Genomic DNA, 56,600 nt, shown 5'->3' on the forward strand with positions numbered 1-56,600 from the left:
CGTGCTCGGGCGCTCGTGCTCAGCCGCTCGTGCCCAGGCGCTCGTGCTCAGGCGCTCGTGAGGATGACGAGCTGCTGCGTGGCGCGGGTCATCGCGACGTAGCGGTCCACCGCTCCCTCGATGCCCTCGCCGAACGTCTCCGGGTCGATGAGGACGACCAGGTCGAACTCAAGGCCCTTCGACAGCTCCGGGGTCAGCGACCGGACGCGGGGCGTCGCCCGGAAGCGGGGGTCGCCGATGACGCAGGCGATGCCGTCGGCGTTCACACCGAGCCAGGTGTCCAGGACCGATTGCAGCTCCGTCACGGATCCGCGGACGACCGGGATGCCGCTGCTGCGGATGGAGGTCGGCACGTTGGCGTCCGGGAGCGCGGCCCTGATGACCGGCGCCGCCTCCGTCATGACCTCTTCCGGCGTGCGGTAGTTGACGGTCAGGGAGGCCACGTCGATCCGGTCGAGGCCGACCCGCTCCAGCCGTTCCTGCCACGACTCCGTGAATCCGTGCCTGGCCTGGGCGCGGTCGCCCACGATGGTGAAGCTCCTGGACGGGCAGCGCAGCAGCAGCATCTGCCATTCTGCGTCGGTCAGTTCCTGTGCCTCGTCCACGATGACGTGGGCGAACGGGCCCGCCAGGAGGTCAGGTTCGGCGGTGGGCAGCGCGTTCTCGTCGACCAGGGAGGCCTTCAGGTCCTGCCCGTGCAGCATTCCCAGCGCGCCCTCGCTCTCGTCGATCTCGACGTTCTGCAGCAGGCTGTCCATGACGTCGGCCCTGCGTGCGAGTTCGGCGGCGACGGCGGTCTCGTGCCGGTGCTTGCGCACGGACGCCTCGGGGTCGCCGAGCCGCTGCCGTGCCGCGTCCAGGAGCGGCAGGTCGGACACCGTCCAGGCGTGGGGTGCGTCCTTGCGCTGCAGCTTCCGTACGTCGTCGGCGTCGAGCCAGGGCGCGCACTTGCGCAGGTAGGCGGGTACGGACCAGAGGTCGCCGACGAGGTCGGTCGGTTCGAGGATCGGCCAGGCGCGGTTGAGGGTCCCGATCAGCTCCCGGTTCTGGAGCAGCGACCTCCGGAGCAGCTCGGGCGAGACCTCGTCGTCGTCCCCCGCGTCGTCCCCGTACTCGTTCTTGTGCTTGTCCAGCAGGATCGTGAGCAGTTCCTCGCGGACCTGGTCGCGGGCCTCGTTGTGCGGAGTGCCCGGTTCCACCGCGGCGAAGGCGGCGGCCCAGTCGTCGGCGCTCAGCCAGATGTCGGACCAGTGGGTCGAGACCGTCATCCCCTTGGTGGGCGGCTCCTCGTAGATGCCGACGGCCGGCTCGATCGCCTTCACCATGTCGGCGGACGACTTCAGACGGGCCACCTCCGGGTCCGCCTCGGCCCCTGCTTCGGCTCCCTCCTCGACGAGGTCCCGCAGGATGCAGGTCTGTACGCCCTCCTCGCCGAGGCTGGGCAGGACGTCGGCGACGTAGTCCAGGTAGGGGCGGTGCGGGCCGACGAACAGCACGCCGCCCCGACGGTGGCCGAGGCGGGGGTCGGCGTAGAGGAGGTAGGCGGAACGGTGCAGGGCGACGACGGTCTTGCCGGTGCCGGGACCGCCGTCGACGACGAGTGCGCCGCGGGACCCCGCGCGGATGATGGAGTCCTGGTCGGACTGGATGGTGGAGAGCACGTCCCGCATCCGGGCCGACCGGTTGCTGCCCAGGCTGGCGATGAACGCGGACTGGTCGTCGAGCGCGGCATGCCCCTCCAGTCCGTCGGCGGTGAAGACCTCGTCCCAGTAGTCGCTGATCCGGCCGCCGGTCCAGCGGTACCTGCGGCGGCTCGACAGGCCCATCGGGTTGGCGTGGGTCGCCGCGAAGAACGGCTCGGCCGCGGGCGAGCGCCAGTCGACGAGCAGTCGGTGCCCCGCGCTGTCGGTGAGGCCCAGGCGCCCGATGTACACGCGCTCGGCGTGGTCCGCGCCGCCCTTCTGGACGAAGTGCCCGAGGCACAGGTCAAGCCCGAAGCGGCGCAGGGTGCGCAGCCGGCCGGTCAGCCGGTGGATCTCCGCGTCCCGGTCCATCGCTTCGCGGCCGATGCCGCCGCGCGACCTGCGGACCTCGTCGAGGCGGTCGGACAGTTCGGTGATCGACTCCTCAAGGCTCGTCGCGATGGCCGCGAAGTGCTTCTCGTCGCCGCCGATCAGCGCCGGCCCGGCCTTGGCGGCAAGGCGGTCGGGAAGGTCGAACGCGCTGGTGGTCAGGGGGTTCGTTTCATCAGCCACACGCACTTCGTCAATCTCCCATATCCGCAGGTCCAGGCTTAGGTCCGTGATTCTGCGGCATGAGGGGGGCCTTGCCGCAAGGCCCCCCGTGCGTTATAAGTTGAAAGTGGCAAGAGGTGGGTATCCCCCCCTTGCCGCCCCTCCCCCAGCCGCCTTCCTTCGCTCACATGGGCAGTGAGCGCAGGCGCACCGCACCCTCCGGCCAGTCCTCGTCCCCGTGCAGCGGTGTCCACATGGTCCGCAGCGGCATGAGCACGACGCGCTCCTGCGGCTGCTCGACGTGAACCTCCCTGTCGATCGCGCGCCAGCCGAGCTTCTCGTACAGCGCGACGAGCGGCGGCCTGCAGAAGAGGAGCGCCCGCTCGGGACCCATGGTCCGCGCGTGCTCCAGGGCCGCCCCGACCACCCGTCGCGCCAGCCCCTGCCCCCGTACGTCGGCCGCCACGGCCACCCCTCCGACGCCGACCACCTCCGTGTCCAGACCGCCGACCGACAGCGGCAGCCTGCGCAGGCCGGCGTGCGCGACGAGACGTCCGTCGGTCTGCACCAGGCCGAAGTGCTCTTCCTTGGGAAGCCAGGTCAGACCGGTGTCGGCCACGCCGAACGGGTCGGCGCCGTCACCGAGTATCCGGGCCGTCTCGTCCTTCGTATAGCGGTCGAGGCGCTGGACGGCGAGGGCCGGGACACCGGTCGAGAGATCATCAGTCATGGCCCTCATGATGCCGTGGTGCCTGCCGCTGTCAGTGATCGGTGTGCTCAAGGCGCCGGTGCAGGTCCAGGCCGCTCGTGCCCGGGGTTTCCACGCCCGGCAGCAGGCGCATGTCGTGGTCGTAGTCGCCGCCGACGAGTGTGCGGTACGGGACCGGAGTGTCCGTGAAGAGGTGGTCGAGGCGGTGGGCGTACGCCTGCTTCGCCGCCTCGAACCGGTCCTGCGGCAGGGAGTTGGCCTCGTACACCGCGAACGGTTCGAGCGGGGACATGCCGGTGAACCAGAACAGGCCGTGCTGCAAGGGGTGCAGGACGTCCGCGAGGCTGCCGTGCAGGCCGCGGTCGGAGAAGGAGGGTTCGCGGGCGCCGGCCGTGACCGACAACAGGGCCCGCCGTCCCGCGAGCACGTTCTCGCTGTACGGCGGCGGCAGCTCGGGTCCGTACGCGAAACCGGCGGTGAAAACCCGGTCCACCCAGCCCTTGAGGATCGCCGGGGCTGCGAACCACCACACCGGGAACTGCAGGATCACGGCGTCCGACCGGCGCACCTTCTCCTGCTCCGCCGCGACGTCCGGCGTGAGCCGGTCCGCCAGTGTGGCCTGTTCGGAGGCGGCCATCACCTCCAGCCTCCGGTCGCCCGGGTGGTCGGGGAAGTCGTCGGCGTCGACGGTCGCCTTCCACTTCATCGCGTAGAGGTCGGAGACGCGGACCTCGTGCCCGGCCGCGCGCAGGTGATCGGCGGCGAAGGCGGTCAGGGCGGCGGTGAGGGACCGGGGGTCGGGATGGGCGCTGACGAGGAGGATCTTCTTGGACCGGGAGGAGTTGGGCTGGGAGGAGGTGGCCAGCGAGGAGTTGGGCTGGGAAGAGTTGGCCTGGGGCGAGGTGAAGTCGTTCATGGCTTTACGTTCTCCCGGACGCGGCGGGGTAGCCAGAACCCTCTTCGACCGGTGGATCCCCGATCCTGGTACTGCGAGGGCCACCCATAATGGAACGCATGGACGCCATGGACGGCATGAAGGGCACCGAGACAACCGAGCGCCCCGAGGACACCGGCAGCGACACCCGCCACGCGCTCGGCGGTTTCCTGCGGGCCCGCCGGGGGCGCGTCACGCCGGAGACCGTCGGGATCACGGGCGGCCGGCGGCGCCGCGTACAGGGCCTGCGCCGCGAGGAGTTGGCGCAGCTCGCGGGGATCAGCGTGGACTATTACGTACGCCTTGAACAGGGCCGGGCCACCCAGCCCTCCACCGAGGTGCTCGACGCGCTCGCCCGGGCGCTGGGCCTCGAAACGGCAGAGCGCAGGCATCTCGCCACCCTCGCCGGGGCCAGGGGCGGACCGGCGCCGACCGCCCGGATCGGCCCCGTGCTGCGCCGGATGATGGAGTCGCTCGACCGCTTCCCGGTGTTCGCGACCAACCACCGTATGGACGTGGTGGCCTGGAACGACCTGGGCTCCGAACTGCTCGGCGGCATGACCGGGCCGCCACCGCGCCGGGACCCCAACAACGCCAGGTTCGTCTTCCTCGACCCGGCTTCCCGGCTCGTTCACCCCGAGTGGGAGGAGCGGGCGAAGGAGACCGTGGGGCAGCTACGCGTCGCAGCGGGACGCTACCCCCACGACGCCGAACTGACCGCGCTCATCCGTCAGCTGTCCACGGAGAGCGCGGAGTTCAGCAGAATCTGGGCCACCGGCGAGGTCCTGATGTGCACAGCAGGCCGCAAGCGACTGGCACACCCGGCCACCGGCCCGCTCACCCTGGACTTCGAAACGCTCCACGTCCCCGCGGAACCCGGCGAAACGGGCCTGGTGGTGCATGTGTACGGCGCGGAGGACGGCTCACCGGAGGCAGCCGCACTGGAACGACTGAGCTCGGGAACGGCCGCCGCACGCTGATATCGACCGCCGCACGCCGATGCCGAACTGGCGCCGGGTGAGGTGTTGTTGTCCGCGGACAACAAAATCGGCGCCGGAGAAGCGCCGAAATTTACTGCAAATCACCCCGAATCGGGCGGGAAGTGCTCTCCTGTCTGCACAGCTCGCTCCGCCGCTTCCCTGGCCAGGTCCGCGTACTGCCGGAAGAGGACGGGATGGGCCGCATCCTGTCCGCGTGCGTCCAGGGCCGCCCAGCAGCGGGCGACGAGACCGCGCGCCTCAACGCCCGGCCAGGGGTCGGGCAGCAGCTCGGGCGGGAGCAACGGGTCGGGTTCCGTCGCACGGCTCAGCTCGGCGGCCAACTCGACGGCAGTGGTCAGGAGTTCGGCCGGGCTGAGGTCGGCGGGGCCGGTGAGGCGGGTGAGCCGGGGGCGGGCGATGCGGGCGAGGCGGTGGTAGCGGTCGGCGATCTCCTGCTGGGGCCAGAGGGTACGGGCGAGTTCGGCGGGATCGCGGATCGTGGTGCCCCTGCGCAGGTCCGTCGCCGTGAGGAGGGTGAGCGCGTCGAGTACGCCGAGCCTGCGGGCCGCGTCCTCGACGTACGGTTCCCAGGCGTTGGCGCAGACGTACAGTCCGCCCTGGAGCGGTGAGCCGCCGAGCTGTACGAGGGTGTCGCGCAGGGAGTCGCGGGCCGCCCGGTCCGACTCGGGCACCGCGAACGCGACCAGGTGCCAGTTGCCGTCCCAGGGGGCGAGCCCGGCGTCCTGCCGGAAGGCGTACCGGAGGAAGTCGGCGTTGGGGGCGAGGGCGCGGACCGTGTCCTCGGTGGCGTGGAGGCGCGCCTTGCGGCCCCGCCCCTCATGGGTGAAGCGGCCCTCGGCGACGAGCCGTTTGATGCACAGCCGCACCTGCTGGTCGCTCATGCCGAGCACGTCGGCCACCGCGTACAGCCCCCCCGCGTCGACCGTGCCGTCCTCGCGGATCAGGGCGTGGACGAGCATGCGGGTGGGGACTTCGACGCGGTCGGCGGGATCGGCGGGATCGGCGCGGTCGGCGGGATCGGCAGGGGCCACAGGCGCGGCGGAGGCGGCAGGGTCGGCGGAGGCTGCGGGGATGGTCGCGGGCATGTCGGTCAGTGTCCTCTCAGCGGGTCCTGCGGTACGGCCCGGTGCATCGTCGTCACCGCGCCGAACCCCAGCAGCCTACGGAGGTACGGCGTCCGCTCCGTCCGTACGGCCGTGAAGCCGCGCCTCTCGTACAGCGCCCGGGCGCGCGGGTTCACGTCGATCACGTCGAGCCGGATCTCCCGGCAGCCGTGCTCCGCCGCGATGGCCGCCACCTCTTCGATGAGCAGGCTCCCGGCCCCCCTGCCCCGCGCACGGGCGTCCACGGCGATGCCGTCCATGACCAACTGACCGGCGGCGGGGCGCCGTTCGAACAGGGTGAGCAGGGCGACCCGGTACAGCCCGCGCACCCAGCCGTACGTACGCAGGACGTCGGAGGCGGAGCCCCCGATCAGCGCCCGGCCGCCGACCTGGTACCCGGCGAGACCGACGAGCTGTCCTTCGAGGAGCGCACAGACGGCGCGGTCGGCGTCGAGACGGGCGGCGAGGAAGGGGATCGCCTTGGCGGGCGGATTCAGCGCCGGTCCGAGCTTGCGGCCGAAGGCCTCCCAGTAGAGCTCGGCGGCCCGCTGCTCGGTTCCTGCGGGGAGGCCACGCAGGAGTTTCAGGTCCTCTGTGTCCATGGCTGCATTCATGACACTCAAACTATCATCTAGTCGTCGGTCGTGACAGATGCGATAGTTTTGGGAATCCGGTCCGTCTTCGGGAAGGAACCCGCCCCATGCCCCGACCCACGCCCCGACCCCGCCTCCGCCCTCTCCGCCTCGCCGTCTGGTCGCTCGCCGTGCTCCTGGTGGTCGCCGCCGCGCTCGGTGGGGTGGTGCTCCGGCAGCACTCGTACGACATGGACGAGCAGCGCGTCACCGTCCGCCACGGCGGCCACACCCTGCACGGCGTGCTGGCCACGCCCCGGGACGGCCGCGCACGCCACGGACTGGTGGTGTTCGTGCACGGCGACGGGCCGGTCGACGCCACCCACGACGACGGCTACCGGCCCCTGTGGGAGGCGAACGCCAAGGCCGGTTACGCCTCCCTCTCCTGGGACAAGCCCGGTGTCGCGGGTGCGCCGGGCGACTGGCTCGGCCAGTCCATGGACGACCGGGCCGACGAGACCGCCGCCGCGATCGCGTGGGCCCGTGCCCGCCCGGACATCGACGGCGACCTCATCGGACTGTGGGGTGCCAGCCAGGCGGGCTGGGTGCTGCCGAAGGTCGCCGCCCGCACGCGGATCGCCTTCGCGCTCGCCGTCTCGCCCGCGGTCAACTGGCTGCGGCAGGGCCGTCACCACCTCCTCGCCGCACTGCGCGCCGAGGGCGCTCCGGCCGCCCGCACCAGGGCCGAGGTCGAACGGAGCGATGCCGTCCGCCGCCTGTTGGCACGCCGCGCGACCTTCGAGGAGTACGAGGCCACGATGAAGGAACTCGACGCCGGCGCCACCGTGACGCTCGACACCAACGCCACCATGACGGCGGCCCGTTGGCGCTTCGTCACCAGGAACCACACCGCCGACGCCACCGCGGACCTGCGCGCCCTGCGCGGCGTACCGGTGCTGCTGACCCTCGCGGACCACGACCTCAACGTGGACACCGCCGAGACGGAGTCCGTCTACCGCAGGGAGTTGGCCGCAGGCGGCACGCTGACGGTGGACCGCTACCCCGACGCGGCCCACTCCCTCGTCAAGCGGTCCGTCGAGGAGTCGGCCGCCAGGATCGCCCTGACCGCCCTCTTCGCGCCCCGGGCACTGTTCGCGGACGGATTCCTGGACCGGCAGCGGGACTTCCTGCGGAGGCCCGGCACCTCGTAGTCCTCTCGCACACGACGACGCCGTCCTGCCGAGCCACCGGACCGGGCCGACCGTTGGCCGTGCGGATCGGGGCTACGGGCGCCAGTACAGCGCCGGATCAGGAAGGTCGGCGAAGCCGAGGGCGCGGTAGAGCGGCTCGCCCTCGGCCGAGGCGTACAGATCGACCCGGGCCACCTCCTGCTCCCGGAACCAGTCGAGCAGCCCCTGCATGACCGCCCGGCTGTGACCGCGCCGACGGTGTCCGGGGTCGGTGACGACGCCGATGACCTGTCCGATCCGGCCGTTGCACAGGTGCGGCCCCGGGAACCGCTGCTCGATGGTGCCGATGCCGCAGGCGGCGAGGGGACCGCCCGTGCGGGGGTGACCGGCACCGTCACCCGTGGGCGGATCCTCGCCGTCCACGACCAGGATCCGTACGGCGTCCGACGTCATCTGCTCCTTGAGTACGGCGGCGAGCATGTGCCGCCAGTCCCCTTCCGCGGACGAGGGGTTGAAGAATTCGCCGCCGAGGTCGTCGAAGAGCAGCGCCCGCAGGCGTACGAGCTCCGGAATATCGTCCGCCGCCGCCTGCCGCACCCGTACCGTCCGCATCATGTAATGACCCTAAGCCGTGGGGGACACTTACGAAACCCCTTCGATACCCCGTGTCTCCGCCGACACCCACTCCAGATACGCCGCACTGCCCGTCGTCACGGGTACGGCGATGATCTCCGGGGTGTCGTAGTCGTGCAGCTCTCCGATCCGGCGCGCGAGCTCCGCCACCAGGTCGCCGCGCGTCTTGAAGTCGATCCGCCACTCCTGCGCACGCTCGACCGCACCCTGCCACCTGTACACCGAGGAGACGGTGAAGACCTGTGCGCAGGCGGCCAGTTGGTCCTCGACGACCCTGGCGGCCAGGGCCTGTGCCTTGTCCTCGGTGTCGGTGGTCGTGGTCAGTACGGCGTATGCGGGCTCGGGGTTCGTCGTCATGACGCGAGCGTACGCAGCGACGTCACGCCCAGAAGGCGTCGAGGGGCTGCGGTGTGGCGGCGGCGATGAGGCGGCGGGCCGTGCGGTGGGCCTTGTCGGCGGGGTCGGCGATGTTGCCCAGGGAGTGGTTGGCCACGGTTCCCTCGTAGATCAGCAGCAGTTGGTCCACCAGGAAGCCGGGGTCGGGCGTGCCCGTCGCCTCGGCGAGGGCGAGCATCCGGCGGCGCAGCGCGCGCTTGTGCTGGGTGACGACCGCACGGGAGGGGCTCGTCGGACCGGCCAGCTCGAACTGGGCCTGGACGAAGGCGTTGCTGCGCATCCCGCCCGCAGCGGAATCGGCCCAGTCGCGGAGCGCGTCGAAGACCGCCAGCAACTGGGCGCGCGGGTCCGGGTCCGCCGCCTCCAGACGCGCGTCGAGCGTGAGCCGCCACCGCACCTGACGGCCGTCGAGGTAGGCGAGGAATGCTGCGGTGTTCACGGGGCCTCCGTGGGCCTTCGAGGGAGTCGGCGAGCAACTCGGCTTCGCATCGGAGCAGTTGGGAAGCGTCGGGGCGGAGTCGGAGTGCGGCGTCGTACCGTGCCTGATCGCGTGGCCGGCGTTGACCCCGTACAGCACGTCCTTGACGACCAGGACCACGCGGCGGAGGGGAGCATGCATGAGCAACGGTTCCTTCCTGGGTGTCCAGCAGGGAGGGGCGCTAATGGGTATACTTGGCTTTCTCTCATTACCGTAGCATGGAGTAAGCCTTGAAAGTGCTTTTTTCAAATTACGCAGCGGGTGCGGGTGTGGCCACCGACCTCGTCAACACCTCCGCCCTCGTGTGGCGCACGGCGGGCGAAGTCCTCACCGATCCGGCCGCCTTGGCCGCGTTCCTCGACGAACACGGCCTTCAGCTCGATGCGTCGGCCCCGGGTGAACTGCCCACCGGAGCGGACCTGGCACAGGTGCACGCCCTCCGCGACGAGATCCGCGGCCTGCTCGAACTCCCCGACGAAGACGAGGCAGTTGAGGGTGCGAACGTGCTCGTCCGCCGGGCCTCCGCAGGCCTGGCCCTGCTCCGGGACGCCGACGGAAGGCTCCAGTGGCACGTCACCACCGCACCGCAAGCCTCCCTGGCCGACGAGCTCGCCGTCCTCGTCGGGACAGGACTGCTCGGCGTGCTGCACACCCTCAGCCACGAGCGGTTCCGGCACTGTGCCTCGCCGGTGTGCGAGGGCATGTTCGTCGACACCAGCAAGGCCGGCCGCCGCCGCTACTGCATGCCGGGCCTGTGCGGCAACCGCCAGCACGTCGCCAACCACCGCGCCCGCCGACAGCCGGGCTGAGCCGGACCCGCGGGCGAGGTCGCCAGCCTCCGCCGGAGCCCCCGCGCCGCACCACCACGTACACCAGAGCCGCCACGAACTGCAGCCCGGCGATCACCACGAGGAGGTACGGGGCTCCCACCGCGACCGCCGCCCCTGTGAGCGCCGCACCGCACGCCGCCGCCGAGATCTTCAGGCCCGCGCCGAGCGTGAAGACCTGGGGCAGCACGGCGGGCGGCGCGTACTCGGCACGGATCCTGAGCGTCGCACCGAGCAGCGGTCCGTCGCAGATGCCGGCGAGAGCGAACAGCACGACGCGCGACGCGAACGAGGGCACGCACGCGGCTGCGGCCAGAGCCGCCCCCGTACCCAACAGGGCGCAGAGGACGAGGCGTTGGACGGACGAGACCGGCCGCCACCGCGCCATCACCAGTGAGCCGACGAGGCCGCCGACGGCGAAGGCCGTCATCAGATACCCGCCGCCACCGGCCGCCGCACCCGGATCGTCGCCCAGCAGCACCGCCGTCATGGACAGCCCGCCCACCCCGATGAAGGCGACGACGGTGGCGAGCGTGACGGCCCGCAGCTCCACGACCCGCCACACGGCCAGCAGCCCGGCCACGAGGTCGGCCGCCAGGGACGGCCTGCTCTCCGCCGCGGCTCCGGTAGTCCCCTCGGGTGGCCGCCGGTACGGCAGAGCCGTCACCAGCACCGCGGCCACGGCCGCCCCGCCGCCCAGGGACGCGGTGGCCACCGCCGGTGTCGCCACTCCCGCCACGAGCGTCACGGCGGCGGCGCCCGTCACCCCGGCCGCGTTGAAGGTGGCCGCGTCCAGTGCGTACGCGCGTTGCTGCGCCGCCCCCTTGTCCGTGAGGCTCGCCAACAGGCCCGAGAGCCCGCCGGTGACGATCGGCCCGCAGCTGCCACCGGCCACCGCCGCCAGGAGGCTCACCCCGGCGGGTACCTTCCCCACGATCAACGCCAGCACCACGATCGACGCCGCGAACACGCCCAGCGCACCCGCGTAGAAGAGCCTCGGTCGCCGCACCCGCCCGGCCAGACTGCCGGTCAGCGGCGCCGTCAGCACGTGCGGCGCCATCCAGGCGGTCAGTACGTACGCCCCCTGGGCCGCGCTGCCGGTGCGCTGGATCGCCAGCAGCGCCACAGCGATCGGCATGCCCTCGTCCGCGAAGCGGGCCAGGTAGGCGGTGGTCAGATAGACGGGCAGGCCGAACCGCTCCGGCACGCTCAACGCCTCTCCCCCGCCGCCCGTCCCGCACTCCAGGACCTGCACGGAACCTACCGGGGCGCGCCCGCCGGTGGCGATCACTTCCGTCGGTTCAGCCGGAACGTCGGTTCAGCCAGGACAGCAGGTCATCCGGAACCTCAGCTCAGCCGGAACCTCAGACGGCAGATGACCGCGTCCGTGTCCCTGCGGACCGCGTGGGCGACGACCGCGCCGCGCTGGTTCTGCAGGAGGCGCTGCCACAGGTGGGCGGGCTCGACCTCGGGGATGAGGACGGTGATGCGGGTGCCGGGTTCGTCCGCGGCGAGCTTGTTCGCGTACGAGGCGAGGGGCCGGCCGAGCGTGCGGCGCTCGGAGGCGATCCTGATGAGCGGGACGCCCGGGTTCCACAGGGCCCAGTCGCGTTCCAGGGCCTCGGTCTGGGCGCGGTCCTCGGGGTCGGGGTGGCAGACGGTGACCGCGTGCACCTCGTCGCCGAGCGAGACCGCCGCGCCCAGCGCCTCTCCGGTGAGGCGGGTCAGGGAGGAGACCGGGACCAGCACCAACGAGCGTGCGCGGCACGGCACTTGGGGGATACGGCCGACTTCGAGACGCGCGCCGATCCGCCCGTACGCACGGTGCACCTGCTCGAAGAGCACCATGAGCAGCGGCAGGGCGACGACGATCAGCCAGGCGCCGTCGTGGAACTTCGTCGCCGTGACGACGACCGCGCTCACGCCGGTGAGGAGCGCGCCGAAGCCGTTGAGGACCGCCTTGCCCGTCCAGCGCGGGCCGCGCACTGTGCGCCAGTGCAGGACCATCCCGACCTGCGCGACGGTGAAGCCGATGAAGACGCCGATCGCGAAGAGCGGGACGAGGGTGTTGGTGTCGCCGCCGGAGAAGAGGAGGAGGGCGGCGGAGACGGCGGCGAGGGTGAGGACGCCGTGCCGGTGGACCTGGCGGTCGGCCTTGAGGCCGAAGACGTGCGGGAGGTAGTTGTCGCGGGCGAGGAGTTTGAGGAGTACGGGGAGGCCGCCGAAGGAGGTGTTGGCGGAGAGCGCGAGCAGGGCGACGGTCGCGAACTGGACGAGGTAGAAGGCCCAGTTGTGGCCGAGCGAGGCGTCCGCGAGCTGAGCGAGGACGGTGACGCCCTCTACCGGCTGGAGGCCGAAGCGGGAGATGAGGACGGAAAGACCGATCAGCATCACCCCGAGCAGCACGCCGAGTGCGACTTCCGCGTGCTGGGCACGGCGGGCGGCCGGGGCGCGGAAGGAGGGGACGGCGTTGGCGATGGCCTCGACGCCGGTGAGGGCGGAGCAGCCGGACGCGAAGGCCTTCAGCAGGAGCAGGGCGCCGACGGTCGTGGCGTTGTCGGCGAGCACGGAGGCGTGGCCCGCCGCGGCCTCGACGGAGGCCGGGGCGTCGCGGAAGAGACCGACCAAGATCACGGTCAGGATCAACCCGACGAAGACGGCGGTCGGCACGATGAACGCCCGTGCGGAGTCGACGATTCCGCGCAGGTTCACGGCCGTGACGAGGACGAGGACGGCCAGGCAGAGCCACACCCGGTCGTCGTACAGCGCGGGAAAGGCGGAGGTGAGGGCGGCGACTCCGGCGGTCACGGCGACGGCCACGTTCAGCACGTAGTCCAGGACGAGGGACGCGGCGGCCACCAGACTCGTCCGTGCGCCCAGGTAGGTCTTGGCGACGGCGTAGCTGCCACCGCCGTCGGGGAAGGCCGCGATGACCTGCCGGTACGAGGCGACCAGCACGGCCAGCAGTGCGGCGATCCCGAGGGTGACGGGAAGCGTGAACCCGAGGCCGTGTCCACCGGCGGCGGCCAGGACGAGGACGATCGCCTCGGGCCCGTACGCCACGGAAGCCATCGCGTCGAGGGAGAGCGCGGCGAGACCGGTGACGGCGGTCAGCTTGTGCCGGGACGCGGGGTCGGCGTCCGGCTGCCCTGCCGCTCCTGCGTGGGGGGATCCCTCGGTACTGCCCGGGGACGAATGCTCCACGGAGGAAGCGGATGTGGGGGTGGCGGACATGGACGAGCTCCTTCATTGCAAGTCCGCCCAGCATCGGCCCGGTCTTGGCACCCGCCTGCTCTTCCTAGCGCCTTCCTGCCGACCGACGGTTCCGTTTTCACGCATCCTTGACGCCCGGACCGCCGGGACCGCCGGGCCCGGCCCGCTCGGGCCCGAGCCTCACCAGGGTGCGCTCATACCCGCCAACCACCGGACACCGCTGCCCGACCCTCCCGCCCAGCAGGGCGGGCTACCGACCGCGTGCGCGGATTCGGTGCCGGACGGCAGCCGCCGGGCTCGTCCCGCTGGGGCATGGAGACACCAGTCGTGTTCGGGCTCGCCATGGACTACGAGGTGTTCCTCGTGAGCCGCATGCGGGAGGCGTACGTCCACGGCGCCCGGCCGGGCGAGGCGGTCGTCATCGGATTCCGCTACGGCGGCCGGGTGGTCGGCGCCGCCACGATCATCATGATCAGCGTGTTCTCCGGCTTCATCACCGAGCACAACGACCTGATCAAAATGATCGGCTTCGCCCTCGCGGTGGCCGTGCTCTTCGACGCCTTCGTCGTGCGGATGGCCCTCGTACCGGCAACCACTGAGGCGGGGCAGCCGTCACGGCGAGTGCTCCGCCCGAGAGCGGGAGGAGGCCGCCCCGGCGGCCTCACTACGTCGCGGACGCCGGCAGGTCCGGGCAGACCGGTGGGCGGCCGGGTCCGGTGCGCAGGGTGAGGACCATGGTGAGGCCGCCGCCCGGGGTGTCCTCGGCGGTGAGCGTGCCGTCCAGCGCCTCGACGAAGCCCCTGGCGACCGCGAGACCGAGACCGACTCCGGCGCCGCGCGGGGTGTCTCCGTACCGCTGGAAGGGTTCGAAGATGCGTTCCTTGGCCTCGTCGGGGACGCCGGGGCCGCGGTCGATCACCCGGAGTTCGACGCGGTCGGCGAGGGCGCTGGCCGCCACCAGTACCGGGGTGTCGTCGGGGCTGTACTTGACGGCGTTCTCCACGACGTTGGCGACGACCCGCTCCAGCAGGCCCTTGTCGACCTCGACCATGGGGAGGGTTTCCGGGATGTCGAGGAGGACGCTGTCGCCGGGCACGCCGACCAGGGCCATCGGGACGACCTCGTCGAGGTCGATGGTGCGGATGAGCGGGGTGACGGTGCCGGTCTGGAGGCGGGACATGTCGAGGAGGTTGCCGACGAGGTGGTCGAGGCGGTCGGCGCCCGCTTCGATGCCTTCGAGGAGTTCCGCCTCGTCCGCCGCCGACCAGACGACGTCGTCGGAGCGCAGCGAGGTGACGGCGGCCTTGATGGCGGCGAGCGGGGTGCGCAGGTCGTGGCTGACGGCGGCGAGGAGGGAGGTGCGGATCTTGTTGTCCTGGGCGAGGCGCTGGGCGTTCTCGGCCTGCCCGATCAGGCGTTGGCGGTCGAGTACGACGGCGGCCTGGGCGGCGAACGCGCCCAGTACCCGGCGGTCCTCGGCCGGCAGTACGCGCCCGGAGAGGGCCAGCGCGAGGTGGTCGCCGACGGGCATCTCCACGTCCGCGTCCTCGGGGCGGCCGGCCGGAGCGGGACCGATGGAGCCGACGCAGGTCCAGGGTTCGACGTCGCTCTCGCGTTCCAGGAGGGCCACGGACTCCATGGCGAAGGTTTCCCGTACGCGCTCCAGCAGGGCGTCCAGCGTGGTCTCGCCGCGCAGCACGCTGCCCGCGAGGAAGGACAGGATCTCCGACTCGGCGCGCAGCCTGGCGGCCTGGTGGGTGCGGCGGGCGGCGAGGTCCACGACGGAGGCCACCGAGACGGCGACTCCGATGAAGACCACCAGGGCGACGATGTTCTTGGGGTCGCTGATGGTCAGCTTCCCGACGGGCGGGGTGAAGAACCAGTTCAGCAGGAGGGAGCCGACGACCGAGGAGGCGAGCGCCGGGAACAGTCCGCCGAGCAGGGCGGCGGCGATCGTCAGCGACAGGTACAGCAACATGTCGTTGGCGAGGCCGACTTCGGGGGCGAAGTTGCTGAGGAGAAGCGTGAGCAGGGCCGGTCCCGCGAGGCCGACGAGCCAGCCCCAGAGCGTGCGGTTGCGGCCGAGGCGGGCGCTGCGGGCGGCCGGGAGCCCGCGTCTGCCCGTACCCATCTCGTCGTGGGTGACGATGTGCACGTCGAGGTCGGGACCGGATTCCCGGGCGACGGTGGAGCTGACGCCGGGCCCGAACACGTACTGCCAGGATCTGCGGCGGCTGACGCCGAGGACGATCTGGGTGGCGTTGACGCCGCGGGCGAACTCCAGCAGGGAGGCCGGTATGTCGTCGCCGATGACGTGGTGGAAGGTGCCGCCCAGCTCCTCCACCAGGGTGCGCTGGAGGGCGATCTCCTTGGGCGAGGCCGCGGTGAGGCCGTCGCTGCGCCCTATGTAGACGGCGAGTACCTCACCGCCGGCTCCCTTCTCGGCGAGCCGGACGGCGCGGCGCACCAGGGTGCGGCCCTCGGGGCCGCCGGTGAGGCCGACGACGATGCGCTCGCGGGAGCCCCAGATCGTGGAGACCTTGTGGTCGGTCCGGTACTCCTGGAGGTACTCGTCGACCCGGTCGGCGGTCCACAGGAGCGCCAGCTCGCGCAGTGCGGTGAGGTTTCCGGGCCGGAAGTAGTTCGAGAGCGCCGCGTCGATCTTGTCGGGTTTGTAGATGTTGCCGTGCGCCATGCGGCGGCGCAGTGCCTGCGGCGACATGTCGACGAGTTCGATCTGGTCGGCGCGGCGGACGACCTCGTCGGGGACCGTCTCGCGCTGGCGCACTCCCGTGATCGACTCGACGACGTCGCCGAGGGACTCCAGGTGCTGGATGTTGACGGCGGAGACGACGTCGATTCCGGCGGTGAGGAGTTCCTCGACGTCCTGCCAGCGCTTGGTGTTGCGCGAGCCGGGGACGTTGGTGTGGGCGAGCTCGTCGACGAGGGCGACGGCCGGGCGGCGGCTGAGCACCTCGTCGACGTCCATCTCGGTGAACACCGCGCCCCGGTGGGTGAGTTCACGCCGCTCGACCTGTTCCAGACCGTGCAGCATCGTCTCCGTACGGGCCCGGTTGTGGTGTTCCACGAAGGCGACCACGCAGTCGGTGCCGCGCTCCACCCGGCGGTGGGCCTCGGAGAGCATGGCGTACGTCTTGCCGACGCCGGGTGCCGCACCGAGGTAGATCCTGAGCTTTCCGCGGGTGCCGCGTGCCGTGTGTGTACCGGATGCCTCGTGCGTACCGGGCGCCTCGTGTGTACCGGATGCCATGTGTGTCTCATGCCTCGAAGCGGTAGCCCATGCCGGGTTCGGTGATGAGGTACCGGGGGTGCGAAGGGTCCGGTTCCAGCTTGCGTCGCAGCTGGGCCATGTAGACCCGGAGGTAGTTGGTGTTCTTGCTGTGGGCCGGGCCCCAGACGTCCTGGAGGAGACGGCGCTGGGAGATGAGCCGGCCGGGGTTGCAGATCAGTATTTCCAGCAGCTGCCACTCGGTGGGCGTGAGCCGTACGTCCCGGCCCGCCCTGCTGACCTTCTTGGCGAGGAGGTTGACGGTGAATTCGCCGGTGTCGACGACCGCGGCCTCTTCGTGGGCCTCGGGGGCCGGGCCCGTCCGGCGCAGGGCGGCCCTGAGCCGGGCCAGCAGCTCGTCCATGCTGAACGGTTTGGTGAGGTAGTCGTCCGCGCCCGCGTCGAAGGCCTCTATCTTCTCCGGCGAGCTGCGTCTGGCCGAGAGCACCAGGACGGGGGCCCTGGACCATGCGCGCAGTCCCTTGAGCACGTCGATGCCGTCCATGTCGGGCAGCCCGAGATCGAGGAGTATCGCGTCCGGTTGCCGTGCCGCGGCGAGGCGGAGCGCGCTGGCTCCGTCGGGGGCCGCGTCGACCCCGAAGTTCCGCGCCTGAAGGTTGATCACGAGGGCCCGGACGAGTTGTGGGTCGTCCTCCACCACCAGCACCCGACTCATCGGTGTGCGGCCTTCCTGTCGGAGCGGCGGAAGCCGACGGGCTCCTTGGTGCTCAAGGTCCCGTCGGCTGCCGCGCAGTGCGGATAAAGCCATCAGCCCTTGGCCACAAGGGACTTGAGGGCGATGTTGAGCTGGAGGACGTTGACGCGGGGCTCCCCCATGAAGCCGAGCGTGCGGCCGTCCGTGTGGTCGGCGACGAGCTTGTCGACCGCGGCGACGTCGAGGTGGTTCTTCTCGGCGACCCGGTGGGTCTGGAGCTTCGCGTACTCGGGCGAGATGTGCGGGTCGAGTCCCGAGCCTGAGGAGGTGACGGCCTCGGCCGGCACGTCCGAGCGCTTGACCTTGTGGTCGGCGGTGGAGTTGTCCGTGATGACGGCCTGCTGAGCGGAGAGCACCTTGTAGCAGAGGGTGGCCTGCTCGTCCTCCGTCTTGTAGTCGGACAGCTTCGCCGGGCACGTGCCGTCGACCGCGCCGCTGTCGCCCGACAGGTTGGTCGCGCCGGACAGGATCAGCTTGTACTGGGTGTTGATGCTGTTGGAGCCCAGGCCGTTGGAGGGGCGCGGCTGGAACCACTTGAGGTCGGCCTGCGGGGTCTCCTCGGCGTTGTTCGGGTCCTTGAGGGGGAGGTTGTACGACTGGCCGATCAGCTCGGAGCCGACGACCTTGCCGGTCGTGGGGTCCTTGATCTCGGAGCCGTTGGCCTGGTCGGAGAAGGCGACCTGGGCGATGCCGGTGATGGCGAGCGGGTAGATCACGCCGCACACGACCGTCAGGACGATCAGGGCGCGCAGTCCTGCCCAGAGCAACCGGGCTGTGTTTCCTGCGGAGTTGTTCATGACGTGATCAGCCGATTCCGGGAATGAGGGAGAGGAGCAGGTCGATGATCTTGATGCCGATGAACGGGGCGATGAGGCCGCCGATTCCGTAGATCCCCAGGTTGCGGCGGAGCATCCTGTCGGCGCTCATCGGCCGGTACCGGACGCCCTTCAGGGCGAGCGGTACGAGCGCGATGATGATCAGCGCGTTGAAGATGACGGCGGCGAGGATCGCGGACTGCGGGCTGTGCAGGCCCATGATGTTGAGCTTGTCGAGGCCCGGGTAGACCACCGCGAACATCGCGGGGATGATCGCGAAGTACTTCGCCACGTCGTTGGCGATGGAGAAGGTCGTCAATGCGCCCCGGGTGATGAGGAGTTGCTTGCCGATCTCGACGATCTCGATGAGTTTGGTGGGGTTGGAGTCGAGGTCCACCATGTTCCCGGCCTCCTTGGCGGCCGAGGTGCCGGTGTTCATCGCGACGCCGACATCGGCCTGGGCCAGCGCCGGTGCGTCGTTCGTACCGTCGCCGGTCATCGCGACGAGCTTGCCGCCCGCCTGCTCGCGCTTGATGAGCGCCATCTTGTCCTCGGGCGTCGCCTCGGCCAGGAAGTCGTCGACCCCGGCCTCCTCGGCGATGGCCTTGGCGGTCAGCGGGTTGTCACCCGTGATCATGACCGTTTTGATGCCCATCCGGCGGAGCTCGTCGAACCGCTCCCGCATGCCTTCCTTGACGACGTCCTTGAGGTGGATGACACCCAGGACCCGTGCGCCGTCAGCGTCTTCCAGAGCCACCAGGAGCGGCGTGCCACCAGCCTGGGAAATCCGGTCGTTGAGCTCCTGGGCGTCTTCCGAGACACTGCCGCCCTGCTCCTTCACCCAGGCCACGACCGATCCGGTCGCACCCTTACGCACCTTGCGCCCGTCCACGTCCACACCCGACATCCGGGTCTGGGCCGTGAAGGCCACCCACTCCGCTCCGGCCAGCTCGCCCTGGTGGCGCTCGCGCAGTCCGTACTTCTCCTTCGCCAGTACGACGATGGAGCGGCCCTCGGGGGTCTCGTCGGCGAGCGACGACAGCTGGGCGGCGTCGGCCAGTTCGGCCTCGGTCACGCCTCGTACCGGAAGGAACTCGGCGGCCTGCCGGTTGCCCAGCGTGATGGTGCCGGTCTTGTCGAGGAGGAGCGTGGACACGTCACCGGCGGCCTCGACCGCCCGCCCCGACATGGCCAGTACGTTGCGCTGGACGAGGCGGTCCATGCCCGCGATGCCGATCGCGGAGAGGAGTGCGCCGATCGTCGTCGGGATCAGGCAGACGAGGAGCGCGACGAGCACGATCATCGACTGCTCGGCGCCGGCGTACGTGGCGAACGGCTGGAGGGTGACGACGGCCAGCAGGAAGACGATGGTGAGGGACGCCAGCAGGATGTTGAGGGCGATCTCGTTCGGGGTCTTCTGCCGGGCCGCGCCCTCGACCAGGTTGATCATCCGGTCGATGAAGGTCTCGCCGGGCTTCGTCGTGATCTTGATGACGATGCGGTCCGAGAGGACCTTCGTACCGCCGGTGACCGCGCACCGGTCGCCGCCCGACTCCCGGATCACGGGGGCGGATTCGCCGGTGATGGCGGACTCGTCGACCGAGGCGACGCCTTCCACCACGTCACCGTCGCCGGGGATGATGTCCCCCGCTTCACAGACCACGAGGTCGCCGATGCGGAGGTCCGTGCCGGGCACCCGCTCCTCGTTGCTGCCGATGACGCGACGTGCGACGGTGTCCGTCTTGGCCTTGCGCAGGGTCTCGGCCTGCGCCTTGCCGCGGCCCTCGGCGACCGCCTCCGCCAGATTGGCGAAGATCGTCGTGAGCCACAGCCAGGCGGTGATCGCCCAGCCGAACCAGTCGCCCGGATTCAGGATCGCGAAGACCGTGGTCAGTACCGACCCGATCTCGACCACGAACATCACCGGGGACTTGATCATCACCCGGGGGTCCAGCTTGCGCATCGCGTCCGGGAAGGACTTGAGGAGCTGCTTGGGGTCGAAAAGGCCGCCGCCGACCCGGCCCTGACCGCCGCTGCCGTTGTCGGGCTTGTGCCCGGTGGGCACGTCCGGGTGCGGTGCACGGGTCCCGGTGGTCGCAGTAGGTGTGCTCATGATGCGAGCCCTTCGGCAAGCGGTCCCAGCGCGAGCGCGGGGAAGTAGGTGAGACCGGTGATGATCATGATCGTGCCGACCAGCAGTCCGGTGAACAGCGGCTTCTGCGTACGCAGCGTGCCCGCCGTCTCCGGTACGGGGGTCTGCTCGGCCAGCGAACCGGCCAGGGCCAGTACGAACACCATCGGCAGGAAGCGGCCGAGCAGCATCGCGATGCCGATCGTGCTGTTGAACCACTCGGTGTCCGCGCTCAGCCCGCCGAAGGCGGAGCCGTTGTTGTTGGCGCCCGAGGTGTAGGCGTACAGGATCTCGGAGAAGCCGTGCGCCCCTGAGTTCAGCATCGAGTCGCCGGGCGTCGGCAGGGCCATCGCGGCGGCGGTGAAGCAGAGCACCAGTGCCGGGGTGACGAGGATGTAGCAGGCGGCGAACTTGATCTGCCGGGTGCCGATCTTCTTGCCCAGGTACTCCGGCGTACGGCCGACCATCAGACCGGCGATGAACACCGCGATGATCGCCATGACGAGCATTCCGTACAGTCCGGAACCGACGCCGCCGGGCGCGATCTCGCCGAGCTGCATGCCCAGGAGGTTGATGCCGCCGCCGAGTCCGGTGTTGGAGGAGTGGAAGGAGTTGACCGCGCCGGTCGAGGTCAGCGTCGTGGCGACCGAGAAGATCGCCGAGCCGCCGATGCCGAAGCGGTTCTCCTTGCCCTCCATCGCGCCGCCGGCCAGGTCGAACGCCGGGCCGTGGTGGGCGGACTCGGTCCACATCATCAGTGCGGTGAAGCCGAGCCAGATCGTCGCCATGGTGGCGAGGATCGCGTAGCCCTGCTTGACCGAGCCGACCATCTTGCCGAAGGTGCGGGTCAGTGCGAACGGGATGACCAGGATGAGGAAGACCTCGAAGAGGTTCGAGAGCGCGTTGGGGTTCTCGAAGGGGTGGGCGGAGTTGGCGTTGAAGTAACCGCCGCCGTTGGTGCCCAGCTCCTTGATGACTTCCTGCGAGGCGACCGCGCCGCCGTTCCACTGCTGCGTACCGCCCGTGAACTGCCCGACCTCATGGATGCCGGAGAAGTTCTGAATGGCGCCGCAGGCGACGAGCACGAGCGCGCCGATGACGGAGATCGGGAGCAGGATGCGGACGGTGCCGCGCACCAGGTCGGCCCAGAAGTTGCCGAGTTCACCGGTGCGGGAGCGTGCGAAGCCCCGTACCAGTGCGGCGGCGACGGCCATGCCGACGGCCGCTGACACGAAGTTCTGCACCGCGAGGCCGCCGGTCTGGACGACGTGGCCCATGGCCTGTTCGCCCGAGTACGACTGCCAGTTGGTGTTCGCGACGAAGGACGCGGCGGTGTTGAACGCCTGGTCCGGGTCGATCGAGGAGAAGCCGAGCGAGCCGGGCAGGCTGCCCTGCACCCGCTGCATCAGGTAGAGGAAGAGGACGCTCACCAGCGAGAAGCCGAGGACGCCGCGCAGATAGGCGGGCCACCGCATCTCGGTGCTGGGATTGGCGCCTATCGCCTTGTAGATCCACTTCTCGGCCCGCAGGTGCTTGGGCGAGGAGTAGACACCGGCCATGTAGTCGCCGAGGGGGCGGTACGCCAGCGCGAGCGCGGCGACGAGTGCGAGGAGCTGGAGCACTCCGGCAAGGACAGGAGACATGTCGGGCTCAGAACCTCTCCGGGTACACAAGGGCGAGGATCAGATAGCCCAGCAGGGAGACGGCCACGATCAGGCCGACGATGTTCTCGGCAGTCACAGCTTCGTCACCCCCTTGGCGACGAGTGCCACCAGCGCGAAAACCGCGAGTGTGGTGACGACGAAGGCCAGATCGGCCATCGCGAGCTCCTGAATGCAGTGGGTGGGTGGAGGCGGGTCTCACGACCCGGGCCGTTCGGCCGAGCCGTACGTCCCGAGAGAAGAGAAGCCCCTCCCCGCCCCCTTTTGACCTGCGTTAACGCCCCCCTGACGCGCGCAGTGCCGCTCTTTACGCGTCTCGTACGGGGAGATCACGGAACGGGGGATCCGGAGCCCCTCCCCGGCAAGACCCGCGAGGGCCGCTCACGCTGCCGTTCCGGCCCCCTGCACCCGGGCCTCACCCAGCCCGGAGAACTGCCCGCACGCGGCACACCACGGCAACCCGGATTCCGGGTCGGTGGGGCAATCCGCCGAACAGCGGGGGCACTCGGCCGCGGGGGCACCCTTCCAGGGGGTGAGGAGCGTACGGCGCCGCATGGTGGAGCGTACGGCCACGGCCTTCGGCCGGTTGGTCGCCACCTCTGCGCAGCTGTTCACCTGCGCGTCCCGGCACGCCCGCGTCTTGCCGAACGCGCACTCGGGCGGTGCCTCAGGCAGCCGGTCCCGACGCTGCCCGCGTACCGCGCAGCCCGCCGTGTTCCCGGGGTTCGCCGAGAAGGGACCGCGCCGCCCCTTCGGGCGGCCACCTCGCGGGTTCAGGACAGCAGCAGCGGCATGTCCCACCCCAGGTGCGACGCGCCGCCCGACGCGTAGGCGTCGAGGGCCAGCGAGAGTCCCGCCGCACCGTCCAGGTAGCCCGACATGTCCGTCGCGTACGGCACCTTCGTCATCGTGAAGCGGTACCCGAAGGGCGCCTCCTCGTCGTAGGCGTCGACGAGGCGCTCAGCGATGGCGTCGCGCAGGGACTCGATCCGGGGGTCCGCCGCGTCCTCGTTGAGCAGCCCCAGCAGATGCAGCGCGCCGCCCCAACCGTGGCACAGGGCATGGTCGTTGACGCCCCACTCGTCCATCGGCCGCACCAGCAGCCGGGCCAGCGAGTCCGTCGCCGCCGCCGTCCAGTCGGCACGGCCCAGCGCCCGCCCGGCGAGCTGCAGGGCGCGCGAGACGCCGGGCGTCCCGTAGCACCAGGAGGGCCAGCCCGCCTTCGCCGCCAGGGCGTCGGGACCGGCCGCGTACTCGTCGAGGTCGAGGTGGGCGGGCCAGTACGTGCCGTAGGCGTCGCGCTGCCGCCAGCGCAGCAGCAGCGCCGCCGTCCGCTCGACGGCCTCCTGCTGGCGCGGCACGCGAACGCCCTGCTGCCACGCCAGCGAGAGCAGCGCGAGCGGGCCCGCGATGCCGTGCGAGAGGCCGAGGTTGAGGTGACCGTACGGAAAGTCCTGCTCCTGGCCGACGCGCGGGGCGTCCAGCGCCCACCACCGGGGGACGTGGTGTTCTTGGTGCGGTACGTCGTCCCTGACGGCGAGCTCGGTCAGGTAGCGCAGTACGGTGTCGAGTTCCTCCCCGCATGTGTCGGCGCGCGCCAGCAGGTAGCGGCCCAGGCCCGTCGCGCCGCGGACCACTTCGAAGTGGCCCATGGTGGGGACGGGCGCGTCGTCGGGCACGGCGGGCAGTGCGGTGCGGACGACCTGCCGCTGGAAGTCGTCGAGCTGCCGCAGGACGCTCACGTATCCGCCGGTGGCACGGTGGGCGAGGAGCACGGCGAAGGCGAGCGCGCCGGGCCCCTTGAATACCCCGGACGCCGGATGTGCGCCGGTACCGGCGGCGCGGGTGGCAACGCCGAGGTACCGGTGGGCGGCGCGGGTCTTCTCCGGGGTGGGCCGGGCCGAACCGCTGAACGCCATGGCCACCCCGGGGCTTCCGCTGCCGAGTGACAGTTCGGCCCACACCGCCTCCGGCAGCCCGTCGTCGGCCGCTTCGGGCGGGATGCGGGTGGCGGCGGCGGTGGTCTCCGGGTCGGCGAGGCGTTCCAGGATCCGGTCGGAGGCCCGGGCTGCGCGGGCGTGCAGGGCCGTGCGGTCGACGGACATGGTGGTGGCTGACGCAGGCAGGTTCACGTGGTCGTCCTCTCGGGGGCGTCGGGCCCGGTGGTGCGGGTGCGGCCCGGCGCGGGATCCGACGTCGGCGCCCCGCGCCTGGTGTCGTGCGCCCTGCGGCCCCGCAGCGTGCGGACCGCGCCGCGCAGGACCGCGTACCCCTTGGCCTCGCCCTTCGGGTCGATGCCGAAGGACCGGTTGTGGTGCAGGTGCAGCAGCGAGCGCAGCGCCTCGTCGCGGTCGGCCTGCGGGGTCGTCGGCGCGAGGAGCAGGTCCCCGTACGCGCGCGGCTCGGGCGACCGCGTCCACAGCTCGCCCAGCGTGGGCACCCCGAGCGCATTCGCCGCGTGCACGGCGAGCCCCCCGGGACGTATCAACTCATCTGCCAGGGAGCGATGTTGCTGGTACGAGGCGTGCTCGGGTCCCTTGGTGAACATGCCGTCCACCCACCCGCACCAGTCCCACTCCCCCAGCGACTCCAGCAGCATCGCGTGCCCCACCGCCGCCAGCACCTCGTCCGGGACCTTGGCCGCGCCCGCCTGCCGGGCCCGGGCCTGGAACACCGCCGCCCGGCTGTCGGTGAGGAACACGCCCTCGGCGGCGGCCTGGAGCGCCTCGCCGCCGTAGCGGTCGGATTCGGGCCGGTAGGTGTCCAGTTGGAGGGTGCGCACGACGCCGGAGGCGGTCATCGCGCGGACGTGCCGGGCGAGCACGGGCAGGACCTTGCCGTACAGGGTGAGGGGGTCGCCGTGCAGGCGCAGCCGCAGGTGGGGCTGCGGGTCGCGGTAGCGCAGGAAGAACCACCGGTCGACGTCGTCCTCGATCTCGGCGAGGAGCGCCGGAAGGCGTCCGGCGAGCAGGGCGTCCATGGTCCCGGGCTCGGTGTACAGCTTGGCGAACAGCCAGTCCTCGCCGGGGAGTTGGATGCGGGTGGGGGCGGTACGGAGAGGGACGGGTGCGGTGGGTGCGGGGCGTCCCCGTCCTCGTACGAGCGGAATGACGACCTCGGTGCTGTGTCCGTCCACCCAGCCGAGCCCCGCGCCGTCCGCCGTGATGTCCTCGAAGAGGACGAAGCGGGCGTCGGGGCGGGCCAGTTCGGTGCGCAGGAGGAGGCGGTCCCAGTCCTGGTCGAGGTCCAGGGGGAACATCTGGTCGTTGCGGGCGAGCTGGAGGCGGGCGGGCACCCGGTTGCGGGTGCGCCAGGCGTCGAGGCCGCTCTCCCACGGGCCCACGCCGCCGCCCCTGGCTGCCTCCTTGAGCCGGTCCCCGGTGAGCCAGCGGCGCGGCGAGGTGAGGACGCGCCCGTACCGGACGCGGGGCAGGTACGGCAGGACGTCCAGGCCTGCCCAGTCCCAGCCCGACCACACCCGGCGGCGCGCGTTGCCGAGGTCGGCGATGAAGCGGGCGACGGGCGGGGCCTCGCGGTCGAGGGCGAGCATGTGCGGGACCACGGGGACGACGGGACGGCCGGTGGCGGGGTCCAGGAGGCGCAGCCCGTCGTCGCCCGCCGCGACCAGGAGGGTCCGCCAGTCCAGGCAGTGCGCGTCGCCCCGGTCGTCGGGCACGCCGACGGGGATGCGGTACGGGGCGAGCCGGGGCACCTGGACGAGGTTGAGGGAGCGGGCGTTGCGCGGGCGGACCTCCAACTGGGCCACGATGAAGTCCTGTTGGCCCTCGCCGACGAGCGCGCGGAGCGGGTCGGTGAGTCCGGCGGCCGCCGCGAAACGGCCGGCCGTCGCGCCCGCCTGCCAGGAGCCGATGTGCGGGCTGCCCAACAGGGTGTAGTCGCCCCGGTCGAGCGCGGCGGTGGAGTCGGCGAGGACCTGGAAGCAGAGTTCGAGGGAGCGCGGCGGCAGCGCCTGCGGGTCGTGGTCGGCGAGCCGGGCGAGGCGGCGCACGTCGTCGTCGGCGAGTTCGACGTCGCCGCCGTCGAGGATCGCCTGGTGGACGAGTTCGGCGACGGCCGCACGGCGGGGCCGGTCCGCGTCGGCGCCGGGCCCGATGACAGCGTGGGCGGGAGCGCCGCCGGGCTGGTACTCGGGCGGCAGGCCGAGCCCGCGGTGCGGGTCGAGGAGTTCGCCGAGGGGGACGGCGGATGCGGTTCCGTACCGCTCGATGAAGCGGTCGCGGTAGTCCCGCATGTGTTCCAGGGTGGCCCACTCGGGGGTCATGGCCCAGATCGCCGAGGCGTACCGGCGGACGTCGTCGGCGACGGAGTGCGGGAGGACGAGGTCGTCCTCGTACAACAGGTCGGCCTGCACAGGAGGCCTGTCGCGTGCGTCGCCGGCGCCGGCGGCGCCCAGTTCCCGGACGCTCTCCAGCAGTGCCCGCCAGGACTCGCGTCCCTCTCCCGGACGGTCCCGTTCGTGCGCGGCGGCGGCCTCGCGGACCGCGCGCAGCCCGTGCGCGGCGTCGGGCTCCGCCGCGTCGAGGACCGTACCGAGACGGTCGAGGAAGGCGTCGTCGATGCGGTGCGGGGTGAGGGAGGTGAGCAGGAACCCGTGCTGCACGAGGCCCGCGAGGAGGCCGTCCAGACGGGCCGGGTCGGTGCCGGGGTTCTCCTCGGTGAGTACGTCGAGGAGCGCACGGTAGCCGACGGGGCGGGCGGCGGCCTCGCGTACCCGGGCGACGGCGCGGTTGTCCCGTACGGACGTCTCGCGTTCGCCGGTGTGCAGGGTCAGCCGGCCGTCGCGCAGCACGCACAGGTCACTGAGGACGACCTCTGCCTGGGACCTGACCTGCGGATTTTTCAACCAGTCCTGAACGCGCCGGTGCAGCCAGTCCCCGTCGAGCCGCACCGCGACCCGGCCGGGCCCGCCGGTCTCGGCCTTGGCGGCGTCCCCGAAGCGGGCGGCAGAGACCCCGGCGAAGAGCCCGAAGGGGGTGGGCCTGCCACCGGCCCGGCGGGCGTACCGGGAGAGCGCGCGGGCGGCACCGAGGGCGTGCTTGCGGCTGAGGGCCTCGCCGCCTTCGCCGTCGAGTTGCCGGAGCACCGCGGAGAGGCTGCCGCTGGCGACGTCGACGGCACCGCGCAGGTACGGGTCGGCGGCCAGGGAGCGCAGGCCGGGGAGGGGGTCGGCGGGGTCGACCGGAGGTACGGGACGGGTGCGCGGGGTCCCGGCGCGACGGACCACGACGGGCTCGCACACCTCGAAGAGGGGGAGGCCGTTGCCCGGTCCGGCACCGGTCTGAGCCGCACGCTCGCGCTGGTTCGTAGGAGTTTCCACGTCGTCCGCCTCGCCTTGCTCGCCGCCCGTGCCGGTCCCGCGTCCGGCCGGGGTTCCCACCGGGTCCACGCGAACGCGGGGCGGACGAGAAGTCGTCCGCCCCGCGTCTTCATCGTCAGGTGCTGTCGGGTACCGCGGCCAGGGTCAGCAGCAGACGGGACAGCGGGTGCCGATCGCGAAGCTGCTCGGCGAGGTCCACGTCCCCTGTCCGAACTCGTCGGCTCCGTCGGCCACATCCGAGATGCGCAGGTCCAGGTCGAGGTCGGCCGAGTCCTGGGTCTCCTGAAGAGCGAATTCGATGCGCAAGGCGTACTCCCTAAGGTAGTTGTGCCACACGGAGGTGGTGGTGCCACACAGAGCTCCAGCACCACAGGACCCTCACGAGCCCCGTTCGCCACATAGTCACCGACTGTCCCATCGGTTCGGGAGTCGAAAATCAGACAACGATATTCGGCCAGCGGTACGCGCCCCGGGCGTCCTCAGACGCCGGAAGGGCGGAGCGCGGCGAACACGCCCTCCCGCTGCGTGCCGTCCGGGGACGCCCAGGGCGCGGTGACATGGGCCCGGGTCCCGTCCGGCACCGCCGTGCCCAGTACGCGCGTCACCGACAGGGTCAGCGGACCGGACGCCTCGCCGGTGCTCACGGCGACGGTCGTGGCGTGCGTTTCCTCGTGCGCCTCACCGGGGACGAGCCCCCGGGGCAGCGCGAGGCCCGTGGTGCGAACCGTGACGGTCGGGTCCGGGGTGTCACTGGCGCTCTGCTGCTGCGGCTCGGCGCGGCCCTGGAGGAGCGCCAGCAACTGGGCGACGAGAACCGGGTCCTGGGTGCCGTCGTACACCCAGCGCCTGCCCAGCACCCCGTGCTCCGTCATGCCGACGAGGGCCTGCTCGGCGGCCCCTTCGAGCGGCGCGCCGCGATAGGTGACCGGGACGTGGTAAGCGACCGGGCGCTCCCCGGACGTGTCCGTGACCACCATGAACTCCAGGCCCACCGTGCCGGACGTGAGCCGTTGTGACGTGTGACCACTCCGCGACCCGGTTCCTCCGAACAACTTCCTGCAGCGGGCGCTGTGGGAGGGCCGTCGAGCCAGGCGCTGATTCTGGCCAAGTCCGGTGAACGTCTCCACGCCTTCGAGTGGGCGAGCCCGCTCTTCCTGGCTGCCGGTGATCGAGTCGCCTTCGAAGGCGGCAGCTTCGTCGTCGTGCGGGCCGGTGGAGTGCGGCTGTCGCCGGCCGGTGACTGGTCCACTCGTTGCGGGCCCGGGTCTCTGCGCCGCCGGTAGAGGCGTCAGGGGTACGTACGGAGGACGCACGAAGGCCGCAGGGAGGCCGTATCGGCCTCGCCTCCAGCCTCGGCCCCAGTTCCTGCGCCTGCGCCCACGCCCGGCAGTGACACCACCATGGTGAGGCCGCCGCCCGGGGTGTCCTCCGGGGTGAGGGTGCCGCCCATGGCCTCGGTGAGTCCGCGCGCGAGGGCGAGGCCGAGGCCCACTCCTACGGTGTTGTCGGTGTCGCCGAGGCGCTGGAAGGGGACGAAGACGCGGTCCCTGCCCTCCGGGGGCAGCCCGGGTCCCCGGTCCGTGACGCGCAGTTCCACCCGGTCGCCGAGGGTGCTCGCGGAGAGACGGACGGGCCGGTCGGGCGGGGAGTGGCGTACGGCGTTGCTGATCAGGTTGGCGATCACACGCTCCAGAAGTGGCGGGTCGCTGAGCACCGTCGGCGCGGTTTCCAGGTGGGCGACCACGATCTGCGGCGCGTCCGGCGGCAGCCCGCCCAGGGCGGCGGGCAGGACCTCCTCGAAGGCGGTGGGCCGCAGGGCGGGGGTGAGGGCGCCGGCCTGGAGCCTGCTCATGTCGAGGAGGTTGTCGATGAGGCGGCCGAGCCGGGCCATGGACTCGTCGGCGGTGGCGAGGAGCTCGTCCTGTTCCTCGCGGGTGAATTCGACGTCGGGGCTGCGCAGCGAGCCGATGGCCGCCCAGCCGATGGCGAGCGGGGTCCGGAGGTCGTGGCTGACGGCGGCGAGGAGCGCGGTGCGCATCTTGTCGGCGGCACGTAGCGGCTCGGCGGTGCGCACCGGCGCGACCGTGTGCATCGGCTCGACCGCACGTATCGGCTCGACCGCGTGCACCGGCTCGACCGCGTGCATCGGCTCGACCGCGCGTATCGGTTCGACCGCGCGTATCGGTTCGGGCGCGGCGGCGGCCTCTGCCGGGCGGTCCCGTTCGACGGTGGCGACGATGTGCGCGGCGAACACGGTGAGCGTGGTGAGCGCGCGGTGCAGACAGACCTTGAGCCTGCCCCGCGCCCGCCGGTCCAGCCGCCGACCCGGTTGCGGATGCCGGCCCAGCCGCCGGCCCGGTTGCCGGCCCTGCTGATCCCTCAGCGCCCCCGCGCCCTCGGTGTTCAGAACCTGTCCGAGTTGATGCGGGCGGCGAGCAGGTAGCCCACCAGGGCGACGGCGACGAGGGTCCCGACGATGTGCTCCACGGTCATGATCTCCCCAACTTCCCTGTGACGGTGGCCACTTGGTCCACCCGCCCATCGTGGGACCAGTTGTACGGGGAGGAGCGAGGGTCTTGACGCGGTTCTGACGCCGTACCGTCGTATCCCTACGTTTCCCTGGCACGGCAGGTCGGCCGCCGTATGGGACGTGCCAATTCCGCGCTCCACAGGGCGATTCCCCGCCACCGGAACCCTAAGTTCCCTGTGGGCCGCCAGCTCCCGCTCCCCGTTGCTCTGCCGTCGCGTACGGCCGGGTCATGCCTCCATCCCCCAGAAGGTCTCCCCCGCGATGCTTCCCGCCGCTCCCCCGAAAACTCCGCGAACCCCTCCCGCCCCGAGGACCCCGCCCCGCGCACCCGCCCCCGTTCCCACCCCGTCACACGGGCGCGCCCGGCGAGCCGGGTTCCTGGACCCCGTACAGCTGCTGAAGGCGTTCCCCGAAGCGCTGCGCAAGCTGCATCCGCGCACCCTCCTGAAGAATCCGGTCCTCTTCGTCGTCGGCGTCGGGTCGGTCCTCACCACCCTCTCGGCGCTGATCCACCCGTCCGTGTTCGCCTGGGTGATCAGCGTCTGGCTCTGGCTCACCGTGATCTTCGCGCAGTTGGCCGAGGCGGTCGCCGAGGGGCGGGGCAAGGCGCAGGCCGAATCGCTGCGCAAGGCCCGTACGGACGCGGTGGCGGTGCGGCTGCGGCACTGGACGTACGGCACCGACCTCGACCGTGCCGAGACCGAAGAGGTCGCCGCGACCGAGCTCCAGCTCTTCGACTTCGTGGTGGTCCGCGCGGGCGGGACGATCCCGGCGGACGGCGACGTGGTCGACGGCGTCGCGGCGGTCGACGAGTCGGCCGTCACCGGTGAATCCGCCCCCGTCATAAGGGAGTCGGGCGGCGACCGCTCAGGGGTCACCGGCGGTACGAAGGTCCTTTCCGACCGCATCGTCGTCCGCGTCACCTCCCGCCCCGGGCACTCCTTCCTGGACCGGATGATCTCCCTGGTCGAGGGCGCGTCCCGGCAGAAGACCCCGAACGAGATCGCCCTCAACATCCTCCTCGCCGCCCTCACCCTCACCTTCGTGCTGGTGGTCGTCGCGCTCGCCCCGATGGCCGGTTACGCGGGCGCCGCCCAGTCCACCACCGTCCTCGTCGCACTCCTCGTGACGCTCATCCCCACCACCATCGGCGCGCTGCTCTCCGCGATCGGCATCGCGGGCATGGACCGCCTGGTCCAGCGGAACGTGATGGCCATGTCGGGCCGCGCGGTCGAGGCGGCGGGCGACGTCGACACGCTCCTCCTCGACAAGACCGGCACCATCACCCTCGGCAACCGCGAGGCCACCGCCTTCATCCCGATGCCCGGCGTCACCGAACCGGGCATCGCCGACGCCGCACAGTTGGCCTCGCTCTCGGACGAGACCCCGGAGGGCCGCTCCGTCGTCGTGCTGGCCAAGCAGCGGTACGGGCTCCGCGAGCCCGCCGACGGCGAGCTGGGCAGCGTACGGTTCGTCGGCTTCAGCGCGCAGACCCGGATGAGCGGCATCGACATCCGCCGGCCGGACGGCGCCGCCTGCTCGATCCGCAAGGGCGCGTCCGCGCAGGTCGTGGAGTGGGTACGGATGTACGGGGGTACGGTCCCGGCCGAAGCGCTCCAGTGGTCGCAGGCCGTCGCGGCGAGCGGCGGCACCCCGCTCCTGGTGGCGGTGCTCGACACGCACGGCCCCCGGATCCTCGGCATCGTCCACCTCAAGGACGTCGTCAAGGACGGCATCAGGGAGCGCTTCGCCCAGCTCCGCCGGATGGGAATCCGTACCGTGATGATCACGGGCGACAACCCGCTGACGGCCCGCGCGATCGCCGAGGAGGCCGGGGTCGACGACTTCCTGGCCGAGGCGACGCCCGAGGACAAGATGGCGCTCATCAAGCGCGAGCAGGCGGGCGGCAAGCTCGTCGCGATGACCGGCGACGGTACGAACGACGCGCCGGCGCTGGCCCAGGCGGACGTGGGTGTGGCCATGAACACCGGCACCTCGGCCGCCAAGGAGGCCGGGAACATGGTGGACCTCGACTCCAACCCCACCAAGCTCATCGAGATCGTCGAGATCGGCAAGCAACTCCTCATCACCCGGGGCGCATTGACGACCTTCTCCATCACGAACGACGTGGCGAAGTACTTCGCGATCATCCCCGCGATGTTCACCTCGGCCTATCCGGGCCTCGACGCGCTCAACATCATGGGCCTGCACAGCCCCACCTCGGCCATCGCCTCGGCGATCATCTTCAACGCCCTGATCATCGTGGCCCTGATCCCCCTCGCCCTGCGCGGAGTGCGCTACACCCCTGCCTCCGCACACGACCTGCTGCGCCGCAACCTGACGATCTACGGGCTCGGCGGCCTGGTCCTCCCCTTCGTCGGCATCAAGCTCATCGACCTGCTGGTCTCGCAGATACCGGGGCTGGGCTGAGACGGAGGGCCGCCGGACCGCCGGACCCGCCGGACCGCCGAACCCGCCGGACCGGCCGGACCGCCAAACCGCCGGACCGCCAAACCGCCCGCGAGAAAACCCGCGTGCCCCCGACGGGCATGCAGGGTTACGTTCGTCCCATGGAGCCCACGGATTCGGTACGGGTAAGGCTGATGCGGCAGAGCGACCTCCCGTCGGCGGAGCGCGCGTCGGCGGTGACGTTCCTGGAGGGCGACCGGAGCAGCAGGAGGGTCAACGATCCCGAACCGCAGCCTCGTTCGGCGGCGGAGTCCGCCGGGTGGATCGACCGGATGAGCCACTTCCTCACCACGGACCCGGAGGGCTGCTGGGTGGCGGTGGACGGCCCGGCCGAGGAACGGGTCGTCGGCTTCGCCCTCTCACAGAACCGCGAGGACCTGTGGTTCCTGCTGACGTACGGCGTGCTGCCCGGCCTCCAGGGCAAGGGCATCGGAAAACGCCTGATGGACGCCGTACTGGCCCACGCCGGCGACCGTCGGGGCATCTTCATCTCGACCGTGCACCCCGGGGCGACCCGCCGCTACTGGCAGGCGGGGTTCGCGTTGCAACCTCTGATGAGCCTGTCAGGAACGGTCGACCGCACGACGCTCCCCGCAATCACCGGGCTGCGGGAGGGCGGGGCCGACGACATCGAGTGGATGGACCGCGTGGACCGGGAGGTACGCGGGGCCGGCCGCGGCACCGACCACCTCCACATGCAGGAGACCATGCGGCTGGTCGTCTCCACCGAGGAGAACGGACGGCGGGGGTACGTCTACACGGAGACAAACGGCCGAGCCCACCTCCTGTCCGCCCAACACCCGTCCACGGCCCAGAAGTTGCTCTGGGAGACACTGGCCTCGGCACCCCTCACCCAGGACCGCACCCTCGTCACCTACGCCATCACCGCCGCCAACCACTGGGCAGTGGACGTCGGCCTCGCCGCCCGCCTCGACCTCGGCCAGGAGGGCTACCTGGCCCTGCGCGGTATGGAGCCCCCGGCCCCGTACCTGCCGAGCGGCCGGTTCCTCTGACGCCTCCACGACGCGGCGGTCATGACGGCCCGTGTCGCCCCGTTCTTCGTCGAGGACGACGACCGGGCCCGGACCCTCGCCGGTCGAGGTCCGGACCGAAGGGACTGAAGTGACCGAGTTTCCCAATGGCGGCTGCACGGTGACTTCACCACCACATCGGACTGCCCCGTACGGGCAAACCCCTGGGAGCACCGGTCCGCCGCGCGCCCTGAACAGGGCCTCAGCCGGAAATTCACTGGCGCCGAGTTCCGAACTCCCGCTAGAAAGGGGCTCCATGAGCACCTCCACGCCTGCCGCGTCCGCCGTAGCGCCCGTCGCAGCCGACCCACGTACCTTCGTTCCCACCACGCTCGGCCTCGGTGACGCACGCCTGCGCCCGTGGAGCCTCCAGGACCTCGAATCCCCGGCCCTGCTCGACGGGCTGATCGCCGCTGCGGCGGATCCGCAGATAGCCCTCTGGAACCCGCTCCCCACGGCCGACCTCGAATCCGCCGCCAAGTGGCTCGAAACCCGTGCCAAAGCCTGGTCCGCAGGCACCCTCGCCACCTTCGCCCTCCTCGACGGCGGCACGAACAGCACGGACGGCGACGACGCCGACCTCACGTTCCTCGGCGCCCTCACCGTCCGCTGGACCGACCGCTCGGACGGCCTCGCGATGATCGGCTACTGGCTGCTCCCCGCCGCCCGCGGCCGGGGCCTGGCCACCCGGGCCGCCGTCGCCGCCACCGACTGGGCCTTCCGTACCGCCGCCGTTCGCCGTCTCGAACTCGCCCACGCCGTCGAGAACGAGGCCTCCTGCCGGGTCGCCCAGCGCTGCGACTTCCCCGCCGAGGGCACCCTCCGTGCCTCGTACCGCTTCGGCGACGGCGAGTACCACGACGAACACCTCCACGCCCGCCTGGCCACGGACCCGAGGCCGGGGGCCGACACCCGCGGGTGAACCCGCCGCCCGCGCCCCTCGGAGCCGCCCTGAACCACCCCGAGCCGCTCCGTGCCACCCCGAGCCGCTCCGCGCCGCCCCGTACCGCCCGGATCATCCGAGGGATCGGTCAGAACGTGGCCTCGATGTGGGCGAGTTGAGCGGCGAGGAGCTCCTCGAAAGCGGCCTGCCGGTCGACTCCCAGGGGGCGGACGTCGCGGGCGAAGTGGGCCAGCGCAGGGAAGCGCTCGGGGTCGGCGCCGAGCACCGTGACGCGGAACAGCTCCATGCCCTGTTCGTACTCGTCGGGGGCCAGAGCGCCGACCCCGGCCTCCGAGGCGACCAACGCGGCGATGAGTACCGCGATCCGGTGGTAGTGCACCGGGATCTCCGCGTCGGGCAGCCCCGACGCGCGCAGCGCCTGCAGCGTCTCCTCCACGACCAGCCGTGAACCGGTGCCGCCCGATGCGTATCGCCCCCAGGTCGTGGCGAGTTCGGGGTGCCGGCCGAAGGCCTCCCGTACGCACAGGGCCAGGGCCGTGATGCGCTGCTTCCAGTCGCCCTCGGGACGGTAGCCGTCCATGGCGGTCAGGAGGACCCGGTCGGCGACCGCGCGCAGCAGTTCCGTCTTGCTGCGGAAGTGCCGGTAGAGGCTGGAGGAATCGGTGCCGAGCACCGCCGCCAGCTTGCGCACGCTGAACGAATCGGCGTCGCCCGTGCGCAGCAACTCCGCTGCCGCGTCCAGGATCTCCTCGGTCGACCAGCGCCTTCTGCCTGTCATTCCGTCTCCCCTGTCCCTCTCGTCGGGTCACCCTAACTCACGCACCCGGCCGTTCACTTGGGCATGCGCCCACTCATGCACCTGAGAATGCACCCACACCTGCACCCGCCAATGCGCTTGGTGTTGCACGCACCGCGTGCATAATGAGGAAAGGAGCACGCCGAGGGCCCAACTGCGGTCGTACGGCGCCCTGTTCATGCCCTGTCACCCGGGTCGGACGGCTGCCGACGTGCGGCGCCCGCCCGGGACCTGCGAAAGGACGCATGCCATGAGGAACCCGCTGAATCCCGCGAAGCTGACCGCCGCCCTGGAGAACGTCCACCGCGCCGGGGTGCCGGGACTGTTCGCCGAGGTGCGTGACGGCGACCAGGTCTGGCGCGGCGCCGCCGGGGTCGCCGACGTCGACACCGGCCGCCCCGTCACCGCCGACATGCGCCACCGCATCGGCAGCGTCACCAAGACCTTCACCGCAGCAGCGGTGCTTCAGCAGGCCGAGAGCGGTCGGATCGGCCTCGACGCACCGATCGGCCGGTACCTCCCGAAGCTGGTTCCCGGAGAACGCGGGGAGGCGATCACGGTACGGATGCTGATCAACCACACGAGCGGCCTCGCCGAGTACCTCCCGTACGCCTATCCCTCCTTCAGGCCGTTCCCCGTCCTCGCGGACACCACGCCGCAGAGCATGGACGACCACCGGTTCACCCGGTTCGACCGCACCGAACTGATCGGGATGGGGGTCACCGCACCCGCCGTCGGCACCCCGGGCGGCCCGTTGGGGCTGTACTCCAACACCAACTACCTGCTCCTGGCCGAACTCCTGCAAGAGGTGACCGGCGTCGCGGCCGAGCGGTGCATCACCGAGAACGTCATCGAGCGCGCGGGGCTCCAGGACACCCGATTCCCCTCCGGGCCGCACATCGAAGGACCGCACTCGCGGATGTACGAGTCGTGGTTCGGCATGATCGACCCGCCGCGCGACTACAGCGTGTACGACATGTCCTACTGCGGCCCCTCGGCCTCGCTGATATCGACCGTCGCGGACGTCAACCGCTTCTACGCCCTGCTGCTGGCCGGCAAGATCGTCGACCCGTCGCCGCTGGAACAGATGCAGCGCACCGTCCCGGTCGTCTCCCAGGAGCTCACGACGATCGACTACGGCCTCGGCCTGTACCCGATGAGGACGCCCGGGAAGCGCACCTTCTGGGGCCACGGCGGCACCACCTGGGGCTCCGGCACACTCTCCATGATCCGCGCCGACGGCAGGCGGCAGATGTCCGTGGCGATGAACCTCCAGAGGTGGAACAGGCTCGACGCATCGGGCAGGCCGCAGCCCCACCCCATCGACGGGGCGCTCGCGGCGCTCCACGAGGCGGCGATGTACGGCTGACCGGGCCGGGCCTCCTCACGCGGTGACGCGGTAATCGGCCCGGCGCCGCGTCACCCCTCCCGGGCCGGGCCCCGACGTAGGCTGGACACGGCCGGAAACCCGCAGGTGAGGGACAGGAGACCCAAGTGGCCGAGACGACGACGGCCGAGGTGACGGCCGAGGTGATGGCCGAGGTGATGGCCGAGTTGGCCGGGCTCGACGACCCGAGGGCACGTGCGGTGAACGAGAAGCACGGTGACGATCACGGGGTGAACCTCACCAAGCTGCGCGCGCTCGCGAAGCGGCTGAAGACGCAGCCGGATCTCGCGCGCGAGCTCTGGGCGACGGACGACACCGCGGCGAAGCTGCTGGCGATCCTGATCTGCCGCCCGAAGGCGTACGGGCGGGACGAGTTGGACGTCATGCTGCGCCGGGCGCGCACCCCCAAGGTGCACGACTGGCTCGTGAACTACGTGGTGAAGAAGAACCCGCACGCGGAAGAGCTGCGCCTGGCCTGGTTCGCCGATCCGGATCCGGTGGTCGCGAGCGCGGGCTGGGCGCTGACCACCGAACGCGTGGCGAAGAAGCCCGAGGGCCTCGACCTCCCGGGACTGCTCGACGTCATCGAGGCGGAACTGAAGGACGCCCCGGACCGTCTGCAGTGGGCGATGAACCACTGCCTGGCCCAGATCGGAATCGAGCACGCCGACCTCCGCGCGCGTGCCGTCGACATCGGTGAGCGGCTACAGGTGCTCAAGGACTACCCGACTCCCCCGGGCTGCACGTCCCCGTTCGCGCCCGCCTGGATCGCCGAGATCGTACGCCGGCAGGACCACGGGGCACGGGCCTGAGAAGGCTGTTCAACGCCGCCCGCGCCGCCGTCCGGAGCGGGTGTCCGCCGCGCCGGGAGGTTTCCGGCCCTGGCGTGCGGCGGCCAGGCTCCCCTGGCGGGCGATCGGGGCTCCGAGACCTTACGAAACGCGGACGTCGGCCCCGTACCCGGGTGCGCGGGCACCGCACGGCGGGGCCGGGTGCGAGGCTGAGGACATGCAGGAGCACAGGCAGGAGCACAGGCAGGAGCACCGGCAGCACGCGCGGAGGGTCCTGGTCGTGGACGACGACCCGACGGTGGCCGAGGTGGTCACGGGCTACCTGGAACGGGCGGGTTTCACGGTGGACCGGGCCGACGACGGCCCGGGCGCGCTCGGGGCGGCCGAGCGGCACTGGCCCGACCTGGTCGTCCTCGACCTGATGCTGCCCGGCATGGACGGTCTCCAGGTCTGCCGGCGGCTGCGGGCCCGCGGGCCCGTTCCGGTGATCATGCTGACCGCGCGCAGCGGCGAGGAGGAGCGCATCCTCGGCCTGGAGGTCGGCGCGGACGACTACGTCACCAAGCCGTTCAGCCCGCGGGAGCTGGTGCTCCGGGTCGAGTCGGTGCTGCGCCGGGCCGCCCACGCGCCGACGCCCGGGCCGCCGCTGCGGGTCTCGGGCCTGGAGGTGGACCCGGTGGCCCGCCGAGCCGCCAAGGACGGCCGCGAACTCGCCCTCACTCTCCGGGAGTTCGACCTGCTCGTCCACTTCCTCCGGCACCCGGGGCAGGTGTGCGGCCGGGAACAGTTGATGCAGGAGGTGTGGGGGTGGGAGTTCGGCGACCTCTCCACGGTCACCGTCCACGTGCGGCGGCTGCGGAGCAAGGTGGAGGACGATCCGGCCAGGCCCCGGCTCATCCAGACCGTCTGGGGCGCCGGATACCGCTTCGACCCGCTTCCCGAGCTCGATCCGCCGCCTGAGCTCGATCCGCTTCCCGAGGCCTGACCGACCCGCTTCCCGAGGACTGACACCCGTGGACGACATCCTGCTCATCGCCCTCTACGCCTTCCTCGGCGCCGCCGGGGCCGGGCTGCTCGGCGCGCTCGTCCTGCATCTGCTGCGGCGCCGGTCGATCGCCGTCTCGCTCACCGTCGTCGCCGCCGTCGCGGTCACCGCGATGCTCGCCGGGACCCTGGCCGTCGCCCAGGCGATGTTCCTGTCCGCCCACGACCTCTCCGTGGTCACCCTGGTCGTCGCGATGACGGCGGTGGTGTCCCTTCCCACCGCCCTCCTGCTCGGCCGCCGGCTCGTCGTACACACCCGCCGACTCGCCCTTGCCGCAAGGGAGTTCGGAAACGGCGGTACATTCGTCGCCCCGCCGGGCCCCGCTCCCGCCGAACTGGCCGCGCTGAGCGCGGAACTGGCCGCCACCGGTGAGCGCCTGGCCGCGTCCCGGCAGCGCGAACGCGCCCTGGAGGCGTCCAGGCGCGAGCTGGTCGCCTGGATCTCGCACGACCTGCGCACCCCGCTGGCCGGACTGCGCGCCATGTCGGAAGCGCTGGAGGACGGGGTCGTAGCGGACACGGCCCGCTACCACCGGCAGATCCGCACCGAGGTGGACCGGCTCAACGCGATGGTCGGCGACCTGTTCGAGCTCTCCCGCATCCATGCCGGGGCGCTCGCCCTGGTACGGGCCCGCATCTCGGTGTACGACCTGGTCGGGGAGGTGCTCGAAGGTGCGGACCCGCTCGCCAGGGAGCACGGGGTGCACCTGGTCGGGGACCGGGTCGAGGCCGTCCCGGTCGAGGTGGACGGCAAGGAGATGACCAGGGTGCTGGCCAACCTCCTGGTCAACGCGATCCGCCACACTCCCGCCGACGGCACCGTGGCCGTCGCCGCCGAACGCCTCGCCGACACCGTGGTCCTCTCCGTCACCGACGGCTGTGGCGGCATCCCGCCGGAGGACCTGCCCCGGGTCTTCGACACCGGCTGGCGCGGCACGGCGGCCCGGACCCCTCCGGCCGGCGCGGGGCTCGGCCTGGCCATCGTGCGGGGCATCGTCGAGGCGCACTCGGGCCGGGCGGAGGTCCACAACGTGACCGGCGGCTGCCGCTTCGAAGTCACCCTGCCGGCGTCGGACAGTCCGTGTGGCCCAGCTCGGTGAGGCCCGGGGGTCCCAGAAGTCCCAGAGGCCCTGGCAGCTTCGGGAGTACGGGAGTGAAGCGGCCGAAGTAGCGGCGTAGCGCCGTACGCGACTACCCGGGTACGGGGCGCGAGACCTCGGTCACCGTGGCCGTGCCGACGGTCGGCCCGCCCTCGTGCATGGTGATCACGTCGCCGCGTGCGAGGTGTGTCCAGTGCTCGGGGGTGAGGGGCGCCAGCCGTACGGCGGCGGTCTCGCCCGGGCCGAGGGTCTCCGCCGATTCCACCCACAGTCTGGCGATGCTCGTGGACCGCGCGCCGTCGGCGGTACGGAGGCCGATGTCCCACACGGGAGTGAGCCGGCCGTCTCCGGCGAAGGCACTCCGGCGGGTTCCGCCCTCTTCGGGCGTCAGCAGCGTCAGCGTCGCGCGGAAGACACCGTGCTCGGTCTCCCGCGCCCGCCACCCGCACCAGCGGCTGCTGCGGTCGAGCATCATCTGGCGCGCGGCCTCGGCGAGAAGCTCCCAGAAGGCCACGGGTACGGACACCGCCCGGCCGTCCCCCAGCTCGACGAGGAGGTACAGCGCCAGCTCCCACTCCCGGCAGTCGAGCTCCCCGTGCACGTCCCCGGCCGTGACGCCGCTCGCGGACACGGCCGCCTCGTCCGGCAGGAGGCGGGCGGCCCGCCGGAGGAGGGTGAAGGCGTCCACCACGGCATTCACGCGTTCCACCGGGTTCACCGGGTCCACTGGGTTCACTGGGTTCACTGGGTTCACTGGGTCCACGCGTTCCACGGACAGGTGCGAGCGCTACTCGCCGTCCGCGTACGCCACCGCGGCGCCGTACCCCTGCCGCACGGAGACGTCCGTCAGCCGCCAGCCGGGGATGTCGCCCGGCCGCAGACCGGTACCGACGTACGTCCCGTCGAGCGGTACGGCGATCCCCGTCCCGGTCCCCTTCAGGTACGCCTCCTTCCGGCACCAGCAGCGGCCGAACGCGGCCTGCCGGGCGGTGTCGTCCGCGTCGAGGGCGGTCAGTTCGGCGCGCTCTCGCGGGTGCAGGGTGGTGGCGACCTCGTCCGCCTGGGCGGCGTCGGGAAGGAGTTCGACGTCGATCCCGACCGGAGTCGGGCCGAAGGCGAAGAGGACCAGGTCACCGCTGTGCGAGAGCGAGAAGTGGAGGTCCGATCCGGGGACACAGGGACGCCCGTGGGGCTCCGGGCAGAGGGGGCAGGTCTCGCGGCCCAGGACGACCGCGGCCGGGTCCTCGCCGAGGTATGCGCCGAGCAGGCGGCGGAGGCCGATGTGGGCGGCGGCGTAGCGCTCCCGGTCGACGTCCCTGCGGAAGGCCGCGTGACGCTTCTGCTCGGCGGAGTCGAAGAGGTCGCACGCGGCGGCGCCCGCCTCCGCGTAGTACTCGGGGGCACTCAGCTGCCAGATGTCCGGGGCCCCTTGGGGTCGCGGGAACACCTCACCCGCGAGGGCTCCGGGCAGCAGCGTGCGCGGCACACGAGCCGCACCGGGCACCGAGGCGTCTCTCGTGGGGGACCCCATGCTCAGAGAGCTTGAGGAAGGATCGGACATCGGGGCCTCGCAGGGTGATCGGGACGGGAGCTGCAGCATTTCACGCTTCGGCCCACGTAGGTCACTGAGTCACTGAGTCACTGGGTCACCGGGGCGGAGGCGACAGCCTCCCGGTAGGGGCGGGAACGCTCTCTGGCCCCTGCTCACAGCCACTCCGGCCGGTCCGTGCCCCACCTGCTCACCACACGCGACCAGTTGCGCGGCGACCCCTCGTAACTCACCGGAGGAAGCGCGTGTTCGAGCCTGCCGTAGGGCGATTCGGGGACGGCGGCCGTCCACTGCCGGGGATCGTACCGACCGTCGCCCACGACGGGCTCGGCCACCGCCGCCCGCAGCTCTCCGTGCACCAGCCAGGACGCCGTGCCGACGAGCGAGTACCTCAAGTGGGTTCCGCATCCCGTGGCTTGACGCTCCGTCAGGGCGCGTAGTACGCCCGCCGCGATGAGGTATCCGGTGCTGTGGTCCAGTGCCTGGGCGGGCAGGGCTCCCGGCCGGTCGCCTTCCGCCGCTCCCTCGGACTCGATCGCCGCGATGCCGGTGCCCACCTGTACGAGGCTGTCGAAGCCGCGCCGCCCGGCCCACGGTCCGGTCCACCCCCAGGCGCAGAGCTGGGCGACGACCAGGCCGGGGCGGCGTTCCCTCAGCTGCTCGGGGGCCAGCCCGAGGGGGTCCAGCGCGCCGGGCCGGTATCCGGACAGGACGACGTCGGCCGAGGCCAGCAGCACCTCGAAGGTGTGCCGGTCGGCTTCGTCGGCAAGGTCGAGCAGCGTCGAACGCTTGCCCATGCCGGTGTCGGCGTACGTGTCGGCGTCCTCCGGCAGGTGCGGCGCGTCGACACGCAGTACGTCCGCGCCGAGCAGCCCGAGGGTCCGCGCGGCCACCGGCCCCGCGAGGACCCGGGTCAGGTCCAGGACCCGTACCCCCTCGGCCGGAAGCTGCGCCTCCGCCAGCCGCCCGGCACCACCGCCGACCGCGCGCCGCGTCTCGACCAGAGGTACGTCGGGAGCTGCGTGCGGGGGTACGTCGGGAGCTGCATGCGGGGGTACGTCGGGAGCTGCATGCGGGGGTGCCTCCGGACGCGCCTCCCCACCTGCGCGCAGAGGCACCTCCGGACGCGCCTCCCCGGAGGCGTCCGGCGCCAACGCCACCGCGAGCCCTCCCGCCGCGTACACCGCCTCCTGCACCTGCCGAGCGGAACGCTTCGCCAACTCCCCCGCCAGCACCTCCGCGAGCGCCCGGTCGTCCCGGGATCCGCCATCCGGAATGCCCAGTGCGGCGAGCAGCCGGGCCCGGTGGTGCGGGTAGTTGGCGTGCGTGCGCACCCACCCGTCGGCGGTACGCCAGAAACCGGACAGCGGTGCGAAGTTGACCGGGGCGCGCCCGTCCATCCGCAGCACCCGCTCGCTGTGGAACGCCGTGGCGACGGCCCCTTCGGAGACCCGTACCGCGGGCACCTCCCCGCCGCTCCGCGCCGCCGCCAGTTCCGCGGCGGCCAGCGAGCAGACGCCGACCGATGCCCGCGCCAACTCCCGCACCGGCAACCGGGCGGACAGGACGTCGCCCGCGTCCCGCACGTACGAAACCTTCTCGACGAGCCCGGGCGGACCGCCGAGCGCCGACCAGGCGTGGGCGGTCGCGGCGTCGCGGACGGGTCCGGGGGCGCGGTCGGGGCCGGAGTTCGTCATCCCGTCAGGATGCAACATGCGGGCCCCGCCGGAGCCCGCATGTGATCCAGTTATCACGCCCCGTCCCATCGCCTCCGCAGGGTCGAGGAGCTGCGGAAAATTCGCGCGCGCCAGGGGGCCGGTAGAGGGATGATCAGGGCCATGTGTGCCGCCAAGAGCAAGATGCATGCCGACGAGGCCGACATCGACGTTCCGCTCGTACGACGCCTGATCGAGGCCCAGTTCCCGCAGTGGGCCGGGCTTCCCGTCGAGGCGGTCGCTTCGTCGGGTACGGAGAACGCGATGTTCCGGCTCGGGTCGGAGCTGGTCGTGCGGCTGCCCCGGATCGCCAGGGCCGTCGACGACGTGGAGCGGGAGCAGCGGTGGCTGCCCGAGCTGGGGGCCCGGCTCCCGGTCCCGATTCCCGCACCGGTGGGGGTGGGGGCGGCCGGTGCGGGCTTCCCCTGGACCTGGTCGGTCTACCGGTGGCTGGAGGGGAGCAACCCGGAGGTGGGATCCGTACCCGAACCTGACCTGCTGGCAAAGGAGTTGGCCGAGTTCGTGACGGCGCTCCGGCGGATCGCGCCCGCTCCGGGCGCACCCGTCTGCGGGCGGGGCGGGCCGCTCACCGCGCCGGGCCGGGACGCGGCGACCCGCAGGGCCGTCGAGGAGTTGCGCGGTCTTCCGGAGGAGGGCGTGGACGTCGACGCGGTGACCGCCGTGTGGGAGTCGGCGCTCGCGCTTCCCGGGGGTTCGGGCACGGATGAGACGCGCTGGGTGCACGGCGACCTCTCGCCCGGCAACATCCTCCTGCGCGACGGCAGGCTCTCGGCCGTCATCGACTTCGGCACCGTGGGCGTCGGCAGTCCCACCGTCGACCTGATCCCGGCCTGGAACCTCCTGCCCGCCGATGCCAGGCCCGCGTTCCGTGCCGCTCTCCGGGTGGACGACGCCACGTGGGAGCTCGGGCGGGCGTGGGCGTTGTCCATCTCGCTCATTCAGCTCCCGTACTACCGGACCACGAACCCGGCGCTCGCGGCCAACTCGCGTCACGTCATCAGGGAAGTACTGGTGGACGCGGGGCTCGCGCCCCGGGGGTGAACGGGCGGGCGGGCGACCGGCCCCGTTCACGCTGCGCATAATCGCCGGCAGCTGAATCGTCTCGCCGTTCGCCGGTCACTCGTTAGCGTCGCAGCATGGAACTCACTCAGGTCGCCCCCACCGTCTGGCAGTTGGCCTTCCCGGTGGGGCACGTCCACTTCGTGCGCCTGCCGGACGGCTACGCTCTGATCGACACCGCTGTACCGGGGTCCGCCCCCACGGTCCTCGCCGCCCTGGACCGGCTCGGCGGCGCCCCGCAGGACCTGCGGCAGATCGTGCTGACCCACTCCCACATGGACCACATGGGCTCTGCCGCGGATCTCGTCGCGGCGACCGGCGCCCGGGTCCTGGCCGGAGCCGTGGACGCCCCGTTCATCCGCGGTACGGTCCCCGAACCCCGGCCGACGTACACCGCTTCCGAACGCGTGCTGCACGAGCAGGTCATGGCGGGTTTCGCCGAGGCCGACATCCCGCCCCCGCGCCATGTGCCGGTGGAGGTGGAGCTGCACGACGGGGACACCATCGACGGCTGGGGCGAGCCCGTCCACGTCCTGCACGTGCCGGGACACACTCCGGGAAGCATCGCGCTGCACCTTCCCTCCAGCGGGGTGCTCTTCTCGGGCGACAACATCGCCACCGCGGAGGGCCGGGCGATCCTCGGCCCGTTCAACGTGGACAGGGAACAGGCCATAGCCTCCTTCCGGCGGTTGGCCTCGCTGGAGGTGGACGTCCTGTGCGTCCCGCACGGTGAGCCGGTACTGAAGGGTGCGGGGCAGGTGCTGCGGGCGGCGACTCCGGAGAAGGACTGGCCGTAGGCCGCTGCGGGAGGTACTGGGTACGGCGTCACGTACGGTACGTGTCCCCTGCTCCGAGCAGCGCGTCGAGGAAGTCTCGGCGCGAAGGCCCGTCGCCCGCGAACCAGACGCTCAGCCGGTGGTCGGCGGCCGGGAGTACGAGCCGGGTGTAGTGCGCGTCCGAGGAGTCGAGCGCCTCGTCGACGGCTTCGGTGACCGCCGGCGGGATCACCGCGTCCACCGCCGGGGTCGCGAGTACGGCGCGCACGGTGTCGGGCAGGCCCCGGAAGGCGTCCAGTGCGGGGGATTCGCGCCAGCCGTCCGGCGTACGGATGATCCCGGTGAAGCCCGCACCGAACGGAACCGGCCACGCCTCGGCCGCGTACACCGCCGGTGCGCCGAGCCCGACCGCCGCGACCCGGGGTCCGTAGTGCGCGGCCAGATCGGCGACGGTCTGGCCGCTCATGCTGAAACCGATCAGCAACAGTCGGCGTTCGGCGGGGAGTCGGGAGTCGATGACGGTGCGGGCCTGCTCGAACCGGCGCCGCAGGCTGAGTTCGTGGAGCCGGCCGGTGCTGGCGCCGTGGCCGGAGAAGTCGAAGGCGAGGGCGTGGTGTCCGCGGGCGGCGAGGTGTGCGGCGAGGACGGTGGGGCTCTTTTTGTCGCCGTTGCCCGCGCCGTGCAGGACCACGGCGGCGAGGGGCTCCGCGGACGACGGAGCGTGCGGGGCGGCCTCCGCGCAGCTGAGGGTCTCGCCGTCGCAGTCGATGCTGAAGTGCCGTACTGGCGAGGTGGGTTCGGACTCCCACCGGTCCACATCGATGCCGGTGCTCATGTCGGTCATACGGTCTCGACCTCCGCAGGAAGGGAACGCGCTGCCCGGCACGGGCCAGGGCGCACAATACCCGCCGTACGGGCGGCCGAGCTGCCGAACAGCCGCTGGAACCGGCCGCCGGGCCCGCCAGGACCCGGTCCGGGAACAGCCGCCGCCCGGAGCAGGGACTACAAGGGCACGACGGTCGCTTCCGTCGCCTTGATGCTGGTCCACACCGGGGAGCCGTCGACGAGGCCGAGTTCGGCGGCGGCCTGCGGGGTGATCTCGGCGACGAGGTCCGGGGCCTGCGGTGAGGTGATGAGGACGCGGAGGCGGCTGCCGCTGGTGGTGATCTCCCGGACGGTGCCCGCCCAGATGTTGCGCGGGCTGCCGCCGGGCCTGTCGCGGTGCACGGAGACCGCTTCGGGGGCGATCACCGCGAGTGCGGGGGTGCCGGCGGGCAGGTGGTCGGCGGTGACGAGGGCGCCGCCGCCGTGGAGCCGGAGTCCGTCCGGGGTGGCGGTGCCGGGCCAGGCGTTGCGGCCGAGCATCCGGGCCACCCACGGGGACCGCGGGTGGCGGGTGACTTCGGCGGGCGCCGCGTCCTGAAGGGCGCGGCCGTCTTCGAGGACGAGCACCCGGTCGGCGAGGGAGACCGCTTCGACCGGGTCGTGGGTGACGATCAGGCAGACGCCGCCGAAGTCCGCGAGGTGGGTGCGCAGGGTGTGGCGCACGTGCCCGCGAGTGGTCTGGTCCAGGGCAGCGAGGGGCTCGTCGAGGAGCAGCAGCCGGGGTCTGGCGGCCAACGCCCTTGCCAGGGCGACGCGTTGGGCCTGGCCGCCGGAGAGCTGGGCGGGTCTGCGGGCGGCCAGGTGGCCGACGCCGAGACGGTCGAGCCACTCCTGGGCGCTGCGGCGGGCCTCGGCCCGCGAGACCTTGTGGGCGCGCAGCCCGTAGGCGGTGTTGGCGAGGGCGTTGAGGTGCGGGAAAAGTGCGCCGTCCTGGGGCACCCAGGCGACGCCGCGCCGGTGCGGGGGCAGCGCGCTGACGTCGGTGTCGCCGAGCCGGAGCTCGGCGTGGGCGCGGGGGGTGAGGCCGAGGAGGGCGCGCAGGAAGGTGGTCTTGCCCGCACCGTTGGGGCCGACGACGGCGATGGTGGTGCCGGGTTCCGCGTCGAGGGAGAGCTCGTTGAAGCCGGTGACGACGGCGTGCAGCGGCCATTTCTCCGGTACGGATACGGATACGGATACGGAATCGGGGTGGGAGGGGGCGGAGCGGACGGGCGGAGCCGGGTGGGAGGGGGCGGAGCGGACGGGCGGAGCGGGGTGGGCGTCCTGCGCGGGGCCGGGATCCGGCTCCTCCGTCCGGTTGTCCCGTACCGCCTGCACGGCCGTGCTCGGGGTGCCCGTCCAGCGTCCGCGCAGCGCGATGAGCACGGCCATGGCGACGGCGAGCAGGAGCAGCGAGACCGAGGTGGCGGCTTCCGGGCTCTCCTGGAGCAGCAGGTAGACCTGGAGGGGCAGGGTCTGGGTGGTGCCGGGAAGGTTCCCCGCGAAGGTGATGGTCGCGCCGAACTCCCCCAGCGCGCGCGCCCAGGTGAGCGCGGCACCCGCCACGAGACCCGGGGCGACCATCGGCAGGGTGACGGTGAAGAAGACCCGCAGCGGAGAGGCGCCCAGGGAGGCCGCCGTCTCCTCGTACCGGGGCCGCAGCCCGCCGAGCGCGCCTTCGAGGCTGATGATCAGGAACGGCATCGCGACGAAGGTCGCCGCGATCACGGCACCGGCGGTGTGGAAGGGCAGCGTGATGCCGAACGTGTCCTCCAGCCACGGCCCGAGCAGCCCGCGGCGGCCGAAGGCGAGGAGCAGTGCTACACCGCCGACGGTGGGCGGCAGCACCATCGGCAGGAGTACGAGGGAGCGGACGAACGCCTTGCCGGGGAAGTCGACGCGCGCCAGCAGCCAGGCCAGCGGGACGCCCAGGACGAGTGAGAGACCCAGCGCCCAGGCGGAGACGACCAGTGACAGGGTGAGCGCCTCGGTGGTCCCGGGGCTGGTCAGATGCGAGCCCAGCTCGCCCCACGAGGTACGGGCGAGGATCCCGATCAACGGCAGCAGCATGAAGACGACGGCCAGGAGCGCGGGCACGGCCAGCGCGATCGGGGCGCGGGTGCCGGTAGCGGTGCCGGTGGTGCGGCTGCGGAGGTGTTTCATCGAGGATTCCTGAAGCTGGGGTCGGGAAGTGCCGTCCGGGCGGCCTCCGGACCCGTGCACCTCTGCACGGGTGCACGAGTGGGAGCCGCCCGCACGAATGTCTACCGGGTTACGGCTTCTGGAAGCCCGCGCCCTGCAGAATCTTCTGCGCCTCCGGGGCGGACAGCCACTTCACGAACTCGGCCGCGGCGTCCGCGTTCTTGGACGTCTTGAGCGTGGCGGCCGGGTAGGAGGCGACCGCGTTCTGCGCGTCCGGGATGTCGACGGCCTCGACCTTGTCGGTGGCCGTGGCGGCGTCGGTCCTGTAGACGAGTCCGGCGTCGGCCTCGCCCAGCTCGACCTTGCTGAGCACGGCGCGCACGCTGGGCTCCTGCGAGACCGGCTTCACGACGATCTTCTGGGCGTCCAGGATCTTCTTGCTGTACCGGCCGACCGGCACCTCGGGCGCCGCGAGGACGACCTTCAGCTTGGTGTCGGCGAGGTCCTTGAGGCTGCCGACCTTCTCCGGGTTGCCCTTGCCCGTCGCGATGACGAGGCGGTTCTTGGCGATGACGGCCGGGGCGCCGGTGTCGGACCTCAGGCCGTCCATCGTCTTCGTGTCGGCGGTGACCAGGGCGTCCGCGGGCGAACCCTGCTTGACCTGGGTCGCCAGTTCCTGCGATCCGGCGAAGGAGAACTTCACCTTCGTACCCGGGTGCGCCTTCTCGTACGCGGCGCCCGCGGTCTTGAAGACATCGGTGAGGGAGGCTGCGGCCAGCACCGTCAGCTCGGCCTTCGGGGCTCCGCCGGCCGAGCCCCGGGCCTGGTCGCCCGCACCCTTCTTGTCGCTGTCACTGCCGCACGCGGCCAGCGGAACGAGCAGGGCCGCCGTGACGATCGCGGCTGCGGTACGGCGCCCGGTGAAGCTGAGCGGGAGGGGCATGAGGGTGTACTCCTTGGGACGGCTGTGACGGATCGGGGTCAGGTGCGGTCGATGTGCACGCTGGTCGACTTCACGCGGGCGGTGGCCTGCATGCCGACCTCCAGTCCCAGCTCCTCGACCGCCTCCCGGGTCAGGAGGGACACGAGTCGGTGCGGCCCGGCCTGGATCTCCACCTGGGCCGCCACGTCGCCGAGCTTGACCGCGGTGACGATGCCGGGGAACGCGTTGCGGGCCGAGGTGTACGAGGCTTCCTCCTCGCCGATCCCGCCCTGGGCGCTCTGGGCGACCTCGACGGAGAACGCGGCGAGGTCGCGGCCGTCGATGAGGCGGCGCCCGCCCTCGTCGCGATGGGTGGCGACCCGCCCGGCGTCCGCCCAGCGGCGGGCCGTGTCGGGACTGACGCCGAGCAGACGCGCGGCCTGACCGATGGTGTAGGACTGCATGTGCCGCACAATATGCGCCACAGGCTGGTATTTACAAAGGCCTTATACAAACCTCCATGGCAGATGCGACATCTGCTGGAGAAAAGCACGGCGGGAGAAGGGCACCGACCGGCGGGGCGACCGGCAGGGCGTCAGGGCATGCCCACGTAGTTCTCGGCGAATGCGGCTGCGCACGTGCGGGAGTCGCGCAGCTGCCGCAGCCGGGCCAGGCGCAGCCGCAGGGCGAAGTCGGCCCCGGGGCCGGTGTCCGTGGTGGTGTGCAGGAGCTGGAGCAGCCAGTGGGAGAACTCCTGCGCGCGCCGGATGGAGGGGAGCCGCAGGGCGGAGTACCGGTCCAGGAGATCCGTGTTCCCGCGGTGTACGGAGTCGGTGATTCCGGCCGCGAGAGCCGCCGCGTCCGCTATCGCCAGGTTCATGCCCTTGGCGCCCGCCGGGCTGATGACGTGGGCCGCGTCGCCCACGAGGTAGAGCTTTCCGTACTGCATGGGCGAGGTGACGCAGCTGCGCAGGTCCAGCACGTGCTTGTCGAGGATGGGGCCGGTGTTGAGGTGCCAGTCGCTGTCGCGCAGGGCGAGCCGGTGGTGCAGTTGTGCCCAGATGCGTTCGTCCGGCCAGTTGTCCGGATCGTCCCCGGCGGGGCACTGCAGGTAGAAGCGGCTGACCTGCGGGGTGCGGAGCATGTGGCCGGCGAAGCCGTCCCGGTGCAGTCCGTAGATGATCTCGGTGGTGGCGGGCGGGGCCTGGGCGAGTACGGCCAGCCAGCCGGCCGGGTGGAGCGTCCGGTACGTCTGTGCGTGGCCGGGCGGCAGTGCGGGTGGGGAGACGCCGTGCTGGCCGTCGCACCCCGCGATGTAGTCGCACCGCGTCCGCGCCGTCTCCGCGGGCCCGGTGGTGCAGAGGATCGCGGGCCCCGGTCCGCGCAGGCGGCGCAGTGCCGTGCAGGCGGTGTCGAAGTGGAGGGTGCCGCCCGCGCGCAGGAATGCCGCGACGAGGTCCCTGACCAGGAACTGCTGCGGGTAGACGTAGTGGGCCCGGCCGCCGGCGAGGTCGCTGTAGGGCACGGAGAAGCGCTCGCCCCGGTGGCGGAACTCGCATGCGGTGTGCCGGGTCCCGTCGGCGAGCAGCCGGTCGGCGAGCCCGTGGCGCTTCAGCAGCTCCACCGTGGGGTGCGCGATCAGCCCCGCCCTGGCCCGCTGCTCGATGTGGGCCCGGCTGCGCCGTTCGAAGACGGCGCAGTCGACACCCGCGGCGAGCAGGAGGTTTCCCAGCAGCAGCCCGGCCGGTCCGGCGCCGATGATGCCCACGGTGACACGTCCGGTCATCGTCCACCGCCGGTACGTCCGCGGGAGGCCAGGGCCACGAGCTGGAACGTCTCGTTCACCCAGGCGACCGGTGTGGCGCACAGATCCAGCCGGGCGGTCACTTCGAGCACGGCAGCCCTGTCCGTGCCGGCCCCGGGCAGGGCGTCCCAGTGCAGTGTGTGCCGTCGGGGGCGGAGCCCGGCGAGGACGGTCCCCAAGGAGGTGTCCGTCGTGCGCAGACAGTCACGGGCTTCCAGGGGGAGCCGGTTGGTCACCACCACCGCCCGCGCATCCATCACCACCTCGTCCTGGCAGGTGAGGAACTGAATGCGCCGGTCCTGGGCGCGCTCGGCGCCCTGGGTGTGCAGCAGGGGACGGAGGGAAAGGGCGACCGGGCCCTCGGAGCGTGCCAGGAGCCGGAGCCGGGGGGCGTACCCCAGCCACCGGCCCAGGGCCGCCGTCACCCCGTCGGTCTCCACGAGGTGGCGGACCAGCCGCCACAGGTCGGGATCTCGCGCGAGGTCCTCCAGAGGCACGGGGGGAATCGCCCTGGAGGACGGCCGTAATTCCATCGGGGGTGTTCGCCTCCCTCGGACCCGCCCCGGCGCGCGTGGAAGTGCGCTGCGCCGAGGCCCAACACGCCTTCATCGTAAGCCCGTTCGGGTCGGCGCGACCGTCGCGGCAGGCGAATGCCCCACGGCTCGGGGGGGTGGGGCCGTGGGGCATTCAGGGCGCTCGACAGGCTGGGGGGATGTGCCTGCCGAGCTCGGGTCGACGTACGCCTGCCCCGGATCGGAGCGGGCATTCACGTCGTGGCCGAGAAACTTTCGGGCGGTCAGGGACTGCGCTGCTTGCGGGTCAGGGGGCTGCGCTGCTTGCGGGTCAAGGGCTCCGCTACTTGCAGGCCGTCACGTTGTCCGCCGTGCCGGGCACCGCTGCCGCCCTGGTGTCGTTGAAGTTGGTCACGAAGGCGTCGTAGGTCGCGTCCGCGTTGATGCGGATCATCGATTCGTCGTTGTCGCGCAGGGCCGGGCCGCTCCAGTTGTGGCTGCCGGTGAAGACGAGCTTCTCGCGGGCGCCCGCGTACATTCCGTCGATCATCAGGTTCTTGGAGTGCACGATGCGGTTCGGGGTCGGGTTCGGGGTGGAGGCGTCCCCGTCGTCGTCGTGCTGGTAGCAGCGGGTGGTGAGGCGGGTCTGGCCGTGCAGGGCGTTCCAGGTGCCGCTGTCGGTCTCGCTGTAGACGAGGTCGACGGTGCAGCCCGCGGCGGCCAGCGAGCGGAGCTTGTCCGCGACGCCCTGGCGGGTGATCTTGAGCATGGCGGCGCGGATCGCGGTGCGGTGGGTGCCGGCCGAGTCCGTCCACGTACAGGCGATGTTGTCGAGGGCGTTCACGACGGTGTCGGTGTCGTTGTCCGAGCCCGCGCGCGGGAAGAAGTAGGCCTTGTACGCACCCGCGTTGGCGGACGTGTACGTCCAGTGGGCGCGGTCCTGCTTGCCGAGCTTCACGAAGTAGCTGTCGTACGAGGCGTAGAGGTCGGCATTGCCCGCGACTCCGACGGCGCTGTTCCAGTAGCGGGAGTAGTTGGAGGGCGTGAGGTTGGAGGTCATCTGGAGGACGACCTGCTTGGCCGTGCCGCCGCCCAGGCTGCTGAAGAGCAGGAACTTGTTGTGGTTGATGCCCGCTCCGGCGGTCGGGCCGAGACAGGAGCGGCCCTTGGTGCAGAGCTTCACGTACGACGGCTTCGTCAGGTCCGTGCCGAGGGCCGCCCTGAGGGTGTCGTACGAGACGTCGTTGACGCCCTCGGTGCTGACCGTCGTCTCGTCGAGGACGACCTGGACGTTGATGTTGCGGGCGGTGTGCGCGGCGGCCAGTTCCTGGGCGAAGGCCTTGTCCCAGAAGTGGTAGAGCGCCATCCGGATCGTTGAGCCGCTGTCGGCCGCGGCGATCATCGCGCGCGCCCGGTCGCGGATCGCGCGCTGCTGGGCGACGTCGCCTGTGGGCCGGTTGAAGACGGGCCCCATCGGCGGAACCGCCGCGTCCGCCGCCCCGGCCGGCGACACGGGTCCGAGGACGAGACCGGCGGCGGCGACCGCGAGCGAGGTCGCGAAGGTGGCGAGGCGTCTGTGGAGACGAGAGTGCACGGGTGGTTCCCCCTGGAGACCGACGACCGAAGCGGCAGGCGTGAGCATGCCATTTTTCGGCACGTCGGCCTAGAGGATTTCCGGCTCCCGGGGGGCCGGAATCACCCGTGTTCGTACGGCAGTTGTACGGGCCGTACGAGCACGGGCGTCCGGACCGGACCACAGCGCTACGGCACTACGGCACTACGGCACTACAGCAGGTTGTACGACTGGAATCCCCAGCCGATCTTGACCGCCTTGGCGTACGGCGCGTTCGCCTCGCCCGTACCGGAGTAGCGGAAGAGCTCGCCCGAGGCCTTGCGGGCGACGAGGTCGGACTTTCCGTCCCCGTCGAGGTCACCGATGGACAGCACACGGTCGTAGGTGTTCCAGCCGCCGCCGATCTGGGTGCGGGCCTTGAAGGGGGCCTTGTAGTCGCCCGTGCCCTGGTAGAGCCAGAGCACGCCCGACTTGTCGCGGGCGACGACGTCGGCCTTGCCGTCACCGGTCAGGTCGGCCTGGCCCGCGATCTCGGAGTACTGCTGCCAGCCGCCGCCGATCTGTACGCGCTGGTTGACCCGGCCGTCCGGGTGGGCCAGGTACACCCACATCACACCGGCCTTGTCGACGGCCATGAGGTCGGCTTCCGGGGCGCCGCCGAGGTTTCCGGGGGACAGGACCTTGTGGTAGATCTGCCAGCCGCCGCCGATGTCTTTGGTCTCCACCTCCGGACCCCCGGAGGTGTAGCGCATCATTCCGTCCTTGCCGATGTTCCAAGTGCCGTCGCTGAAGCCGTCCTTGTCGTTGTCGACGTCGATGCTGGCGGCGGCCCAGTCGTAGCGCACGCCGACCTCGTACGCGGGGCGGAAGCCGCCCGTTCCGTTCGCGAAGAACAGGTCGAGGAGCCCGGTCTGCTTCTGCACGCCCGTCATCGGGAAGGTCGGCGTCTCCACCAGGCCCGGCGCGGCGGCACGGAACTTCGCACCGGCACCCGCGGCGGCCTTCGGCGCCTTGGGGTGGTGCTTGGACACGGCTTCGGCGCGCGCCTTGTCGGAATCGGCAGGCGTGTCCGCGGCGTTGGCGGTACCGGCCGTGACCGCCATCGCGGCGACGAGCGCGGTGGCGGCGAGCGCGGCGCGCGTACGGCCGCGCTTGGTGAAGGGCACGTGCTTGTTGAAGGTCATGGAAAATCCCCCCGGTGCGGTGCTGACCGGCACGACTGCGTTCGTGCCGTGGATCACCGGGATAATTTCACAGGTGCTTCACAGATGTGACTGCGGGGCGGTTGTCCGTGATCACCGGTCAGTGCCCCGGCAGTACGCACCTCGCGTCAAGCCCCAGTACGCGGTTGAGGCGGCCGAAGGCGAGCCAGGAGCCGAGGCTCATGGTCAGTTCGACGATCTCGGCCTGGGTGTAGTGCGCGGACATCCGGGCCCAGAAGTCCTCGTCCGCTTCGAGACCGTGGTGGTCCAGGGCGTACCGCTCGGCATACTCGGCGGCCAGTCCCGTACGGTCGTCGAGTACGTCGCGGACATCGGCGGTGCGCCACCGGGCCACCGCGTCCGCGAACCCCTCCTCGACCTTCGCGCCGTCCCGGTCGGTCCGCCAGTCCAGGCAGAACAGGCATCCGTTGATCTGCGCGATCCGCAGCCGCGCCGCCTCGAACTCGCGCAGGCCGAGGGTGGTGTGGGCGTAGACGGCGAGGGAGAAGTTCGCGGCGGCGGGGCCGATGCCGGGGACCATGTCGCCCCAGACGTACTCGATGGGGTTCTTGCCCTCGGGGATCTCTAGGTGCACGACTGACTCCTTCCGAATCGGCCCGCTGCCGGGCGCAGGGGGACGTCGAGCGCGTCGTAGAGGCCGGGTTCCGCCTCCGTCAGCCAGTCGATGGCGTTGACCAGGCGGCCGACGGCGGTGGCGTTGCCGCCCGCCGAACGGTTCTCGTCCTCGTCGCTCGCCTCGACGGTGACCTCGATACGGGGTCTGCCCTCGATGATCACGCGGTGTGCGCCGGTGCCGTCGGGCGGCGTGGGCCAGTCCGGGGCGCAGGACGGGTGGATGCGGGTGACGTGCTCGATGACCAGGCGGGGGACGCCGCCGACGATGCCCTGGACCTCGAAGCGGACCGCACCCTGGGTGCCCGCCTCGAACTTGCCCATGGTGCGGGTGGTGACCGTCCCGTCGAGCGGCCGGCGCTCCAACGTCTCGCGGATGTCGTCCAGGGGGACGTCGAGGGCCCGCGCCAGCAGCCGTATCTGACCGCCCCACACCATCGTCGGCACGCTCTCCATCAGCATCGGCGGCTGGTACTCCATGGGATGCCCCATGCCGATCAGGTCGCGGACGGACTCCGGCTGGTCGTACGTCGAGTAGTCGAAGATCTCCTGGCAGCGGATGGTGTCGACGGTGGAGCCGAGGCCGCTGATGAGCAGCGGCAGGACGTCGTTGCCCCAGCCGGGGTCGACGCCGGAGACGAAGAGCGAGCCGCCGCCGTCCGCGATGGCTGCGAGGAGGGGCTCGCGGAGTTCGGGTGGGGCGCTCGGCGGATCGTAGAGCGCGTAGAGGGCGGGGGTGACGACCACGGCTCCGGTACGGAGTGCCCGCGCGACGTCCGCGTGAGCCTCGTCGGGGCGGAGGTCGCCGGAGGCGGCGTACACGACGGCGCGGGGGCGGGCGGCCAGTACGGCGCCGATGTCGTCGGTGGCGCGTACCCCCAACTCCCTTTCCAGACCTGCCAGTTGACCGGCATCACGGCCGACCTTCCGCGGGTCGTGGACGAGTACGGCGGTGAGCTTCAGCGCCGGGTGGGCCGCTACGGCACGGATGGCCGCGCGGCCGACGTTCCCGGTTCCCCAGACGACCGTGGAAATCATGCGGCGGAGGGTAGCGCGGCGGGCCCACGGTTCCCATAGCCGTGCACGGGGCGGTTCCGAGGGCCGCGACAGAGACCCGGACTCACTTCTCCGCGAGCAGTGCGTACAGCAGCGGGATGCGCGGGGCGGTGTCGGGCAGGCGCCACCAGCCGCCGGGAGTGCGCACCATGTCCGGCCAGCGGGGCCAGGGGAGTTCCTCGCTCTCGCGCAGGCGGGTGAGGCGCAGGCCCGCGCCGGTGAGTGCGCTGATGACCTCGCCCAGGCCGTGCATCCACTCGTAGCAGTCGGTGGCGCCCTGCACGGGCGGGCCGTCGGTGTAGGTGCGGGTGGCGTCCCTCGCCACCGCGCCCCGGCCGGCCAAGTAGTCGTGCCGGAGCAGGAGTTCGGGACCATCGCCGGGAGCGGGCGACGGTCCGAGAGCATGGAGGAGGGGGTGGAACTCGGCCAGGTAGAGACGTCCGCCGGGGCGCAGCAGGGAGGCCACCGTGTGCGCCCAGCGGCCCAGGTCGGGAAGGTAGCAGAGGGCCCCCTTTCCGGTGTAGACGATGTCGAACCGGCGTTTGCCAAGGGCCTGTTGGGCGTCGTAGACGTTTGCCTGGACGTACGTCACGGGTAAGCCGGCGTCGGCCGCCAGCCGCCTCGCGGCGGCCACCGACTCGCCGGAGAGGTCGAGGCCGACCGTCCGGGCACCCTTGGTGGCGAACGCCATGGTCTCCGTACCGAGATGGCACTGGAGGTGCAGTACGTCGCGTCCGGCGAGGGCGCCGAGGTCCGCCCATTCGTAGTCGGCGAACCAGCGCTCGGGCCGGGCGTCGGGCGAGTCCACGTCGTAGAAGCGGCTGGCGAGGTGGACGGGGGTGCGGGCGTCCCAGTTGGCCTGGTTGGCCCGCATCATGTCGCGCACGGCAGGGTCGAATCCGGCGGAACCGGCGGTGCCGGACCCTGCGGCCCCCTTCCCGGAACCCCTGCTCACTCGGTGTCGATTCCGGAGATCGCGGCGGGCCCGATCGGCGCCTCGTCCTCGCCCAGGCCCACCGAGCGCAGCGCCGCGGCAGCGATCCGGCGGGCCTGGGCCTCGGCCTCCTTGCCGGTGGCCGCGTGCACTTCGAGACGGATGACGAAGGTCGAGTTCTCGTCGTCGAGCGTGAGCCGGTCCAGGTCCTCGGCCTTGCCGAGGGCGGTGTGCCGGGGGTCGGCGGGGCTGAGCGCGCGCAGGAGTTCCGCGTGCGCGGCGGGGTCGAGCTTGCCGAGAAGGGTGCCGGGGAGCGTCACGACATAGGTGGTCATCCTCGGACCGTACCCGGGCGGGGCAGGCTGAATCGGCCCGCGAACAGGTGAACCGGAAGGCCGCTGCCGCCGCTTCGCCGCTGCCACTCCTGCCGCTTCTGCCGCTGCGCTCCTCCTGCCGCTTCAGCCACTTCTGCCGCTCCTGCCGCTCCTGCCGCTGCGCTGCTCCTGCCACTTCTGCCGCTGCGCTGCTCCTACTGCTCCTGCCGCTT

At 71.7% G+C, this 56,600-nt stretch carries 48 protein-coding genes and 2 pseudogenes; 13 read left to right on the top strand and 37 right to left on the bottom strand.

Annotation, left to right across the window (positions count from 1 at the left end):
* Positions 1–47 precede the first annotated feature (47 nt).
* The 3 genes from helR to ACWGIG_RS00015 all read right to left on the bottom strand — a co-directional run bounded on the left by helR (position 48) and on the right by ACWGIG_RS00015 (position 3,859).
* A complete protein-coding gene (helR, locus tag ACWGIG_RS00005; protein WP_453319145.1) occupies positions 48–2,255 on the bottom strand; it encodes an RNA polymerase recycling motor ATPase HelR in 2,208 nt (735 codons plus the stop codon).
* A 163-nt stretch (positions 2,256–2,418) separates the two neighbouring features.
* Entirely contained in the window at positions 2,419–2,964 is a 546-nt protein-coding gene (locus ACWGIG_RS00010; RefSeq protein ID WP_453319146.1) for a GNAT family N-acetyltransferase, read from the bottom strand.
* Between the two features lie 31 nt (positions 2,965–2,995).
* Positions 2,996–3,859, bottom strand: a complete 864-nt coding sequence (locus ACWGIG_RS00015) for an NAD(P)H-dependent oxidoreductase (RefSeq protein ID WP_453319147.1) — start codon at positions 3,857–3,859, stop codon at positions 2,996–2,998.
* Positions 3,860–3,957: 98 nt separating this feature from the next.
* Between ACWGIG_RS00015 and ACWGIG_RS00020 the strand changes: the two genes are divergently transcribed.
* The gene (locus ACWGIG_RS00020; protein WP_453319148.1) at positions 3,958–4,857 is read left to right on the top strand and encodes a helix-turn-helix transcriptional regulator; all 900 of its coding nucleotides are present in this window, start codon (positions 3,958–3,960) and stop codon (positions 4,855–4,857) included.
* A gap of 101 nt (positions 4,858–4,958) precedes the next feature.
* Here the strand turns inward: ACWGIG_RS00020 and ACWGIG_RS00025 are convergent, their stop codons facing one another.
* On the bottom strand, positions 4,959–5,837 hold the full coding sequence (locus ACWGIG_RS00025; protein WP_453319244.1) for a PaaX family transcriptional regulator C-terminal domain-containing protein: 879 nt from the start codon (positions 5,835–5,837) through the stop codon (positions 4,959–4,961).
* A 131-nt stretch (positions 5,838–5,968) separates the two neighbouring features.
* Complete coding sequence (locus ACWGIG_RS00030; protein WP_453319149.1) at positions 5,969–6,583, bottom strand: GNAT family N-acetyltransferase; 615 nt, start codon at positions 6,581–6,583, stop codon at positions 5,969–5,971.
* A gap of 98 nt (positions 6,584–6,681) precedes the next feature.
* On the opposite strand from ACWGIG_RS00030, the gene ACWGIG_RS00035 reads away from it, so the two are divergent.
* Positions 6,682–7,764, top strand: a complete 1,083-nt coding sequence (locus ACWGIG_RS00035) for an alpha/beta hydrolase family protein (protein ID WP_453319150.1) — start codon at positions 6,682–6,684, stop codon at positions 7,762–7,764.
* Between the two features lie 72 nt (positions 7,765–7,836).
* On the opposite strand, the gene ACWGIG_RS00040 is transcribed toward ACWGIG_RS00035, so the two are convergent.
* Genes ACWGIG_RS00040 through ACWGIG_RS00050 form a run of 3 tightly spaced genes read right to left on the bottom strand, consistent with a single transcriptional unit; the run spans position 7,837 to position 9,391 of the window.
* Positions 7,837–8,358 carry a GNAT family N-acetyltransferase gene (locus ACWGIG_RS00040; protein ID WP_453319151.1) on the bottom strand — a complete coding sequence of 174 codons (522 nt, stop codon included), beginning with the start codon at positions 8,356–8,358 and terminating at the stop codon, positions 7,837–7,839.
* 27 nt (positions 8,359–8,385) lie between these two features.
* Positions 8,386–8,733: a divalent-cation tolerance protein CutA gene (cutA, locus tag ACWGIG_RS00045; protein ID WP_453319152.1), complete on the bottom strand. Its 348-nt coding sequence runs from the start codon at positions 8,731–8,733 to the stop codon at positions 8,386–8,388.
* 22 nt (positions 8,734–8,755) lie between these two features.
* The gene (locus ACWGIG_RS00050) at positions 8,756–9,391 is read right to left on the bottom strand and encodes a hypothetical protein (protein ID WP_453319153.1); all 636 of its coding nucleotides are present in this window, start codon (positions 9,389–9,391) and stop codon (positions 8,756–8,758) included.
* 128 nt (positions 9,392–9,519) lie between these two features.
* On the opposite strand from ACWGIG_RS00050, the gene ACWGIG_RS00055 reads away from it, so the two are divergent.
* Positions 9,520–10,059: a CGNR zinc finger domain-containing protein gene (locus ACWGIG_RS00055; RefSeq protein ID WP_453319154.1), complete on the top strand. Its 540-nt coding sequence runs from the start codon at positions 9,520–9,522 to the stop codon at positions 10,057–10,059.
* 1,365 nt (positions 10,060–11,424) lie between these two features.
* Here ACWGIG_RS00055 and ACWGIG_RS00060 read toward each other — a convergent pair.
* Positions 11,425–13,311, bottom strand: a complete 1,887-nt coding sequence (locus ACWGIG_RS00060; RefSeq protein WP_453319155.1) for an APC family permease — start codon at positions 13,309–13,311, stop codon at positions 11,425–11,427.
* 240 nt (positions 13,312–13,551) lie between these two features.
* Here ACWGIG_RS00060 and ACWGIG_RS00065 point away from each other — a divergent pair.
* Positions 13,552–13,881: pseudogene (locus ACWGIG_RS00065) on the top strand (MMPL family transporter); the annotation flags it as partial.
* Between the two features lie 73 nt (positions 13,882–13,954).
* Here ACWGIG_RS00065 and ACWGIG_RS00070 read toward each other — a convergent pair.
* The 12 genes and pseudogenes from ACWGIG_RS00070 to ACWGIG_RS00125 all read right to left on the bottom strand — a co-directional run bounded on the left by ACWGIG_RS00070 (position 13,955) and on the right by ACWGIG_RS00125 (position 29,732).
* Positions 13,955–16,561 carry a DUF4118 domain-containing protein gene (locus ACWGIG_RS00070; protein WP_453319156.1) on the bottom strand — a complete coding sequence of 869 codons (2,607 nt, stop codon included), beginning with the start codon at positions 16,559–16,561 and terminating at the stop codon, positions 13,955–13,957.
* A gap of 7 nt (positions 16,562–16,568) precedes the next feature.
* Positions 16,569–17,255, bottom strand: coding sequence for a response regulator (locus ACWGIG_RS00075; RefSeq protein WP_453319157.1), 687 nt, complete (start codon positions 17,253–17,255; stop codon positions 16,569–16,571).
* A gap of 92 nt (positions 17,256–17,347) precedes the next feature.
* Positions 17,348–18,091: a potassium-transporting ATPase subunit C gene (locus ACWGIG_RS00080; protein ID WP_453319158.1), complete on the bottom strand. Its 744-nt coding sequence runs from the start codon at positions 18,089–18,091 to the stop codon at positions 17,348–17,350.
* Positions 18,092–18,098: 7 nt separating this feature from the next.
* The gene (kdpB, locus tag ACWGIG_RS00085) at positions 18,099–20,222 is read right to left on the bottom strand and encodes a potassium-transporting ATPase subunit KdpB (RefSeq protein ID WP_453319159.1); all 2,124 of its coding nucleotides are present in this window, start codon (positions 20,220–20,222) and stop codon (positions 18,099–18,101) included.
* Positions 20,219–21,883 carry a potassium-transporting ATPase subunit KdpA gene (gene kdpA / locus ACWGIG_RS00090; RefSeq protein ID WP_453319160.1) on the bottom strand — a complete coding sequence of 555 codons (1,665 nt, stop codon included), beginning with the start codon at positions 21,881–21,883 and terminating at the stop codon, positions 20,219–20,221. The genes kdpB (ACWGIG_RS00085) and kdpA overlap by 4 nt, the downstream gene beginning before the upstream one ends.
* Positions 21,884–21,890: 7 nt before the next feature.
* Positions 21,891–21,980, bottom strand: a complete 90-nt coding sequence (gene kdpF, locus ACWGIG_RS00095; protein WP_037647273.1) for a K(+)-transporting ATPase subunit F — start codon at positions 21,978–21,980, stop codon at positions 21,891–21,893.
* Positions 21,981–22,674: 694 nt separating this feature from the next.
* Positions 22,675–24,006 carry a lanthionine synthetase C family protein gene (locus ACWGIG_RS00100; protein WP_453319245.1) on the bottom strand — a complete coding sequence of 444 codons (1,332 nt, stop codon included), beginning with the start codon at positions 24,004–24,006 and terminating at the stop codon, positions 22,675–22,677.
* Between the two features lie 23 nt (positions 24,007–24,029).
* Positions 24,030–27,161: a lantibiotic dehydratase gene (locus ACWGIG_RS00105; RefSeq protein ID WP_453319246.1), complete on the bottom strand. Its 3,132-nt coding sequence runs from the start codon at positions 27,159–27,161 to the stop codon at positions 24,030–24,032.
* 222 nt (positions 27,162–27,383) lie between these two features.
* Complete coding sequence (lanA, locus tag ACWGIG_RS00110) at positions 27,384–27,545, bottom strand: SCO0268 family class II lanthipeptide (protein WP_453319161.1); 162 nt, start codon at positions 27,543–27,545, stop codon at positions 27,384–27,386.
* 173 nt (positions 27,546–27,718) lie between these two features.
* Positions 27,719–28,216 (bottom strand): maltokinase N-terminal cap-like domain-containing protein, encoded by a 498-nt coding sequence (locus ACWGIG_RS00115; protein ID WP_453319162.1) that lies wholly within the window; start codon positions 28,214–28,216, stop codon positions 27,719–27,721.
* A 311-nt stretch (positions 28,217–28,527) separates the two neighbouring features.
* Positions 28,528–29,307, bottom strand: a pseudogene (locus ACWGIG_RS00120) (sensor histidine kinase); the annotation flags it as partial.
* A gap of 335 nt (positions 29,308–29,642) precedes the next feature.
* Positions 29,643–29,732: a potassium-transporting ATPase subunit F gene (locus ACWGIG_RS00125; RefSeq protein WP_453319163.1), complete on the bottom strand. Its 90-nt coding sequence runs from the start codon at positions 29,730–29,732 to the stop codon at positions 29,643–29,645.
* Positions 29,733–30,030: 298 nt separating this feature from the next.
* Between ACWGIG_RS00125 and kdpB (ACWGIG_RS00130) the strand changes: the two genes are divergently transcribed.
* The 3 genes from kdpB (ACWGIG_RS00130) (at position 30,031) to ACWGIG_RS00140 (ending at position 34,191) form a co-directional block, all read left to right on the top strand.
* The gene (kdpB, locus tag ACWGIG_RS00130) at positions 30,031–32,199 is read left to right on the top strand and encodes a potassium-transporting ATPase subunit KdpB (protein WP_453319164.1); all 2,169 of its coding nucleotides are present in this window, start codon (positions 30,031–30,033) and stop codon (positions 32,197–32,199) included.
* A gap of 140 nt (positions 32,200–32,339) precedes the next feature.
* Positions 32,340–33,251 carry a GNAT family N-acetyltransferase gene (locus ACWGIG_RS00135; RefSeq protein WP_453319165.1) on the top strand — a complete coding sequence of 304 codons (912 nt, stop codon included), beginning with the start codon at positions 32,340–32,342 and terminating at the stop codon, positions 33,249–33,251.
* Positions 33,252–33,525: 274 nt separating this feature from the next.
* Positions 33,526–34,191: a GNAT family N-acetyltransferase gene (locus ACWGIG_RS00140; RefSeq protein ID WP_453319166.1), complete on the top strand. Its 666-nt coding sequence runs from the start codon at positions 33,526–33,528 to the stop codon at positions 34,189–34,191.
* A gap of 109 nt (positions 34,192–34,300) precedes the next feature.
* On the opposite strand, the gene ACWGIG_RS00145 is transcribed toward ACWGIG_RS00140, so the two are convergent.
* Positions 34,301–34,951 (bottom strand): TetR/AcrR family transcriptional regulator, encoded by a 651-nt coding sequence (locus tag ACWGIG_RS00145; protein WP_453319167.1) that lies wholly within the window; start codon positions 34,949–34,951, stop codon positions 34,301–34,303.
* 268 nt (positions 34,952–35,219) lie between these two features.
* Here ACWGIG_RS00145 and ACWGIG_RS00150 point away from each other — a divergent pair, with 268 nt between their 5' ends.
* The 4 genes from ACWGIG_RS00150 to ACWGIG_RS00165 all read left to right on the top strand — a co-directional run bounded on the left by ACWGIG_RS00150 (position 35,220) and on the right by ACWGIG_RS00165 (position 39,291).
* Positions 35,220–36,338, top strand: a complete 1,119-nt coding sequence (locus tag ACWGIG_RS00150) for a serine hydrolase domain-containing protein (protein WP_453319168.1) — start codon at positions 35,220–35,222, stop codon at positions 36,336–36,338.
* A gap of 164 nt (positions 36,339–36,502) precedes the next feature.
* Positions 36,503–37,168, top strand: a complete 666-nt coding sequence (locus ACWGIG_RS00155) for a DNA alkylation repair protein (protein WP_453319247.1) — start codon at positions 36,503–36,505, stop codon at positions 37,166–37,168.
* A gap of 196 nt (positions 37,169–37,364) precedes the next feature.
* The gene (locus ACWGIG_RS00160) at positions 37,365–38,132 is read left to right on the top strand and encodes a response regulator transcription factor (protein ID WP_453319169.1); all 768 of its coding nucleotides are present in this window, start codon (positions 37,365–37,367) and stop codon (positions 38,130–38,132) included.
* Between the two features lie 28 nt (positions 38,133–38,160).
* The gene (locus tag ACWGIG_RS00165) at positions 38,161–39,291 is read left to right on the top strand and encodes a sensor histidine kinase (protein ID WP_453319170.1); all 1,131 of its coding nucleotides are present in this window, start codon (positions 38,161–38,163) and stop codon (positions 39,289–39,291) included.
* Positions 39,292–39,382: 91 nt separating this feature from the next.
* Here ACWGIG_RS00165 and ACWGIG_RS00170 read toward each other — a convergent pair whose 3' ends face one another.
* The 3 genes from ACWGIG_RS00170 to ACWGIG_RS00180 all read right to left on the bottom strand — a co-directional run bounded on the left by ACWGIG_RS00170 (position 39,383) and on the right by ACWGIG_RS00180 (position 42,537).
* The gene (locus tag ACWGIG_RS00170) at positions 39,383–40,000 is read right to left on the bottom strand and encodes a hypothetical protein (RefSeq protein ID WP_453319171.1); all 618 of its coding nucleotides are present in this window, start codon (positions 39,998–40,000) and stop codon (positions 39,383–39,385) included.
* Between the two features lie 78 nt (positions 40,001–40,078).
* Positions 40,079–40,822 carry a 4'-phosphopantetheinyl transferase family protein gene (locus tag ACWGIG_RS00175; RefSeq protein WP_453319172.1) on the bottom strand — a complete coding sequence of 248 codons (744 nt, stop codon included), beginning with the start codon at positions 40,820–40,822 and terminating at the stop codon, positions 40,079–40,081.
* A gap of 173 nt (positions 40,823–40,995) precedes the next feature.
* A complete protein-coding gene (locus ACWGIG_RS00180) occupies positions 40,996–42,537 on the bottom strand; it encodes a CoA transferase (RefSeq protein WP_453319173.1) in 1,542 nt (513 codons plus the stop codon).
* 141 nt (positions 42,538–42,678) lie between these two features.
* Between ACWGIG_RS00180 and ACWGIG_RS00185 the strand changes: the two genes are divergently transcribed.
* Together ACWGIG_RS00185 and ACWGIG_RS00190 are read left to right on the top strand one after the other, a co-directional pair.
* A complete protein-coding gene (locus ACWGIG_RS00185; protein ID WP_453319174.1) occupies positions 42,679–43,617 on the top strand; it encodes an aminoglycoside phosphotransferase family protein in 939 nt (312 codons plus the stop codon).
* A 95-nt stretch (positions 43,618–43,712) separates the two neighbouring features.
* On the top strand, positions 43,713–44,432 hold the full coding sequence (locus ACWGIG_RS00190; RefSeq protein WP_453319175.1) for an MBL fold metallo-hydrolase: 720 nt from the start codon (positions 43,713–43,715) through the stop codon (positions 44,430–44,432).
* 28 nt (positions 44,433–44,460) lie between these two features.
* Here the strand turns inward: ACWGIG_RS00190 and ACWGIG_RS00195 are convergent, their stop codons facing one another.
* From ACWGIG_RS00195 to ACWGIG_RS00250, 12 genes are all read right to left on the bottom strand, one after another.
* Entirely contained in the window at positions 44,461–45,255 is a 795-nt protein-coding gene (locus ACWGIG_RS00195) for an alpha/beta hydrolase (protein ID WP_453319176.1), read from the bottom strand.
* Positions 45,256–45,413: 158 nt separating this feature from the next.
* Positions 45,414–47,438, bottom strand: a complete 2,025-nt coding sequence (locus tag ACWGIG_RS00200) for an ABC transporter permease (RefSeq protein WP_453319177.1) — start codon at positions 47,436–47,438, stop codon at positions 45,414–45,416.
* Positions 47,439–47,547: 109 nt separating this feature from the next.
* Complete coding sequence (gene modA / locus ACWGIG_RS00205; protein ID WP_453319178.1) at positions 47,548–48,360, bottom strand: molybdate ABC transporter substrate-binding protein; 813 nt, start codon at positions 48,358–48,360, stop codon at positions 47,548–47,550.
* Between the two features lie 38 nt (positions 48,361–48,398).
* Complete coding sequence (locus ACWGIG_RS00210) at positions 48,399–48,803, bottom strand: TOBE domain-containing protein (protein ID WP_453319179.1); 405 nt, start codon at positions 48,801–48,803, stop codon at positions 48,399–48,401.
* A gap of 131 nt (positions 48,804–48,934) precedes the next feature.
* Entirely contained in the window at positions 48,935–50,125 is a 1,191-nt protein-coding gene (locus ACWGIG_RS00215) for a 4-hydroxybenzoate 3-monooxygenase (protein WP_453319180.1), read from the bottom strand.
* Positions 50,122–50,640: a hypothetical protein gene (locus ACWGIG_RS00220; RefSeq protein ID WP_453319181.1), complete on the bottom strand. Its 519-nt coding sequence runs from the start codon at positions 50,638–50,640 to the stop codon at positions 50,122–50,124. Before ACWGIG_RS00220 ends, ACWGIG_RS00215 begins: the two co-directional genes overlap by 4 nt.
* A 358-nt stretch (positions 50,641–50,998) precedes the next feature.
* Entirely contained in the window at positions 50,999–52,249 is a 1,251-nt protein-coding gene (locus tag ACWGIG_RS00225; protein ID WP_453319182.1) for a phospholipase D-like domain-containing protein, read from the bottom strand.
* 191 nt (positions 52,250–52,440) lie between these two features.
* Positions 52,441–53,412: an FG-GAP repeat domain-containing protein gene (locus ACWGIG_RS00230; RefSeq protein ID WP_453319183.1), complete on the bottom strand. Its 972-nt coding sequence runs from the start codon at positions 53,410–53,412 to the stop codon at positions 52,441–52,443.
* Between the two features lie 118 nt (positions 53,413–53,530).
* Positions 53,531–54,025 (bottom strand): carboxymuconolactone decarboxylase family protein, encoded by a 495-nt coding sequence (locus ACWGIG_RS00235; protein ID WP_453319184.1) that lies wholly within the window; start codon positions 54,023–54,025, stop codon positions 53,531–53,533.
* The gene (locus ACWGIG_RS00240) at positions 54,016–55,101 is read right to left on the bottom strand and encodes an NAD(P)H-dependent amine dehydrogenase family protein (protein WP_453319185.1); all 1,086 of its coding nucleotides are present in this window, start codon (positions 55,099–55,101) and stop codon (positions 54,016–54,018) included. The genes ACWGIG_RS00235 and ACWGIG_RS00240 overlap by 10 nt, the downstream gene beginning before the upstream one ends.
* A gap of 82 nt (positions 55,102–55,183) precedes the next feature.
* Positions 55,184–55,996 (bottom strand): class I SAM-dependent methyltransferase, encoded by an 813-nt coding sequence (locus ACWGIG_RS00245; RefSeq protein ID WP_453319248.1) that lies wholly within the window; start codon positions 55,994–55,996, stop codon positions 55,184–55,186.
* A 74-nt stretch (positions 55,997–56,070) separates the two neighbouring features.
* Positions 56,071–56,388 (bottom strand): hypothetical protein, encoded by a 318-nt coding sequence (locus tag ACWGIG_RS00250; protein ID WP_453319186.1) that lies wholly within the window; start codon positions 56,386–56,388, stop codon positions 56,071–56,073.
* Positions 56,389–56,600 lie beyond the last annotated feature (212 nt).

It is taken from the genome of Streptomyces sp. NPDC054863, assembly GCF_053610825.1.

Coding starts and splice junctions, on each gene's coding strand:
- ACWGIG_RS00010 (WP_453319146.1), bottom strand. CDS start 2,964: ATGACTGATGATCTCTCGACCGGTGTCCCGGCCCTCGCCGTCCAGCGC.
- ACWGIG_RS00015 (WP_453319147.1), bottom strand. CDS start 3,859: ATGAACGACTTCACCTCGCCCCAGGCCAACTCTTCCCAGCCCAACTCC.
- ACWGIG_RS00020 (WP_453319148.1), top strand. CDS start 3,958: ATGGACGCCATGGACGGCATGAAGGGCACCGAGACAACCGAGCGCCCC.
- ACWGIG_RS00025 (WP_453319244.1), bottom strand. CDS start 5,837: ATGCTCGTCCACGCCCTGATCCGCGAGGACGGCACGGTCGACGCGGGG.
- ACWGIG_RS00030 (WP_453319149.1), bottom strand. CDS start 6,583: ATGGACACAGAGGACCTGAAACTCCTGCGTGGCCTCCCCGCAGGAACC.
- ACWGIG_RS00035 (WP_453319150.1), top strand. CDS start 6,682: ATGCCCCGACCCACGCCCCGACCCCGCCTCCGCCCTCTCCGCCTCGCC.
- ACWGIG_RS00040 (WP_453319151.1), bottom strand. CDS start 8,358: ATGATGCGGACGGTACGGGTGCGGCAGGCGGCGGCGGACGATATTCCG.
- cutA (WP_453319152.1), bottom strand. CDS start 8,733: ATGACGACGAACCCCGAGCCCGCATACGCCGTACTGACCACGACCACC.
- ACWGIG_RS00050 (WP_453319153.1), bottom strand. CDS start 9,391: ATGCATGCTCCCCTCCGCCGCGTGGTCCTGGTCGTCAAGGACGTGCTG.
- ACWGIG_RS00060 (WP_453319155.1), bottom strand. CDS start 13,311: ATGTCCGCCACCCCCACATCCGCTTCCTCCGTGGAGCATTCGTCCCCG.
- ACWGIG_RS00070 (WP_453319156.1), bottom strand. CDS start 16,561: ATGGCATCCGGTACACACGAGGCGCCCGGTACGCACGAGGCATCCGGT.
- ACWGIG_RS00075 (WP_453319157.1), bottom strand. CDS start 17,255: ATGAGTCGGGTGCTGGTGGTGGAGGACGACCCACAACTCGTCCGGGCC.
- ACWGIG_RS00080 (WP_453319158.1), bottom strand. CDS start 18,091: ATGAACAACTCCGCAGGAAACACAGCCCGGTTGCTCTGGGCAGGACTG.
- kdpB (WP_453319159.1), bottom strand. CDS start 20,222: ATGAGCACACCTACTGCGACCACCGGGACCCGTGCACCGCACCCGGAC.
- kdpA (WP_453319160.1), bottom strand. CDS start 21,883: ATGTCTCCTGTCCTTGCCGGAGTGCTCCAGCTCCTCGCACTCGTCGCC.
- ACWGIG_RS00100 (WP_453319245.1), bottom strand. CDS start 24,006: ATGTCCGTCGACCGCACGGCCCTGCACGCCCGCGCAGCCCGGGCCTCC.
- ACWGIG_RS00115 (WP_453319162.1), bottom strand. CDS start 28,216: ATGGTGGTCACGGACACGTCCGGGGAGCGCCCGGTCGCTTACCACGTC.
- ACWGIG_RS00125 (WP_453319163.1), bottom strand. CDS start 29,732: ATGACCGTGGAGCACATCGTCGGGACCCTCGTCGCCGTCGCCCTGGTG.
- kdpB (WP_453319164.1), top strand. CDS start 30,031: ATGCTTCCCGCCGCTCCCCCGAAAACTCCGCGAACCCCTCCCGCCCCG.
- ACWGIG_RS00135 (WP_453319165.1), top strand. CDS start 32,340: ATGGAGCCCACGGATTCGGTACGGGTAAGGCTGATGCGGCAGAGCGAC.
- ACWGIG_RS00140 (WP_453319166.1), top strand. CDS start 33,526: ATGAGCACCTCCACGCCTGCCGCGTCCGCCGTAGCGCCCGTCGCAGCC.
- ACWGIG_RS00145 (WP_453319167.1), bottom strand. CDS start 34,951: ATGACAGGCAGAAGGCGCTGGTCGACCGAGGAGATCCTGGACGCGGCA.
- ACWGIG_RS00150 (WP_453319168.1), top strand. CDS start 35,220: ATGAGGAACCCGCTGAATCCCGCGAAGCTGACCGCCGCCCTGGAGAAC.
- ACWGIG_RS00155 (WP_453319247.1), top strand. CDS start 36,503: ATGGCCGAGGTGATGGCCGAGTTGGCCGGGCTCGACGACCCGAGGGCA.
- ACWGIG_RS00160 (WP_453319169.1), top strand. CDS start 37,365: ATGCAGGAGCACAGGCAGGAGCACAGGCAGGAGCACCGGCAGCACGCG.
- ACWGIG_RS00175 (WP_453319172.1), bottom strand. CDS start 40,822: ATGGGGTCCCCCACGAGAGACGCCTCGGTGCCCGGTGCGGCTCGTGTG.
- ACWGIG_RS00180 (WP_453319173.1), bottom strand. CDS start 42,537: ATGACGAACTCCGGCCCCGACCGCGCCCCCGGACCCGTCCGCGACGCC.
- ACWGIG_RS00185 (WP_453319174.1), top strand. CDS start 42,679: ATGTGTGCCGCCAAGAGCAAGATGCATGCCGACGAGGCCGACATCGAC.
- ACWGIG_RS00190 (WP_453319175.1), top strand. CDS start 43,713: ATGGAACTCACTCAGGTCGCCCCCACCGTCTGGCAGTTGGCCTTCCCG.
- ACWGIG_RS00195 (WP_453319176.1), bottom strand. CDS start 45,255: ATGACCGACATGAGCACCGGCATCGATGTGGACCGGTGGGAGTCCGAA.
- ACWGIG_RS00200 (WP_453319177.1), bottom strand. CDS start 47,438: ATGAAACACCTCCGCAGCCGCACCACCGGCACCGCTACCGGCACCCGC.
- modA (WP_453319178.1), bottom strand. CDS start 48,360: ATGCCCCTCCCGCTCAGCTTCACCGGGCGCCGTACCGCAGCCGCGATC.
- ACWGIG_RS00210 (WP_453319179.1), bottom strand. CDS start 48,803: ATGCAGTCCTACACCATCGGTCAGGCCGCGCGTCTGCTCGGCGTCAGT.
- ACWGIG_RS00215 (WP_453319180.1), bottom strand. CDS start 50,125: ATGACCGGACGTGTCACCGTGGGCATCATCGGCGCCGGACCGGCCGGG.
- ACWGIG_RS00230 (WP_453319183.1), bottom strand. CDS start 53,412: ATGACCTTCAACAAGCACGTGCCCTTCACCAAGCGCGGCCGTACGCGC.
- ACWGIG_RS00240 (WP_453319185.1), bottom strand. CDS start 55,101: ATGATTTCCACGGTCGTCTGGGGAACCGGGAACGTCGGCCGCGCGGCC.
- ACWGIG_RS00245 (WP_453319248.1), bottom strand. CDS start 55,996: ATGATGCGGGCCAACCAGGCCAACTGGGACGCCCGCACCCCCGTCCAC.
- ACWGIG_RS00250 (WP_453319186.1), bottom strand. CDS start 56,388: ATGACCACCTATGTCGTGACGCTCCCCGGCACCCTTCTCGGCAAGCTC.